At 72.2% G+C, this 57671-nt stretch carries 49 protein-coding genes and 2 pseudogenes; 14 read left to right on the top strand and 37 right to left on the bottom strand.

Annotated features, from left to right (window positions below; translation table 11 throughout):
• Positions 1 to 74 precede the first annotated feature (74 nt).
• The 9 genes and pseudogenes from ABT084_RS20665 to ABT084_RS20625 all read right to left on the bottom strand — a co-directional run bounded on the left by ABT084_RS20665 (position 75) and on the right by ABT084_RS20625 (position 7165).
• Positions 75 to 1013, bottom strand: coding sequence for a hypothetical protein (locus ABT084_RS20665; protein WP_351045797.1), 939 nt, complete (start codon positions 1011 to 1013; stop codon positions 75 to 77).
• Positions 1010 to 1945 carry a hypothetical protein gene (locus tag ABT084_RS20660; protein WP_351045796.1) on the bottom strand — a complete coding sequence of 312 codons (936 nt, stop codon included), beginning with the start codon at positions 1943 to 1945 and terminating at the stop codon, positions 1010 to 1012. Before ABT084_RS20660 ends, ABT084_RS20665 begins: the two co-directional genes overlap by 4 nt.
• Positions 1946 to 2028: 83 nt before the next feature.
• The gene (locus ABT084_RS20655; RefSeq protein WP_351045793.1) at positions 2029 to 2535 is read right to left on the bottom strand and encodes a site-specific integrase; all 507 of its coding nucleotides are present in this window, start codon (positions 2533 to 2535) and stop codon (positions 2029 to 2031) included.
• Positions 2532 to 3488 (bottom strand): site-specific integrase, encoded by a 957-nt coding sequence (locus ABT084_RS20650; RefSeq protein WP_351045790.1) that lies wholly within the window; start codon positions 3486 to 3488, stop codon positions 2532 to 2534. The genes ABT084_RS20655 and ABT084_RS20650 overlap by 4 nt, the downstream gene beginning before the upstream one ends.
• 83 nt (positions 3489 to 3571) lie before the next feature.
• Entirely contained in the window at positions 3572 to 3790 is a 219-nt protein-coding gene (locus tag ABT084_RS20645) for a hypothetical protein (RefSeq protein WP_351045788.1), read from the bottom strand.
• Entirely contained in the window at positions 3787 to 4425 is a 639-nt protein-coding gene (locus ABT084_RS20640; protein ID WP_502968984.1) for an AAA family ATPase, read from the bottom strand. The genes ABT084_RS20645 and ABT084_RS20640 overlap by 4 nt, the downstream gene beginning before the upstream one ends.
• A 141-nt stretch (positions 4426 to 4566) precedes the next feature.
• Positions 4567 to 4935, bottom strand: a pseudogene (locus tag ABT084_RS20635) (NUDIX domain-containing protein); the annotation flags it as partial.
• Entirely contained in the window at positions 4932 to 5567 is a 636-nt protein-coding gene (locus ABT084_RS20630; RefSeq protein ID WP_351045785.1) for an NUDIX hydrolase, read from the bottom strand. The gene ABT084_RS20630 and the pseudogene ABT084_RS20635, both read right to left, overlap by 4 nt.
• Positions 5564 to 7165: an ATP-binding cassette domain-containing protein gene (locus ABT084_RS20625; protein ID WP_351045782.1), complete on the bottom strand. Its 1602-nt coding sequence runs from the start codon at positions 7163 to 7165 to the stop codon at positions 5564 to 5566. Before ABT084_RS20625 ends, ABT084_RS20630 begins: the two co-directional genes overlap by 4 nt.
• A 412-nt stretch (positions 7166 to 7577) precedes the next feature.
• Here ABT084_RS20625 and ABT084_RS20620 point away from each other — a divergent pair, with 412 nt between their 5' ends.
• Together ABT084_RS20620 and kilB are read left to right on the top strand one after the other, a co-directional pair.
• Complete coding sequence (locus ABT084_RS20620) at positions 7578 to 8054, top strand: hypothetical protein (protein ID WP_351045779.1); 477 nt, start codon at positions 7578 to 7580, stop codon at positions 8052 to 8054.
• A gap of 152 nt (positions 8055 to 8206) precedes the next feature.
• A complete protein-coding gene (kilB, locus tag ABT084_RS20615; protein WP_351045776.1) occupies positions 8207 to 8662 on the top strand; it encodes a plasmid transfer protein KilB in 456 nt (151 codons plus the stop codon).
• A gap of 56 nt (positions 8663 to 8718) precedes the next feature.
• Here kilB and ABT084_RS20610 read toward each other — a convergent pair whose 3' ends face one another.
• The gene (locus ABT084_RS20610; RefSeq protein ID WP_351045773.1) at positions 8719 to 9291 is read right to left on the bottom strand and encodes a TetR/AcrR family transcriptional regulator; all 573 of its coding nucleotides are present in this window, start codon (positions 9289 to 9291) and stop codon (positions 8719 to 8721) included.
• A 123-nt stretch (positions 9292 to 9414) separates the two neighbouring features.
• Here ABT084_RS20610 and ABT084_RS20605 point away from each other — a divergent pair, with 123 nt between their 5' ends.
• The gene (locus ABT084_RS20605; RefSeq protein ID WP_351045770.1) at positions 9415 to 9855 is read left to right on the top strand and encodes a nuclear transport factor 2 family protein; all 441 of its coding nucleotides are present in this window, start codon (positions 9415 to 9417) and stop codon (positions 9853 to 9855) included.
• 33 nt (positions 9856 to 9888) lie between these two features.
• On the opposite strand, the gene ABT084_RS20600 is transcribed toward ABT084_RS20605, so the two are convergent.
• Both ABT084_RS20600 and ABT084_RS20595 read right to left on the bottom strand, forming a co-directional pair.
• Positions 9889 to 10641, bottom strand: coding sequence for a hypothetical protein (locus tag ABT084_RS20600; protein ID WP_351045767.1), 753 nt, complete (start codon positions 10639 to 10641; stop codon positions 9889 to 9891).
• Positions 10642 to 10724: 83 nt separating this feature from the next.
• The gene (locus tag ABT084_RS20595; RefSeq protein ID WP_351045762.1) at positions 10725 to 11399 is read right to left on the bottom strand and encodes a DUF4232 domain-containing protein; all 675 of its coding nucleotides are present in this window, start codon (positions 11397 to 11399) and stop codon (positions 10725 to 10727) included.
• 382 nt (positions 11400 to 11781) lie between these two features.
• On the opposite strand from ABT084_RS20595, the gene ABT084_RS20590 reads away from it, so the two are divergent.
• The 3 genes from ABT084_RS20590 (at position 11782) to ABT084_RS20580 (ending at position 17707) form a co-directional block, all read left to right on the top strand.
• A complete protein-coding gene (locus ABT084_RS20590) occupies positions 11782 to 12699 on the top strand; it encodes a hypothetical protein (RefSeq protein ID WP_351045759.1) in 918 nt (305 codons plus the stop codon).
• Positions 12696 to 16940, top strand: coding sequence for a caspase family protein (locus ABT084_RS20585; RefSeq protein ID WP_351045756.1), 4245 nt, complete (start codon positions 12696 to 12698; stop codon positions 16938 to 16940). Before ABT084_RS20590 ends, ABT084_RS20585 begins: the two co-directional genes overlap by 4 nt.
• Positions 16941 to 17119: 179 nt before the next feature.
• Positions 17120 to 17707: a phosphatase PAP2 family protein gene (locus ABT084_RS20580; protein WP_502968983.1), complete on the top strand. Its 588-nt coding sequence runs from the start codon at positions 17120 to 17122 to the stop codon at positions 17705 to 17707.
• Positions 17708 to 17724: 17 nt separating this feature from the next.
• Here the strand turns inward: ABT084_RS20580 and ABT084_RS20575 are convergent, their stop codons facing one another.
• The 23 genes and pseudogenes from ABT084_RS20575 to ABT084_RS20465 form a co-directional block, all read right to left on the bottom strand.
• Positions 17725 to 19050: a glutamate-1-semialdehyde 2,1-aminomutase gene (locus ABT084_RS20575; RefSeq protein WP_351045753.1), complete on the bottom strand. Its 1326-nt coding sequence runs from the start codon at positions 19048 to 19050 to the stop codon at positions 17725 to 17727.
• A 7-nt stretch (positions 19051 to 19057) separates the two neighbouring features.
• Positions 19058 to 19609 carry a dTDP-4-dehydrorhamnose 3,5-epimerase family protein gene (locus ABT084_RS20570; RefSeq protein ID WP_351045750.1) on the bottom strand — a complete coding sequence of 184 codons (552 nt, stop codon included), beginning with the start codon at positions 19607 to 19609 and terminating at the stop codon, positions 19058 to 19060.
• Entirely contained in the window at positions 19606 to 20874 is a 1269-nt protein-coding gene (locus tag ABT084_RS20565; RefSeq protein ID WP_351045747.1) for a polysaccharide pyruvyl transferase family protein, read from the bottom strand. Before ABT084_RS20565 ends, ABT084_RS20570 begins: the two co-directional genes overlap by 4 nt.
• On the bottom strand, positions 20871 to 21818 hold the full coding sequence (locus tag ABT084_RS20560) for a glycosyltransferase family 2 protein (protein ID WP_351045744.1): 948 nt from the start codon (positions 21816 to 21818) through the stop codon (positions 20871 to 20873). Before ABT084_RS20560 ends, ABT084_RS20565 begins: the two co-directional genes overlap by 4 nt.
• Positions 21815 to 23134 (bottom strand): MATE family efflux transporter, encoded by a 1320-nt coding sequence (locus ABT084_RS20555; RefSeq protein WP_351045742.1) that lies wholly within the window; start codon positions 23132 to 23134, stop codon positions 21815 to 21817. The genes ABT084_RS20560 and ABT084_RS20555 overlap by 4 nt, the downstream gene beginning before the upstream one ends.
• On the bottom strand, positions 23131 to 24414 hold the full coding sequence (locus tag ABT084_RS20550) for a DUF4910 domain-containing protein (protein ID WP_351045739.1): 1284 nt from the start codon (positions 24412 to 24414) through the stop codon (positions 23131 to 23133). The genes ABT084_RS20555 and ABT084_RS20550 overlap by 4 nt, the downstream gene beginning before the upstream one ends.
• Positions 24402 to 25427, bottom strand: a complete 1026-nt coding sequence (locus ABT084_RS20545; protein WP_351045736.1) for an NAD-dependent epimerase/dehydratase family protein — start codon at positions 25425 to 25427, stop codon at positions 24402 to 24404. The genes ABT084_RS20550 and ABT084_RS20545 overlap by 13 nt, the downstream gene beginning before the upstream one ends.
• A gap of 3 nt (positions 25428 to 25430) precedes the next feature.
• Positions 25431 to 26078, bottom strand: coding sequence for a PIG-L deacetylase family protein (locus ABT084_RS20540; protein WP_351045733.1), 648 nt, complete (start codon positions 26076 to 26078; stop codon positions 25431 to 25433).
• Complete coding sequence (locus ABT084_RS20535; protein WP_351045730.1) at positions 26075 to 26908, bottom strand: glycosyltransferase family protein; 834 nt, start codon at positions 26906 to 26908, stop codon at positions 26075 to 26077. Before ABT084_RS20535 ends, ABT084_RS20540 begins: the two co-directional genes overlap by 4 nt.
• Entirely contained in the window at positions 26905 to 28140 is a 1236-nt protein-coding gene (locus tag ABT084_RS20530; protein WP_351045728.1) for a class I SAM-dependent methyltransferase, read from the bottom strand. The genes ABT084_RS20535 and ABT084_RS20530 overlap by 4 nt, the downstream gene beginning before the upstream one ends.
• Positions 28141 to 29412 (bottom strand): glycosyltransferase, encoded by a 1272-nt coding sequence (locus ABT084_RS20525; protein WP_351045726.1) that lies wholly within the window; start codon positions 29410 to 29412, stop codon positions 28141 to 28143.
• Between the two features lie 2 nt (positions 29413 to 29414).
• Positions 29415 to 30737, bottom strand: a complete 1323-nt coding sequence (locus tag ABT084_RS20520; protein ID WP_351045880.1) for an O-antigen ligase domain-containing protein — start codon at positions 30735 to 30737, stop codon at positions 29415 to 29417.
• 1 nt (position 30738) lies between these two features.
• Positions 30739 to 32259, bottom strand: a complete 1521-nt coding sequence (locus ABT084_RS20515; RefSeq protein ID WP_351045723.1) for a right-handed parallel beta-helix repeat-containing protein — start codon at positions 32257 to 32259, stop codon at positions 30739 to 30741.
• Between the two features lie 9 nt (positions 32260 to 32268).
• Complete coding sequence (locus ABT084_RS20510; RefSeq protein ID WP_351045720.1) at positions 32269 to 34236, bottom strand: alginate lyase family protein; 1968 nt, start codon at positions 34234 to 34236, stop codon at positions 32269 to 32271.
• Positions 34233 to 36443, bottom strand: coding sequence for a bi-domain-containing oxidoreductase (locus ABT084_RS20505; RefSeq protein ID WP_351045717.1), 2211 nt, complete (start codon positions 36441 to 36443; stop codon positions 34233 to 34235). Before ABT084_RS20505 ends, ABT084_RS20510 begins: the two co-directional genes overlap by 4 nt.
• 16 nt (positions 36444 to 36459) lie before the next feature.
• Positions 36460 to 38394 carry an asparagine synthase (glutamine-hydrolyzing) gene (gene asnB, locus ABT084_RS20500; RefSeq protein ID WP_351045715.1) on the bottom strand — a complete coding sequence of 645 codons (1935 nt, stop codon included), beginning with the start codon at positions 38392 to 38394 and terminating at the stop codon, positions 36460 to 36462.
• Positions 38395 to 38397: 3 nt separating this feature from the next.
• Positions 38398 to 39906 carry a Wzz/FepE/Etk N-terminal domain-containing protein gene (locus tag ABT084_RS20495; protein ID WP_351045712.1) on the bottom strand — a complete coding sequence of 503 codons (1509 nt, stop codon included), beginning with the start codon at positions 39904 to 39906 and terminating at the stop codon, positions 38398 to 38400.
• The gene (locus ABT084_RS20490) at positions 39903 to 41270 is read right to left on the bottom strand and encodes a Wzz/FepE/Etk N-terminal domain-containing protein (protein ID WP_351045709.1); all 1368 of its coding nucleotides are present in this window, start codon (positions 41268 to 41270) and stop codon (positions 39903 to 39905) included. The genes ABT084_RS20495 and ABT084_RS20490 overlap by 4 nt, the downstream gene beginning before the upstream one ends.
• Positions 41267 to 42531 (bottom strand): annotated as a pseudogene (locus ABT084_RS20485) (glycosyltransferase family 4 protein). The gene ABT084_RS20490 and the pseudogene ABT084_RS20485 overlap by 4 nt, the downstream one beginning before the upstream one ends.
• Complete coding sequence (locus tag ABT084_RS20480) at positions 42521 to 43837, bottom strand: nucleotide sugar dehydrogenase (RefSeq protein WP_351045703.1); 1317 nt, start codon at positions 43835 to 43837, stop codon at positions 42521 to 42523. The pseudogene ABT084_RS20485 and the gene ABT084_RS20480 overlap by 11 nt, the downstream one beginning before the upstream one ends.
• A gap of 73 nt (positions 43838 to 43910) precedes the next feature.
• Positions 43911 to 45395 carry a sugar transferase gene (locus ABT084_RS20475; protein WP_351045877.1) on the bottom strand — a complete coding sequence of 495 codons (1485 nt, stop codon included), beginning with the start codon at positions 45393 to 45395 and terminating at the stop codon, positions 43911 to 43913.
• Positions 45396 to 45971: 576 nt separating this feature from the next.
• On the bottom strand, positions 45972 to 46730 hold the full coding sequence (locus ABT084_RS20470; RefSeq protein WP_351045700.1) for a hypothetical protein: 759 nt from the start codon (positions 46728 to 46730) through the stop codon (positions 45972 to 45974).
• Between the two features lie 201 nt (positions 46731 to 46931).
• A complete protein-coding gene (locus ABT084_RS20465) occupies positions 46932 to 47537 on the bottom strand; it encodes a CGNR zinc finger domain-containing protein (RefSeq protein WP_502968982.1) in 606 nt (201 codons plus the stop codon).
• 79 nt (positions 47538 to 47616) lie between these two features.
• On the opposite strand from ABT084_RS20465, the gene ABT084_RS20460 reads away from it, so the two are divergent.
• From ABT084_RS20460 to ABT084_RS20445, 4 genes are all read left to right on the top strand, one after another.
• Positions 47617 to 48408: an MBL fold metallo-hydrolase gene (locus tag ABT084_RS20460; RefSeq protein WP_351045695.1), complete on the top strand. Its 792-nt coding sequence runs from the start codon at positions 47617 to 47619 to the stop codon at positions 48406 to 48408.
• Positions 48409 to 48578: 170 nt separating this feature from the next.
• Positions 48579 to 49949, top strand: coding sequence for a ferredoxin reductase family protein (locus ABT084_RS20455; protein WP_351045693.1), 1371 nt, complete (start codon positions 48579 to 48581; stop codon positions 49947 to 49949).
• A gap of 10 nt (positions 49950 to 49959) precedes the next feature.
• Entirely contained in the window at positions 49960 to 50400 is a 441-nt protein-coding gene (locus tag ABT084_RS20450; protein WP_351045691.1) for an FMN-binding protein, read from the top strand.
• A 52-nt stretch (positions 50401 to 50452) separates the two neighbouring features.
• A complete protein-coding gene (locus tag ABT084_RS20445) occupies positions 50453 to 51199 on the top strand; it encodes an FAD:protein FMN transferase (protein WP_351045875.1) in 747 nt (248 codons plus the stop codon).
• A 60-nt stretch (positions 51200 to 51259) separates the two neighbouring features.
• Here ABT084_RS20445 and ABT084_RS20440 read toward each other — a convergent pair whose 3' ends face one another.
• Positions 51260 to 51991 (bottom strand): IclR family transcriptional regulator, encoded by a 732-nt coding sequence (locus tag ABT084_RS20440; protein WP_351045688.1) that lies wholly within the window; start codon positions 51989 to 51991, stop codon positions 51260 to 51262.
• A 432-nt stretch (positions 51992 to 52423) separates the two neighbouring features.
• Here ABT084_RS20440 and ABT084_RS20435 point away from each other — a divergent pair, with 432 nt between their 5' ends.
• The 3 genes from ABT084_RS20435 to ABT084_RS20425 all read left to right on the top strand — a co-directional run bounded on the left by ABT084_RS20435 (position 52424) and on the right by ABT084_RS20425 (position 56078).
• Complete coding sequence (locus ABT084_RS20435) at positions 52424 to 53836, top strand: phenylacetate--CoA ligase family protein (RefSeq protein WP_351045686.1); 1413 nt, start codon at positions 52424 to 52426, stop codon at positions 53834 to 53836.
• Positions 53833 to 54711 (top strand): hypothetical protein, encoded by an 879-nt coding sequence (locus tag ABT084_RS20430; RefSeq protein WP_351045683.1) that lies wholly within the window; start codon positions 53833 to 53835, stop codon positions 54709 to 54711. Before ABT084_RS20435 ends, ABT084_RS20430 begins: the two co-directional genes overlap by 4 nt.
• An 893-nt stretch (positions 54712 to 55604) precedes the next feature.
• Positions 55605 to 56078, top strand: coding sequence for an RNA polymerase sigma factor (locus ABT084_RS20425; RefSeq protein ID WP_351045680.1), 474 nt, complete (start codon positions 55605 to 55607; stop codon positions 56076 to 56078).
• A gap of 31 nt (positions 56079 to 56109) precedes the next feature.
• On the opposite strand, the gene ABT084_RS20420 is transcribed toward ABT084_RS20425, so the two are convergent.
• Positions 56110 to 56601 (bottom strand): hypothetical protein, encoded by a 492-nt coding sequence (locus ABT084_RS20420; protein WP_351045679.1) that lies wholly within the window; start codon positions 56599 to 56601, stop codon positions 56110 to 56112.
• 323 nt (positions 56602 to 56924) lie between these two features.
• Here ABT084_RS20420 and ABT084_RS20415 point away from each other — a divergent pair, with 323 nt between their 5' ends.
• Positions 56925 to 57578 carry a 4'-phosphopantetheinyl transferase family protein gene (locus tag ABT084_RS20415; RefSeq protein WP_351045676.1) on the top strand — a complete coding sequence of 218 codons (654 nt, stop codon included), beginning with the start codon at positions 56925 to 56927 and terminating at the stop codon, positions 57576 to 57578.
• Positions 57579 to 57671 lie beyond the last annotated feature (93 nt).

The raw sequence follows: 57671 nt of genomic DNA, 5'->3' as shown, positions 1-57671 counted from the left end.
CGTGTAGACCGGCTCGTCGTCGGCGAAGGTACGCGATGCCAGCCTGACGAGAGCGGCAGCGGAAGTGGGGTCGGTCATCGGTCGTACTCCGTTCGCATGCCCAGAGACAGGTTGAGGCGGATGTCCTGTTCCTTGATCGCCCGACGAGCCGAGGGCAGGTGTTCGGCGCACTCCTCGAACACCTCGGCCAAGGCCCTGGCCTGGCGCCCCCAGACGGCTTCCCAGACCATGGGCGGCTGGGTCAGGCGCATCTGCTCGATGTGGTCGGACAACAGCAGTTGCTGCGGCAGCTGGGTGACGAACACGACGGCGTTGCCGCAGGCCATGCACATCGCCGGCGCGACATGGCAGAGCTTGCCCGGGCTGCTGTGCGGGGAGTCCAGGGGGTCCTTGCAGTTGCTCACGCCCATGTCCAGCTCGCCGGCACTCAGCGCGGCTCCCAGCTCGGGGCTCACGCCCAGCGCCTGGGCGACCTCGGGCTCGCCCAAGCGGGACTGCGCTTGGGGGGTGACCAGGACCGGCTTGGCCGCGAGCCGGTCGAAGACGAGCTGTTGGGCGCGGTTCATCGCCGCCCCGGCCAGGACATGGGCGGTGGTGCCGTGGGCGTAGTGCCCCTGGAACACCTGAATGCTGTGGTCGTCGCCGGCCATATCCGACAAGGTGCCGCCCAGGGCGACAACCCGCGTGGTCTTCGCGGTCTTTCGCAGACGACGCGCCTCATGCGGCTCGGAGATGTCCAGGACTGTCGCACCAGACGCGTCGAGGTGCGACGCGATCCAGTGCGTGAAACGCCGCCCCGGATCAACGAACCGGGCAAAACGCGCGTCCATGGTGCTGCGGTTCTCGGCGGTCTCCACTGCGGTGAACAGCCAGGGCTCACCGCCGAATACCTCGCGTGTCAGCGCGGTGGCCTGCACCAGACGCCGCAGCAGCCCGGCGACGTCCCACTCGCCCCGACCTTCGTAGGCGAGTTCTCCAGGGCCCTCGCCCTCCTCCAATGGCCGTTCGGTCACGTGGTAGTCGGCGCGGATCCGCTCAGCCCGGATTTGACCTGGACGACGCGCACCCCCTGGGCGCTGAATTCGAGGTCCGGGACTTGAAGCGCGGCCAGTTCATCCGTGGTGCAGTCGAGCATCGCAAGGAGCAGCAGCACCCGAAACGGGTGCAGGTCCAACTCCTGGGGGAACAGAAACCCGTTCACGGCCCGCATGAGGCCGTAGCGACCGGCGAGGGCGCCCTTACTGGCCGGACGTACGTCCTGCAGTTCAACGGGCCAGTACCTGGCGTGAGGCGGAAGGCCGGCTTGGAGATCGGCGCTGGTCAGCACGCGGTGGCAAGCAGCCCAGACCAGGTTCGACAGTTCCCTCCACCCGTGCTCGCGCGGATCCCGGCCGACTGCCAAGAGCTCTCTGCCCCGGGTCAGCCGCTTCTCCAGAGCCCGGATATCAGCCTGGGCCGCGCCCTTCAGGGCCAGGCGTTCAGCGTTGGAGAACTCGTCGAACGGTTGGCTGGTGGCCTTGCGGGCGCTGGCGGGAGCCGCCGCGCGTTTGCGGAGCTTGTCCGGCACCCTCGGATCCCGCTCAGCACGGTGATGGATGAGCACCAGCAGTGCCCTGGCGAACTGCCACGGTCGTCCCGCGTCCTGCGGAAACTTCGCCAGGAGATCGTTCTCCCAGGCGTAGATGACCTCGGTGAGGTCGATGCGGTCATCGTCCAGGCGGGCATCGGCCGGGTCCAGGCCCGACGCGATCAGATGCGGGCCGGCGAACTTCGCGAACGCGCGAACAGCCCCCGAATAGCCGTCGCTGTTCTTCAATGCCGCCTTGTGGTGGTAGTCGAGCCAGGCGTCGGCCAGCTGTGCAGCCAGCGCCGGGCAGTCGTAGTCGCCCGGATCGATCCGGCTGGCCGCCAGCCGGCCCCGTTTCACCTCTGTCAGCTCCCGCACTCCAATGCGGTCGACTTCGCGTACGGCCGCGGCCCGCGGCCGAATGGCGGCTGATTGGGGGCGGCGCTCTCCTCGGCGCGGCATCAGGCGGCCCAGCCGGAGGCGTGGCGAGCGGCCAGGTCCGCGTAGGTGCGGTCCTGCTCGTTCCAGTCCCTGATAGCCCTCGCGACCAGCAAGTTCGTCTTTCTCTTGTACGTCAGGTAGCGCATGGTCGACTCCGGTCGGCGGTGTCCGAGGAGCCGCATAACGGTCAAGAACGGATTGCGGGACACGTGGTCGGCCGCGTAGGCCGGTGTATGGCCGGTGAGGCGGAACTGCTCGGCGTCTTGGGCGATCAGCAGCTCAGTCAGCTGTTCGAGCATGAAGATCGCGAAGGTATGGCGCAGGTCGTGGATCCGGACCCTGCTCGGCATCTCCAGGGGCAGGCCGTACTCGGCGGTGATCCGTAGCGTCCGGACGTGGGCGGCGGTGAAGACCTGTTCCCAGCGCTGGCTGCTGATCATCAGCCCGTTGCGTCCGACGAACAGTGCCATCGACTCCAGGCCGTGGTCGCCCTCGATGACCGTGATCCGTCGCAGCGGGGCCTTCATTGCCTTGACGGTGTAGGTCCGTCGGCGGCCCTCATGATTCCGCTGACTTTCATCGTGCGCAGGTTGACGTCGTCGACGACGAAGAGCTCGTCGCGTTGGCGGTGCAGGTTTCGTGCGGCCTTGCGGATGCAGCTGGCGCGCTCGGTCCGCCGGTACCAGTCCAGGTCTCGCAGCATGGCGTCCTGGACCTCGACGGTCCTGGGCAGGCCGAATTTCGCGATCGCCTCCAGCTCGACCTCGCAGGCAGAGCCGTCCCGACGCGTAGGACCGACCTCGATGTCGAACAAAGTGCTGAACTCGCGCAGGCGAAGTCCGGTCGTAATGGCCAGGTTGCCCCCGCAGCTGTTTCGCAGCGCGTGCCCGGAGCGGAACGAGGGGTCGGCCGACCCGTCGGGCAGCAGTCCGCGAAGGCCCACCCGGTCCAAGAACCACCATTGCTCGAAGGTCAGATGGCGCACATCCAGCTGGGTGGTCGACCCCCAGGCAAGAATGTCCCTGCCGTTCTTCTTCCGGTAGTACGGGCGCCGATCGAGTACCTTCGCCTCGTCTACGGCCCAGTCGTAGAAGCGGTTGATCGTGGCCCGCCGGCGCTTCCACGTTGCCGGTCCCATCGGTTCATCGCGGTACTCGGTGCAGTAGTCGCGGTAGGCGATCAGATCGTCCTCATCAGCCGACAGCACATCGGCCGGCGGGTCCAACCTGGCCAGGAAGTCGTCCAGGTCGAGGAAGTCGTAGGTGTAGTCCTGCAGGGACTTCGCCTCAAGCGTCTTGGCCAGTTCGAAGAAGAACGAACAGTGAGGCTCCCTGGGTCGCATGTCCGGCCCGAGGAAGAACGGGGTGCCGTCCTTCAGGGCCTTGTCCCGGCTTGTGTACTGAGCTCCGTCCAGACCTACCTCGGGTATTGGGTCGTAGAAACGACGTACCTTGCTGCGTGACGTGAAGAAGTAGCTCATGGGTCCTTTGAGACATCGGGATCACCATGAACATAACCAACTCCCAGCTCAGAGGCGGTATCGGGAGAAGCAGACTGAGACAGCTACAAACCCTTGGCATAACCGGCGGGAAGCTCCCACACCGCCCGCGAGGGGTTCCAGCCGAGGAGGACCTGCCCGTGGCCATTGGTGACGACGACCGCGACGCCCGCCATCGCGGCCGGTTTCGGCGCCCCCTTCTCCGCGTCGTCCGTCAGAGGCCGGAAGTCCCGGCCCTTGGCGTAGTGGGCGTGCCGGTCCTGCTCGGATGGTGTGGTGTTCACAGCTCGTGCTCCCTCTGGTCGGGCCGTTCGGAGGCGGGCGGAGGGGGTACGTACGATCTCGGCGAACCCCCATCCCGTTCGGGCAGCTCGGCGAGGCCGGTGTCGCGCATGATGCGCTCGATCGTGTCGACGAGGGTGCTGTCGGAGCCGATGACGGTTTCGAGGCCGCCGGGGAGGAGGTCGCGCTCGCGGTACCACTTACGCAGCTCCCGCTCGGTCACCTGGGCCAGGAGGTCGGGATCGGCCTTCGAGGCATGCCGGGTCAGCGTTTCCTCGATCGGGATGTCGAAGTAGTAACAGCGCGAGACGCCGCGGTGCTCGCTCAGGAGGCCGGCCAGCATGTCGCCGTACCGATCGGCTGCCAGGATGCCCTCGACCACCACGTGGTAGCCGGCGTCCAGGGCGTGCCGGGCGACCGTGCCGATCAGCCCGATGTTGGCGCCGCCGGGCACGTCACGCTCCCTCAGCACGACGCGCCTCAGGTTGTCCTGGCCGACCAGAGCCACACCGCGGCCGAACCGGTCGCGGATCCCCGCCGCGACGGACGACTTGCCCGACGCGGAGTTGCCTCGAATGACCACGAGCCGGGTTTCCTCGCTTCCCCACTCCACCGCGTCCGTGGGCGGGCCGTGCAGGAGGCGGGTGCGGTGGGGGTCCTCGTCCGTGTACGGGACGGCGTCGCCGGGCTGCTGGAAGTGCGCGGCGGCGGGCAGCCCGGCCCGGTAGGCGTCCAGGCCGGCGCGGCAGTACGCCACCATGGGCTGCGCGAGTCCCTCGAGCGGGTACCAGCCCATGCCGTCGCAGCGGTCCGGCTCCATGATCCGGGGCCACCCCGACCACCGCCGCACCTCGAAGAACACGCCGATCCGGGAGCCGGCCCCTCGGGGAGGCCGGTGGTGGACCGTGACCGCGGCGGCCACGTCCCGCGTCGCGATGACGACGCCGGTCTCCTCCCGGGCTTCGCGGATCACCGCCGCGACCATGTCCTCGCCGGGTTCGAGGTGGCCGGACGGGAGGTGCCACAGACCGGTCGCGTACACCGGTCCCGCGCGGCGCGAGAGCAGTACCTCCGGTCCGCTTGCCCCGTCGCGGCGCAAGATGAGATGGACGTCGACCGGCACGGTGTGCCGGGTCCCGCCGCTCATCGCACGGTCCCGGTGCGGTCGGTGCGGTCGGTGCGGTCGGTGCGGTCGGTGCGGTCGGTGGGGCCAGTGCGTTCGGTGGGTTCGGTAGGGCCAGTGCGTTCGGCGGGTTCGGAGGGTCCCTCGCTTTCGGCGGTCGTGCTCGGCCAGCCCAACTCGGTGTACGGGCGGCCCGCTTCGATCGCTTCGATCGCCGCGCGGGTGTACGGGACGATGGGCTCGGGAAGCTGCGCCGGGTCGAACCATCCCCACTCCAGGCACTTGTCCGGCTCGCGGACCTCCGGGGTCCCCGACCACCTGCGGGCCCGGAACACGAGCCCGATCCGGGGCTGCCCGTCGCCGTCTTCATCGAGGGTGTGCACAGTGTGTACGAGCTCGGCGTCCTCCGGGGCGATCGTCAGACCGGCCTCCTCCTCGGCCTCCCGGACCAGGCAGGCCAGCGCACCCTCCATCTCGCAGTGACCTGCCAGGAAGTGCCAGGTCCGGCCGCCGAAGGCGGCGTCGGGGTGGCGCAGCCCGAGCAGGATCCTGCCGTCCTCGCGCTGAAGGCAGAGATGGACGCCGAGTACGTTCAGTCGGGCCCCGCTGCCACCGAGTGGGGCGGCCGGGGTCTGGGTCCGTGGCACGCGGTTCACCTGCGCTCCTCCGTCCTGCTGCTCGGGGAGCCGTCGCGCGGGGCGGGCAGGCTGTCGGCGAAGGCCGCGGCCTGCACGAGGTAGGCGTTGCGGAAGTCGCCCGTCGCCGTGGTCTCGTCCATCAGCTCGGCGGAGGTGCCGGATTCGGCGACCCGCCCGTTCTTGAGGACGTGGATGAGGTCGGCGTGCCGTACCGAGTACAGCCGATGGGTAATCAGGACGATCGTCTGACCCGTGGCGGCGAGCGCCCGAATCTGGTCGAACACCTTCTGCTCCGCGACCGCGTCGAGCGCGCTGGTCGGCTCGTCGACCACGAGGATCTGTGCGTCCTTGTACTTCGCCCGACTGATCCCGATCTTCTGCCACTGGCCGCCGGAGATCTGGTGCCCGCCCCGGTATCCGCGCGCGAGGAGGGTGCCGAGCCCGCGCGGCAGCCCGGCGAGGACGTCGTCGGCTCCCGAGTACGTCGCCGCCGCCTCCACCGCCCGGTCGTCGATCGGGCGCGTGGGCCTGCCGATTCCCACGTTCACCCTGAACGTGAACGGCCACTGGTAGAAGGACTGGCTCATCAGCGCGACCCTGGCGAAGATCTGCCCGCGATCGGCCTTCGCCGTGTCCACGCCGTCCCACCAGATGGTGCCGCGGCCCTCGTCCGGCAGGTAGAGGCCTGCCAGGAGCTTGATCAGGGTGGACTTCCCCGACCCGTTCTCGCCGACCAGGGCGACCACCTTGCCCATCGGAACGGTCAGGGACACTTCGCGCAGCGTCGGCTCGGGGGTCGTCTCATCGGTACTGCCCGGGTAGGTGAAGGTGACCTTCTCGAAGCGGATCTCCGCAAGGTGCTCCGGCAGCGGATCCCCGCCCACCGGGATGGCGCGGGCCGTCGCTTCGGAGCAGAGACGCTCGAAGTCGGATACGAACAGGGACTCCTGGTGAAGCTCCGTGATCTGCAGGACGAGGTTGTCGAGACTGGAGGTACCGGTACGGATGGCGAGGACGGCGGTGCCGGCGACGGCCAGGGCCGTCGTCCCGGTCCACAGGAGCACGCCCAGTGCCCCGTACGTGAGGAGCGTGGCCAGCCCGCCGGCGGCGTCGGCGATCAGGCCGATCCGAGCCGCCTGGCGGGCCAGGCGCGTCTGCTCGCGCTCGCTGGTTTCGGCCATGTGCCGGAAGTGGCCGAGGAGGAACGGCCCGACCTCGTGGACGCGGACCTCGGCGGCGGCATCCTGCTGGGTGAGGAGCTGGCCCAGCAGGTGTCCCGCCCGGGCCAGCCTCTCGTTCGTCGTCGATCCACTGGAAAGCACGTGGCCCAGCACGCTGTTGACGGAGACCAGACCGACCGCTTGCGTGATGCCCCGGCCCAGCTCGGCGCCGAGGACGACCCGTAACGCGCGGGCATCGGCGAGGTGCGCGAGCCGGACCCCCATCGCGACCATGCGCGGCAGGTTCCTCGCCATGGTCCACAGGCCGAGCTTGAGCCAGGCGCCCTCGTGCTTCTCCCAGCCGATGTCGTAGGCCAGCTCCCCGCCGAACAGCAGCTGTTCCGAATCCGACACCTCCGCTCCTCCATGGGCCTCGTGGCCGGTTTCCTCACTCATGTCGTCCCCCTCGATGGGTCGTGCGCGTGTGTGGCGATGTCGTCGTGAGTACTGCGTTCGTCAGCGGGCGGTAGCCGGGGCCGGGGCAGGGCGACGCGGCGGTGTCTTGTTCGATTGAGGCAGAGGCGGAATGGGAGTGGGGCGGTGTCGGCACAGGTCCTCCCTGGTTGACGCGGAACCGATCGACGGTCGAACAACACCCCGCCACCGGGTGCCGTAACGGCCCCGGAAGGGCGAAAACTTCGAACACGAATACGGGAGCGGGGTGCGGGCCAGTCCCGGCGGGCGTGGCCTCCGCCGAACTCACACGTTCGAGTGCACCGTCGGCCGCGGCACTCGATCAGGGACTTGCGCTGCCCGGCCGGATAGGGTGCCCCACCGGCGTCAGGCATGAGCAGGAGGGGGGATCGCGGTGGAGCGACGGAGGGTGATCGGCATCGGGGCGGGGCTGGCGGTCCTACCCGCCTTCTGGGTCTTGCGGCACGTGGTGGCGAGCGGGGCCAAGGGGGAGTGGCACACCGATACCGCACCGCTGGAGCGGGCGTTCCCGCTGCTGGGGCCGCTCACGGACGGCAAGTGGGTGAGCAGCCGGGACAACGACCGGGGCATACCGTCGCCGGAACTGGTGGTCTCGGGCTTCGCCCGGCTGGCACCGGGGAAACTCGCCGCGCTGACGGCGGCCCACGTCTTCGTCCCCGAGGGGCCGGCCGGGCCCGCGCATGACTTCTCCTCGTGGTTCGAGAAGCCGCTCAGGGGTGAGGGTCCGGAGAACCCGCAGTGGATCCGGTCCCACGAGCTCGACCGCGAGGGCAGTGGCTACTCCACCAGGCTGTGGTTCGACCGCCGCAGCACCACCGTCCGCTTCTGGGCTCTCAACCCGTACGGCTAGGTCGGGCGCGTAGCGCGCGGCGGGCGGCGGCGCACGTCCAGAGCCCGCCTTCCTCCTGGACCTCCGGACCTCCAGACCTCCGGGCCTCCGGGCCTCCGGTCCTCCGGGCCTCCGGTCTGGTCTGCCGGGGACCCGTGTGGTCCACTCGCGGGGTGACCGCCGTCCTCGTCAGCCTGATCGCCGTCGCCGGGACCCTGCTCGGTTCCTTCAGCACCTTCCTGTTTCAGCAGCGGACCGCGCGCAGGGCCGAGGCGGTCGCCGCCGCCGAACGGCGCCGCCAGGAACGGCTCACTGCCTACAGCGACTTCGCCGCCGCGCTGACCGAGCTCCGGCGCGCCGTCGTCACCGTCTGGCTGCGCCGCGAAGATCCCGCCGCAAGGAAGGAGGCGCACGCCGAAGCCGACCGTCTGGGCGCCCTCGCCGGAGCCGCCCTCTTCCGCATGCGCCTGGTCTCCGGACGCCCCGAACCCCTCGCCGACGCGGCCTTCGCCCTCATCGACCCGCTCTCCGAAGCCGCCGATCTCCCCGACCTGAAGACCCGCGAGACGGCGTTCGAGACCGCGCTGTCGGCCTTCATCGCCTCCGCTGCCGAACGTCTCAGTCGCTGAGGGGTGTTGGGGAAGGGCGGGTCCCGGAGCTGTCGGTATGTTGACATGTCGCTGGTTCAGCGGGGGCGCAAGCCGTCGAAGACGACATCGAAGACGCGTTCCCGGGCCGGGGCGTCGGTTCCGAGGTGGTCCATCATCGTGCTGGTGCCGACCAGCAGGGCGATCAGTTCCAGCAGGCCCAGGTCCGGGCGGACGGCACCGACCTGCTGGGCTCCGGCGAGCAGGTCGGCCAGTTGTGCCTGGATCACCATGCTGGACTCTTGCAGGGGCGCGTGCGCGTCGACGCCGGCCGCGGCGAGCGCCTGGGTGAACTCGCTCTTGCCCGAGGACTGGTCGACCACCACGCGGAAGCAGCCGAAGAAGGCGTCGGCGGGCTCGGCCTCGGCGGCCAGTCGTGCGGTCTCAGCGGCGATCGTCTCCAGCCTGCGCACCATGACCGCGCTCAACAGGGCTTCCTTGGTCGGGAAGTGCCGGAAGAGCGTGCCGACCCCGACCCCGGCGGCCTGGGCGATCTCCTCGGTCGGTACCCCGACGCCCCGGGTGGTGAACACCTCCGTGGCGACGGCCAGCAGCTTGGCCCGGTTGCGGGCCGCGTCCGCCCGCAGCGGGCGTTCCTGTGCGCCGCTCATCGCTCTCACCCTCCCCGCCGACGGCGGAGTCGCCGCCCTAGACAACCGGAGTCGTCAGTCCGTATCGTTCGTAACCTGAGTCGCTAGTCCGATTCTAGCGGCGAGTCCTGCCGGGGGTTGATCATGTCCGAAACGCTGTCGCCGCGTGCGGTCTTCCAGAGGCTGCTCGACGGCATCGCCGCGGGGCGGTTCGAGGAGCTGGCCGAGCTCTACGCGGAGGACGCCGTGGTGGAGACCGTCTACGAACCGGTCGGGCCGCGCCGCATCGAGGGGCGGGCCGCACTCAAGGAGCGGTTCCGGGCGGTCGGCGCGGCGAGCCCGCTGGAGCTGATCCCGGAGAACGTGGTGATCCGGGAGACCGACGACCCGGAAGTGATCGTCTCCGAATGGAACTACCGGGTGCACCATCAGGTGACCGGGAAGGACTTCGAGGTCGCCAACATCCAAGTGCTGCGGGTCCGGGACGGCGTGATCGTCAGCAGCAGGGATTTCCACGATCACCTGGCCCTCGTCGTGGCCGGCGGCATGCTGCCGCAGCTCGTGGCGGCGTTGGACGGCAAGTAGCGCAGCTAGCACAAGGGCGGGGCGGCGGGGCATTCAGGAGCAGGCGCGGACCGCGTCCTCCCAGGCGCCGGGACCGCGGGAGTGGTTCTTGTGCCCCGAGGCGAGCACGTGGCGCAGCTCCCCAAGGTGCCGGGTGCCCGCGGGGAGGTCCAGCTGGTCGAGGAGGAGCAGCGCGGCTGTCGGCTCCAGGTCGCCGTAGACGTCGTGGAAGCTCGCCCGGATGCCATGGAAGACGGCCGGGTGCAGGTCGGAGAGTCGTGCCGCGGCGCGGTACGTCGGCTCCTTCACGGTCCAGCGCACCGGACCGGAGTGCTCCAGGACCCGGCGGGCCCGGCGGAGCAGGGGTTCCGATCGGTCCGCCACCACTCGGTCGATGTCATGGCCGAGCACCTCGGCGAAGGCCGTCGCGGAAGTCGTGTGATCCTCGAACCAGTCCACCCACAGCGAGTAGGTGACGGCGTCCGCGTCCCGGTCCGCCTCCAACCGCCGACGGTAGCCGTCCCACAGCACGCCGGCCGGTAGGGGCCCCTCCGCGCTCTTCTCCGCGAACCGGATCTCGCACGTGACCCAGTATTCGTCGAGGAGGTCCAACAGCCCGAAAGCCAACCGCACTTGGTCGGCCGCATCCACGTCTTCGGTAAACACGTCGCAGGCCCAGGACTGGGCCACTTGGGTGGCCGTGAGCAGCTCGCCGGGCTTCTCGTCGCTCACCCAGCCATCGCGCACCTGATTGACGCCCTGATCGGCCAGCCAGCGCCTGGCCGCTTCCACGGCTCGCATCTCCATGCGGGAAGTATGACAAGCCGCGCGAGGTCCGACCGTGGGGGACGAGAGCCGGCGGCGCGATCCGCTCCGCGCGCCCCGGTGGGTCAGCCGCCCTGGCCGGCGCTGCCGATCGGGCCCACCTTGACGGGGGAGCCGGCGCCGTCCGTGACGGGCAGGGTGGCGGCGCCCGGCCAGGCGAGGGTGACCGACTTCGTCTCGTCCGGCGGGGTCACGACCAGGCCCGTGATGCGGACGCCGGAACCGCCGGAGGTGTTGAGCGGGTAGGTGACGCCGAAGGAGACCGCCGCGCCCTTCTTGAGGACGGTCGGGCCGGGGTGTTCGCCGGCGCGCTTCGCGGACAGGGACCCTGCGCTGGTCTTCAGGTCGACGCCCGCGTACTCGGAGAGCGTGCAGTCCTGACCGCCGCGGTTCTTCAGCTGCACCGCGACGGTACCGTCGGTGTCGCCGCCGATCGTGCTGTCGATCGCCGTGATCACCAGATTGTCGGTGCGGCACGTGCCGGCCTTGCCGTTCTCGCCCGAGCCGGTCCCGGCGGCCGTGCCCTTTCCGTTGGAGCCCGTCCCGGCGGACTCCTTACCGCCGCCCGGGGACGCCGGGGTGGACGCGGACGGCGACGTGGGGCGGGACGCGGAGGGCGACACGGTGGACGGGGACGACGGCGCGCCGTGTGCCGCACCGTCTTCGCCGTTCTGGCAGGCCGTGAGCGTCAGGCCGGCGGCGACGGCCAGGGCGGCGAAGGTGACCTTGTGAACGCGCATCGTTGCATCCTTCGAAGAGGAATCGGTTAGCCGGGAACCGGTAGCCGGGAATCGGGAATCGGGAATCGGTTGGCGCTTCTGATGACAAGGAGTCGCGCGGGGTGGTGAGCCGTTCCGTCGTGGTGCCCGCTCATACATTCCTGTTACACGCACAGCCGCGCGCACCCGCGCTGGGCATGCCGCCGACCAGCCGGAGCGGCGGCTCCCGGCGCCTCGCGCACCTGTTCGCGGCCACCCGTTCGCCGGGACGGAACCGTGACCCAGCGGATCTTGACCCAACTGATCCCGGCTGGGCGGGTCTTGACCGCGAAGAGGTCGGACCACGGTGCCCGCCTCCGACTAAGCTCGGGGCGGGAGCACGGGGACGCGCTTGAGGGGGGCCATGAGCCGGATCGTCGTGGTGCACGGGGTGGGGCGGCAACTCGACACCGCCGAAACCTTGTTGGCGGAAGTCGAGCCGGCGCTGCGCGGTGGCGTGGGGCTCGCCCTGCGCCGCGATCCCACGCTCGGACGGCTTGCCGACGGCGACATGTCCTGCGCCGCGTACGGAGACCTCTACCGGCAGCCGGGAACGCGAGGCGAGCCGTACTACCAGGCGGCGGACGTGGAGTTGGGCTTCGAGGCCGAACTGCTGGAGGCCTGGTGGCGGGAGGCGGCCCGACTGGACCCCCGCATCCCCGGTCCGGACGCCCCCGGACCGAACACCATCGGCCCCGCCGCCCGCGGCGGCGTCGGACGTCTCGCCGGGCGCCCCCTGTCCGTCGACTGGGTGCGCCGCGCCCTGGACGCCCTCACCCGCACGCGGTTCTTCGGCGCCGTCTCCGACAGGCTGCTCATCTCCGACCTCAAGCAGGTACGTCGCTACTTCACGGAGCCCGGGCTACGTGAAGCGGTACGGGCTCGGGCCGCGGAGCTGATCACGCCGGACACCCGGGTCGTCGTGGGCCACTCGCTCGGTTCGGTGGTCGCCTACGAGGTGCTGTGCGCGCTCGGGCCGGAGCGGCCGCCGCTGACCCTGGTCACCCTCGGTTCCCCGCTGGGTCTGGGCGGGCTGGTCTTCGACCGCCTGCAGCCCGCGCCGGAGCAGGGCGGCAGCGGGGCCTGGCCCGCCCCGGTCAAGCAGTGGACGAACGTGGCCGACAGTGCGGACGTGGTCGCGCTCGTCCGCGAACTGGCGCCCCGCTTCGGACCGGAGGTGCGCGACCTGCTCGTGCACAACGGCTCCGAGATGCACAGCATGCGCGCCTACCTGACAGCGGTGGAGACCGGGACGGCCATCGCCGAGGGGCTGGCCCGGTGACGCAAGACCCGGTGACGCACAACCCGGTGACGCACAACCCGATGGCAGGCACCCGCGCGACCGGCGCCCCCGAGGCGGCCGCCTCGACCGGGCCGCCCGCCGACGGGCTCAACCGGTACGTCTTCGCCTTCGGCACCGGGACGTTCACCGCCGATCCCCTGCTGGAGGACCTGCCCGGCGTGGACGAGGACCTGCGGCGGGTCACGGACCTCTTCTCCTCCCTCGGATACGCGGAGATCCTCCCCGAGCTCGCCCGCGCCCCCGACGCCCAGCAGGTGCGCGCCGGTCTGGAGGACTGGCTCAAGGCGGACGAACGCCGCACGGAGGACGTGCTCGTCGTGTACTACGCGGGACACGGCCTGCGCGACGACCGCCACCACCGGCTCACCTGCCGCAACAGCCGCCGTAGCCGCGTGAGCACCACCCTCGCCTCCCGCGACCTCGCGGACCTGCTGGTCGACACCGCGGTCGGGCACGTCCTCCTGCTGCTGGACACCTGCTACGCCGAACTCGGCACAGCCGAGATCGCCCGCGTCACCGGCCAGTTGGTGGACTACCGGCCCCCGGGGGCCGACGGTCTGTGGCTGGTGGCCTCGGCCCGCTCCCGCGAACTCGCTTACGACCACGCCTTCGTGACCGCGCTCGAGGCCGCGGTGCGTGCGGGCGCGGCCGGGATGCGACAGCGGTACCTGGACCTGCCGACGGTGATCGACCAGGTCAACGACCATTTCCGGGGGCACCGCCCGGACCAGTGCGCCAGCTATCACGCGGTATCCGGCCGGGCGGTCCCGCCGTTCCTGCCCAACCCGAAGTACCGGCCCGGGCTGCCGGACGAGGCGATGGACGTGGAGTCGCAGCGCGAGTGGACCGCGCACTTCGGTCCGCGGGGCCGAGGCGTGGAGTACGCGAGCGAGCCGGGGGACTGGTTCACCGGGCGCGCACGGGCCCTGGCCACGCTGGCGGGCTGGCTGCGGGATCCCGCCCACGATGCCCGGGCGCGGGTGGTCACCGGCGATCCGGGCTCGGGCAAGTCGGCTGTCCTGGGCAGACTGCTCACGCTGGCCCGCCCGGACCACCCGGAGGTACCCGCGCACCTGTTGCCGCCCTCCGGTGCGGTCACGGTCTCCGTGCACGCGCACGGCACCACCCTGGAGCGGCTCACCGCCCGGCTCGCCGACGCGTTGGAGGTGGAGGCGGACAGCCCGCCGGAGCTGCTGGCCCGCCTCGCCGAGTGCGAGGGCCCCCGGCGGACCGTGCTGATCGACGCGCTGGAGGAGGCGGGTACGGGCGTCGGCGGGCGCGAACCGCAGCGCATCGCCCGGGAGTTGCTGCGGCCGATGTCGGTCCTGCCCCACCTGCGCCTGCTGATCGGCACCCGGCGTACGATGATCCCCGAGCTGGGCCGGGCCGTCGAGGTGATCGATCTGGACGTCGACGCGTACACCGGCCGCGACGACATCGAGCAGTACGCGCGGAGCACACTCGCCGGGATGCCGGGCGGGCTGACGGCGGCGGACCGCGAGGCCATGGCCACGGCGGTGGCCCGGCGGGCGGGCCGCTCCTTCCTGGTCGCCCGGATGACCGTACGGGCCCTGCTCCACGGGGACTTGACGCCCGACCTGTCCCGCCCGGGCTGGGAGGAGGAGCTGCCCTCGGAGGTCGGGCAGGCGTTCGACGCCTATCTGGCCCGGTACGGCGAGGACGAGGAGCGGGTACGGCGCCTGCTGCGGCCCCTGGCGTACGCGGAGGGCTCGGGGCTGCCGTGGGACTCGCTGTGGGCTCCACTGGCGGCGGCCCTGTCGGGCGAGAAGTGCACCAATGACGACGTGGACTGGCTGTGGCGGCACGCGGGTGCGTACGTGGTGGAGGTGCCGGACGGTGCGGACCGGTCGGTCTTCCGGCTGTATCACGAGGCGCTGGCCGAGCACTTGCGCGATCCGCGGCGCAGCCGCGAGGACCAGCGCCGGATGACGGCCGAGCTGATCGCGTCGGTGCCGCCCCGGAGCGACGGTGACGGTCCGGACTGGGAGCGCGGACACCCGTACGTCCACGCGCACGTGGCGGGCCACGCGGCCGCCTCGGGGGACCTGGAACGCCTGCTGCGGGACCCGTGGTTCCTCGTGCACGCGGGCCCGGACGGCCTGCTGGCCGCGCTCGACGGCGTACGGAGTCCAGAGGCGCGGCGTGTCCGCACGATGTACCGGACCTCGGCCCACCTCTACCGCGACCTGCCGGTGGGCGAGCGGGCTCAGGTGCTGGCGGTGGACGCGGCCCGGTACCGGCTGGAGGAGCACCGGGCGGGGCTGGGGAAGCGACTGGACTGGACGCCGCGTTGGGCGACCGGGTCCCAGACGAGCACCCTGTACCGAGGGGAGCTGACCTCGACGGCCGGTGATCCGCTGCTCGCGGCGGAGCTGAAGGGGATGCCGGTCGTGCTCAGCGCGCAGCACGGGGGACCGGTTCAGGTCTGGGATCCGGCGCGGCAGAGCTGTGTGGCCACCCTGGAGGGGCACACCCGCAGCGTGGCGGCGATGGACTCCATCGAGGTGGAGGGCGACACCCTCGTCGTGACCGCGTCCGATGACGGAACCGTGCGCGTCTGGGACCTCGAACGCACCGCCGAAATGCGGCGGTTCGTGGTGCAGAGCGAGGCCGAGGCCGCCCGCAAGGCCGACGATGGGGACGTGCCGATCGCCGTGGCAGGTCTGGCGTGCATCCGGTCCCGCGGCGAGGTGCTGATCGTCGGGTGCGCCCCGGACGGGTCGGCCTGGGCCCGGGAACTGTTCTCCGGAGAGGTCAGGCGAACCCTTCCGAGGCGGTCCGGGTCAAGTGCGCACCGGCTTCCCGTCCTCTGCGTGGACCTGCAGGGGGTCGCCACCGCTGTGGTCGCGTTGCCCTACGGCCCGCTGCGGCGGTGGAACCTCGAATCCGGGGAGTGCGATGACCTCCACGACTCCGATGACCACGAGGCCGTGGCACATCTCGTCCAGGACGGCCGCGCGTTCGTGGCCCTGGGCTCCCGCCACGGCGAGCTTGAGTTCCGTGACCTGGCGACGGACACCGTCGTCTCCTCCTGGCCCACCGGGTCGGGCTGGATCTCGGCCCTCGCGTTCACCGAGCTCGACGGCCGCGTGGCCATGGTGACGGGCGGCGCGGACGGTTCGATGGAGCTGAGGGAGCGGCACGACGGCCGGCCGCTCGCGCGGCTGAACGGCCATGCGGGCTGGGTGCATTCCATCGTGACGACACGTGTGGACGGTCGGCCGGTGTGCGCCAGCTCCACCATGGACGGATCCGTCCGGCTGTGGAGCCTGGAGGAGCAATTCGGGGAGGTTCAGGCTCCGGGCCATACCAGCGCGGTGAGGGCGGTCGTGTGCACGGTGCTGGACGGGGCCGCTGTCGCGGTGTCCGCGAGCAGCGACCACACGGCACGCGTCTGGGACGTGGCCTCCGGAAGGATGCTGCATCGTCTCGAAGGACACACCGGCTGGGTGAACAAGGTGTGCTGTGCGACGGTCTCCGGTGCGCCGGTCGCCGTGACCAGTGGCGACGACGACACCGTACGCGTGTGGAATCTCGCGGACGGATCGGAGCGCACGAGGATCGAGGCGGGTCCTGCGGGTGTGCACGTGTCGGCCTGCGGTCACCTCGATGGGGCTCCCGTCGCCCTGCTCGGGACGAACGACTACGACAGGTCGTGGAGCGGCATCTGGAACCTGGAAACCCTGCGGATCAGCGGGGCCTTCGAGGCCCATACCTACGACTCCGCCTCGGACTGGGTCCTCGTGGACGGACGGCTTCTGGTCGTGATCGCGGAGTACGGTCCGCCCTGGCCGACCGGGCGGCGGACAGGGCTCTGGGACCCCGCCGACGGGACGCGGGTGGGTGACTTCGAAGGCCTGACCGATCAGATCAACGGTTTGGCCTGGGGCACTGACGGACGCGACCCGGTGATGCTGGCGGCCACTGCCCGCAGCGGCGCCCAGGTGTGGGACCTGCGGACCCGGCGGCTGCGTCACCGGCTCGGCGGCGGCTGGGTATCCGATGTGGAACTCGGCCTGCTGGACGGGGTGCCGGTGGCCGTCACCGCCACCCGTGACACCGTGGGTGTCTGGGACCTCGGCAACGCCACGCTCCTGCAGGAGATCCGGCTGCCCGTCAGAGCGGGTGCCGTCGCGTTCGCCCCCGGTGGTGAGCTGGTCGTCGGTGCCGGGTACGAGGTGATCGTCTTCGAGCGCTGAAGCGCACCCGGGCGTTCGTGGGGTGGTCCGGGCATTCGCGCCGTGTGCCGCGACCGGATTGGTTAGGGTGACAGCCGAGACGGACGCGGGTCGGACACTACGGGGGGCAGGCGTTGGATCGGCTGCTGCCCCCGGCGCTGCGCGCGTGGCTCGGGGTGATCGCGGGACTCGCCGCGCTGATGGTCGTCGTACTCGGGATCCGGTACGCCGGGCACGGCCGGCCCGGCATGGTGGACGGGTGGATCCAGCCGACGGTGGACGGGGTGCGGCCGCCGTGGCGGCGGGTCGCTCTGGTCCTGGACTTCCTGGGGGAGCCCGTCGGATCGATGCTGGTGATCGCGGCCCTCGTGACGGGCTGCCTGCTGCTTCGGCGGCCCCGCGCGGCGGTGCTCGTCGTCGTCGGCGTCGGCATCGCGGTGGGGACGACGACGCTGCTCAAGCACCTGGTGGGGCGCACCATCCACGGCGGGTACCTGTCCTACCCGAGCGGGCACACCGCCTTCCTCACCGCGCTCGCCGTCATGGCGGCGCTGCTCGCGACCGGCCGGCTCGGCCTCGGCAGGACGGCCGGCACGCTCCTCGTGCTGGGCGCGGCGCTGTGTGCCGGCGCGGCCATGGGCTGGGCGCAGGTCGCCCTGGGCGCGCACTACCCGACAGACGCCCTCGGCGGCTGGTGCACCGCGCTGGCGGTGGTACCGGCGACCGCGTGGACGGTCGACCGGACGGCCGAGCGGATGGCCAACGGCGGCCGCTGGAACCGCCGCTGACGTCGCGTCACTTCATTTCACGAGAAGCGGCGGAACACCGGCTTCACCGGCCGCTCGGCCAGCCACGGGCTCGGGTCGGCGGCGTCCAGGGCCTTGCGGTACACCGCACACGCCTCGGCCACCACGTCCACGGTGCGGGCGATGTCGGCGTCGTCGAGGGCGCTGCTCACCACGAACGACGGGGCCAGCACCCCGCCCGCGAGGAGCCGGCGCAGGAACAGGGTGCGGTACCGCTGCGACGGCCGGCGGTTCTCGTCGAGGGTGGCGAAGACCAGGTTGCTGGCGCGGCCCCGGACGACGACGTGGTCGCCGACGCCCATCGCGGCCGCGGCCTCGCGGACACCGGCGGCCAGCCGCTCACCGAGGTCGTGGAGCCGGGCGGTGATGCCCTCCTCGGTGTAGGTGGTCTGCACGGCCATCGCGGCGGCGAGCGAGTGCGTTTCCGCCCCGTGCGTGGTGGACAGCAGGAACACCCGGTCGCCGGAGTGACGCAGCCCGCCCCGCTCCATCAGCTCGCGGCGTCCGGCCAGCGCGGAGACGGCGAAGCCGTTGCCCAGCGCCTTGCCGAACGTGGAGAGGTCGGGGACGGCGCCGTACAGGCCCTGGGCGCCCGCCTCGGACCAGCGGAAGCCGGTGATCATCTCGTCGAAGATCAGGACGCAGCCGTGCCGGTCGGCCAGCTCGCGCAGGCCGGCGAGGTACCCGGGCGGAGGCTCGGTCGTACCGGCGGGTTCGAGGATCAGGCAGGCGACCTCGTCCTGGTACCGGGTGAGCAACTCCTCCGTGGCGGCCAAGTCCCCATAGGGGAAAGCCACGGTGAGCTCGGTGGTGGCCGCGGGGATGCCGGCGGACATCGGCGTGGTGCCGATGAACCAGTCGTCGACGGAGAAGAAGGGATGGTCGCCGCAGAGGGCCACCCGCGGGCGCCCGGTGACCGCGCGGGCCAGACGCACCGCCGCGGTGGTGGCGTCGGAGCCGTTCTTCGCGAACTTCACCATCTCCGCGGTCGGCACCGTCGCCAGGAAGCGCTCCGCGGCCTCGACCTCCACGATGGACGGCCGGACGAAGTTGCTGCCGCGGTCGAGTTCCCGCCGCACCGCCTCGAGTACGCGCGGGTGGGCGTGGCCGAGGCTCACCGACCGCAGGCCGGAGCCGTATTCGATGTAGCGGTTGCCGTCGACGTCCCACACGTGGGCACCGCGGCCGTGGCTGATGACCGGGGCCAGGTGCTCGGGGTACTGGTCGTCGCCCTTGGCGTAGGTGTGCGCGCCGCCGGGGATCATGGCGTGCAGCCGCTCGTTCGCCATTCGCGACCGGGGCAGCAGGAACTCTTCGCCGTCCACGCTGACTTCAGCCCTCCCTGTGCCGCAGGATCTCGGCGAGGCTCGGTGCCTTGCGGTCCCGCTCCGACATCGAGACGACCGGCAGCGGCCAGGGGATGGCGAGCTCCGGGTCGTCGAAGGCGATCGTAACGTCCTCGGCCGGATCATGGGGGCGATCTATCCGGTACGAGACATCCGCGGTGTCGGTCAGCGCCTGGAAGCCGTGCGCGCACCCCGCCGGGACGTACACGGTCACCTGCGTCTCGCCGGACAGGTCGAAGAAGGCCCGGTTGCGGTAGGTCGGCGAGTCGGGCCGCAGGTCCACGACGACGTCGAAGACCTGCCCGTACGAACACCGCACGAGCTTGGCCTCACCGGCGCCCGAGCGCAGGTGCAGGCCGCGCAGCACGCCCCGGACCGAGCGGGACACGCTGTCCTGGGCGAAGCCGTCCGGGTCGAGGCCCACCGAGCGGACCACGTCGGCGTCGAACGTGCGGCAGAAGAAGCCGCGTTCGTCGGCGTACGGCGTCGGCTCGAACAGGAACGCGCCGTCGATCGACGGGACTTCGGTCGCCTTCATGGGGTCTCCCGCAGGGCGTGGGTGTGGTCGGCCGCCGGGAAGAGGGCCGCGGTCAGGGCGGTGAACTGGTGCTCGAGCTGCCGGGTGGCGGTCAGGTTCCGCTCGGCGAGGGTGCGCCGCAGTTGCGCCGATCGCCGCTCCAGCTCCCGGAATTGCTCCAGCAGCCGCTCCGCGTCGACCTCGCGGGCCGGGTGGCAGTACGCGGCGAGCCCCATGCGGTCCATGAGCGCGTCACTCTTCGCGGCGTAGCTGAGGGCGAGGATCGGCGTGCCGACCTTCAGCGCGCAGATCAGGTTGTGGTAGCGGACGGCCACGGCCGTGTCGACCGCCGCCATCTCCTTCATCAGGTCGGCCAGGGAGCGGGTTTCGGCCGTGGTGACCAGCGGCGAGTCCACCGCGTCGAGGATCGCGGTGACCACCGGTGCGTCGACCTGGTCGCCGGTGAGCAGCCGGACCGGCCTGCCCTCCTCGATCAGCGCGCGGACGAACCGGATCGTCCCGTCGAGGTAGCGCCGGTGGATCTCCTCGGCCCGGGCGCGGTCGTCGTTGCCGCCGTGGAAGGCCATGACGCCGACGCAGACCGGGCCCGGCGTGCCCGAGGGCGCGCTCGCCGCCGGAGTCGGCAGGGAGAAGGCGAGGTCCGGGTAGACCTCGTCGTGCGCGGTGTCCACGCCCATCGCCCGCATCGCGTCGCGGGACGGGGCGTCCCGGTACGACCGGTACGTGGCCAGCCGCGCCGACCAGCGCACCAGGGCCCGGGTCGGCCGGTTGCCGATCGGGGCCGCGCCGACGCTGACCAGCGCGACCCGGGTGCCGAACAGCCGCCCGGACGCGCAGAGCAGGAACAGCGCGTACGGGAAGCCCCACGGCCGCAGCGGCAGCGTGGCCTCCAGGACGCCCATGCCCGGCACGATCACCACGTCGTGCCGGCGCACCCAGGCGGCGGTGCGGACCGCGTCGACGAGCTTGCCCAGCCCCTTCGCCACGACCGCGCCCGCCCGCGACGCGGTCCGGTATTCCCCGCGGTACCAGTGCAGCCGCGTCGCGGGGATCCCGTACCGGGTCGTGACGACCTCGGGACCGCCGCACAGCGCGTCCACGACCGCCTCCGGGTGCGCGGCGCGGAGGTAGCCGAGCACCGCTTCGAGCGACCCGTCGTTGCCGAGGTTGCCGGAGCCGAGCAGGCCGAACACCCCTACGCGCACCGGGGTTTCGTGTCCGGGTGCGGTGTCCGCCCGCCCTGTCGTGTCCGTCTGCCCCGTCATGCCCGCCTCCCCGCCCGCCCGGCGACGAGGTCGTCGACGGAGACGGTGAGCAGGGCCGGGTCGACGGGGGCGCGGTCCTCGATCCGCTCGCCGGCGCCGGGCCGGACCCGGCTGGTCATCCATGCGGCGAGGTGGCCGTAGCACCGGCGCCGGTCCGCGGCGGACAGCGGCGCCCGCCCGATCGCCTCGACGAACCCCCAGACGTATTCGGCGAGCAGCCGGGGCGTCGGGTGCAGCGGGCCCGCCCGGCGCGGGTCCAGGTTGGCGCTGCGGGAGCGCTTGGACGGGTTCGCCCGCTCGGCGCGGGTGGGGTGGTCGCGCCGGAAGTAGAGCAGCTCCGGCACCTGGTGGAAGGGCCCGTGCAGGGTGATCTCGGCGACGAAGGTGCGGTCCGCGTGGTGGTAGCTGTCGAGCGGTTTCACCCGGCGCAGCACGTCGGCCCGCATCACCCCGTAGAAGTCGTCGCCACCGGGCTCGAACAGCAGGCTGCGGAAGCGCTCCGGCGGTTTGGGCGAGTCGGTGGCCAGCCCGTACTCGTAGGGGAGCGTCACCTTGCCGTCGCCGTCGATGACCGCCTGCCCGGAGTGCGCGAGGATCACCTCGGGTCGCTCGTCCAGGGCCTCCACGCAGAGTCGCAACAGGTCCCGGGCGTACAGGTCGTCGTGCGAGGCCCACTTGAACAGCTCGCCGCGGCTCTCGGTGAACACGAGGTTGTGGTTGGGCGTGGCCCCGACGTTGCGCGGCAGCCGGAGGTAGCGGATGCGCGAGTCCCGCGCGGCGTACCGGCGGCAGATGTCCTGGGTGCCGTCGGTCGAGGCGTTGTCGGAGATTACCAGCTCGAAGTCCTCGTAGGTCTGGCCGAGCAGGGCGTCGAGCGACTCGGCCAGGTACTCCTCGCCGTTGTACACGGGCAGGCCGATGCTCAGCCTGGGTTGGGCGGTCATGGTGTCCTCACTTCACGGATGGAATCTTGGTGGTGCTCGCGCAGGGCGGAGCGCAGTTGGAGCCACCACACGGCCGAGCTGCTGACCGTCGCCGCGGCGACGCCCCAGGACGAGCCGACCGTGCCGGCCACGACCGCACCGCCGACACCGCCGCCGGCGTAACAGACGGAGGCGAACATCTGGCAACGCAGGCTGCGCCGGGCCGCGCCGAGCGCGCGCAGCCCGGCCGCCGCGCCGGTGCCGAGACTGGCGCCCGCGACGCCGAGCGTGGCCGGGACGATGAGCTGCGAGGCGGCGGCCCAGACGTCGCCGAGTACGAGCTCGCCGAGCCGGTCCGGGACCAGCAGCAGGGCGGCGCCCCAGAGCAGCGCGGCGGCGGCCTGCCCACCGCCGAGCAGGAGACAGAACCGGCCGAGCCGGTGCGAGGCCCGCCGCAGGACCCGGGCCGCCTCCGCGACGGTGACCAGCGACAGCCCCATCAGCACCGCGAGGAACGGGCCGAGCAGCAGTTCGGCGCCCCGGACGGCGCCCACCGAGGTGACCCCGACGATCGCGCCGAGCCCGTACGCCCGGATCTGGTACGCGCCGCTGAGGCCGACGTTCTCGGCCAGATACCGGTAGCCGAGGTCACGCTGCTCGCGCAGCCACCCGCGGGCGCCGGTCATCCGGGGCCGGATGCCGCACTGGAGCCAGCCGTAGGCGGCGGCCACCGTGGCGGATCCGCCCCAGGCGAGCACGAAGGCGGCCACGCTGCCCACGTGCGCGGCGACCAGCATCGCCGGGACGAGCGCGACGCCCCACACGACGTCGTTGGCGAATGCCTTCTGCCCGGCGCCGGCGGCGAAGAACGAGTACCGCCAGGCGTCCTGCAGCAGCAGCCCCGGCAGTACCACGCCGAGGCAGGCCAGCGCGGGCCCCACGCTGCCGCCGAGGCCCAGCCCGGCCACCAGGCACGCCGCGCCGAGGGCGACGCCGACGCCGAGGGCGGTGCCCGAGGACCGGGCCACCGCCCCGCGCCACGCGGCCTCCGGCACGCCGCTGAAGCGCACCACGAGGGGGTCGGTGGCCAGCCCGCGGGAGACGTTGAGCACCACGCCGTAGGTCACCCAGGCCAGGCTGAACACGCCGAAGGCGGTCGCCCCCAGCGAGCGCGCCACGTAGATGCCCACCGCGAAGTTGCTGATGCTGGAAGCCGCCTGGTCGGCCAGCCCCCAGGACAGCCGGCCGACCATGGCCCGCATGGCGGACCGCCCGGCAGGCCCGGGCGGGGCCTGCGGCACCGTCGCTTCGTCCCCCTCCGTGGTCATCGGTGTCATGCCTTGATCAGTCCGGCACCGCACAGGGCGTCGGCCGCGGCGACGACGGTGTCGAACGGCAGTCCCGACCGCTCGGCGACGTCCAGCAGACCGTGCTCCCCGTCGGAGAGGCTGAGCACCCAGAGCATGGCCATCTGCGCCTGCTTCGCGTCGCTGCGGCCGCCGAGCGAGTCGTACAGCCCGCGCCGCCCCAGCTGTGGTTCGCCGTAGGGGCTGAGGTTGACGTACCGCCGGTCGCGGTCGAGCACGGCGAACGCCTCGCGGCAGACGGCGAGGGTGTCCGCCATCGCCTCCGGGGAGACGAAGTCCGGGTTGTCCGCCGAGGTGTGGTATTCCGGGTAACCCGCGTACGGGGTCCGGCTGAGCGAGCCCACGCCGAGGTCGAAGCCGGGGGAGCAGAACTGCCGCTCGTCGTAGCCGTACGGAGTGAACTCATTGATCTGGTGCGGGCGTTCGGACGAGGCCAGCACGTACCGCAGCACCCGGTCGATCTCCGCGTCACCGCGCCTGCTCTGTTTGTACGTCAGCTTGCCCGAGTCGCCGGCGCAGGCCAGCACCAGCCCGTGCTTGACCTCCTCGATCCGCTCCGCGTTGCGTGCGAGCCAGGTGATCGCCCCGATGGTGCCGGGCGCGAACAGGAACCGATAGGTGTAGTACGGCGTTTCCCGCGCCAGCGCGCGGGCCAGGTACGTCGCCACCGCGATGCCGGCCAGGTTGTCGTTGGCCAGGGACGGGTGGCAGACGTGGCAGGAGACGATCACCTCGTCGGTGACCTGCCCCGGGACGACGTGCTCGGCGTAGGTGAGGTGGCCGTCCGCGAGCGTGGAGTCGATACGGACCTCGTACGCGCCCTCCGGCAGCGCGTCCAGGGTCTCCTGGGCCAGACAGAACCCCCACTCCGGCGTGTAGTAGCTGGTGCGGTACGGCACCCAGGCCGGGTGGTCCGGCAGGGTGTGCAGGTGGGGGCGCAGCTCGGCCAGCGGCATGGTCGCCGACACCGGCACGCTGTAGCCGAGCACGTGCAGGCTGGACGCGGCGAAGTCGACGACCCGCTTGCCGGTGGAGTCGGCGACGTACGCGTCCCGGATGTTCCACTCCTGCGGCACCGTCCAGTCGAGCACGGGCGTCCCGGTCGGCACCTCGTGCACCTGGAGCGGGATGTACTCGCCGACGATGTCCAGGGTGGCGCGCACGCCGTCGCCGGTGATGCTGCGGCACAGCGGGTACAGCCGCTCCACCAGCGCGTGCATCTCCGCGCCGACCGCGGTCATCGGCGCCACCGCAGGGTGTTGTCGACGGTGCCGGCCTCGGACGCCGCGCGCAGCACGGCCAGTCGGGTGAAGCGCTGCTCGAAGTCCTCCTGGGTCAGCCCGTGTTGGCGGTAGGCGTCGGCGAGTTCGAGCGCGCCCCGCTCCACCGTCCACTCGCAGTCGAAGCCGGGCACCGCGGCGCGGAACCGGGAGAAGTCCACCCGGTACGACCGCGGATCGGCGCCGGCCTCTCCGGTGATCACGACCTTCGAGCCGGTCACGGCCGCGGCGACCTGCTCGGCGATCTCGGCGACCGTGACGTTGTTCCTCTCGCTGCCGATGTTGAACGCCCGGTCGTGCACCGCTTCCCGCGGCGCGACCAGCGCGGCCGCGAAGGCCCGGGCGATGTCCGCGGCGTGCACCAGCGGCCGCCACGGGGTGCCGTCGGAGAGGACGAGGACCTCGCCGGTCAGGAGCGCGTGGCCCACCAGGTTGTTCAGCACGATGTCGGCGCGCAGCCGGGGCGAGAAGCCGAAGGCGGTGGCGTTGCGCAGGTACACCGGGGTGAAGTCGCCGTCCGCCAGGGCGTGCAGGTCGTCCTCCACCCGGACCTTGGACTCCGCGTACGGCGTCACCGGGCGCAGCGGGGCGTCCTCGGTCACGAGGCCGTCGCCGCCGGAGGCGCCGTAGACGGAGCAGGTCGAGGCGTACAGGAAGCGCCGCACCCCGGCATCGCGGGCCAGTTTGGCCAGCCGTGTGGAGGCGTGGTGGTTGATGTCGTAGGTGAGGTCCGGCGCCAGCGATCCCAGCGGGTCGTTGGACAGCGCGGCGAGGTGGATCACGGCGTCCACCCCGGCGACGTCATCGGCCGTGACGTCGCGCAGGTCGACGCGCCGTCCCGGCGGGTCCGCGGGCAGCGGGCCGAGGACGCAGTCGGCGAACAGGCCGGCGTCGAGACCGACGACCTCGTGCCCGGCGGCCGTGAGGACCGGGGCCATCACGGTGCCCAGGTAGCCCTGGTGTCCGGTCAGCAGTACGCGCAAGGTTCATTCCCCCAGGTCGAGAGTGAGTTTGGTGACGGCGAAGCCCTCGGCGTAGCGCGCGTGGCATTCGATGCCGCGGATCCGCGCGAGGCCGAGGAAGGCTTCCCGGTCGTACCAGGGCCGGTGCCGCTGCGAGGCGTAGTGCTCCTGCAGCAGCCGGACCTTCTGTTCGGCGATCTCCGGCGACAGCGGCTGGTACGCCGTCGGACGGCCGAGGTCCGCGTCCCACTTGACGATCTCGTAGGCGAGCACGAGATGGTCGCGGAACGCGGTGGAGACCAGCTTCGCCAGGCCGCGGTGGTCCTGGTGCGCGTCCTCGGTGCGCGGCGCGAGGACCAGATCGGGCTCGGTCTGCCCGCGCAGCTCCTCGACCGCGGCCTTGGCCTCGTCCCAGTGCGCCGGCAGCCGCCCGTCCGGCAGCTTGAGCACCGTCAGCCGCAGATCGGCGCCCGGACAGAAGGCGGCGAGCGCGGCGCGCTCCTCGTCCTCCCGCTCGCTGCCGCCGCCGGAGAGCACGAGCGCGTCGATCCGGATGCCCGGCCGGGCCCGGCACAGCGTCAGCAGCGTGCCGCCGGCGCCGATGGCGATGTCGTCGCAGTGCGCCCCCAGCGCGACGAGCCGGTCCACGGGCCCGGCGCCGAGCCGGATCACGCCCCCGCTCCGAAGCCGTTCCCGCCACCGGCCGTGCCCGCGCCCGCGCCCGCGCCGTCCCGCTCCCACACGGCCCACGGGCGGTCGCCCCGCGCGTAGGCCTCGTCGAGCGCGGCCCGCTCCTTCACGGTGTCGGTCGGCTTCCAGAAGCCGCGGTGCTGGTACGCCACCAGGCGCCCCTGCTTGGCCAGTTGGGCGCACCCGTCGGCCACCAGGTCCCCGTTCTCGGGTATGTGGTCGAAGACCTCCTGGCGGAGCACGAAGTAGCCGCCGTTCTCCCACAGCGGCATGTCGCTCACCGCGGTGATGCCCCCCACCAGGCCGTCATCGCCCAGGTCCACGCAGTGGAACGAGGACTGCGGCGGCACGACCATCATCGACGCACCGGCGTCGCGCCGGGCGAACCGGTCGATCATCTCCGGCAGCGGGGCGTCGGTCAGCACGTCGGCGTAGTTGGCGAGGAACATCTCGTCGCCCTCCAGGTAGGGCCGCACCCGGCGCAGCCGCTCCCCGATCGGCGACTCGATGCCGGTCTGCACGAAGGTGATCGTCCAGGAGGCGATGTCGGTGGACAGCAGCTCGGTCCGCCCGCCCCGCAGCACGAAGTCGTTGGACGTCGTTTCCTGGTAGTTGAGGAAGAAGTCCTTGATGTGGTGCGCCCCGTACCCGAGGCACAGGATGAACTCGGTGTGGCCGAAGGACGCGTAGTAGCGCATCACGTGCCAGATCAGCGGCCGCGGGCCGACCATCGCCATCGGCTTGGGGACGTCGTCGGAGGTTCCGCTGCGCATCCGCAACCCGTAACCACCGCAGAACAGTACGACCTTCACGGCTTGACCTCGACAATGCTCAGTTCCGGGATGGGGAAGACCAGGCGGCCGCCCCAGGCGTGCACGAAGGAAAGCTGCTCGACCAGCTCGTCCCGCAGGTTCCACGGGAGGACGAGCACGTAGTCCGGCCGGTCGGCGGCGATCTGCTCGGGTGCCAGGATCGGGATGCGGGTGCCCGGCGTGAACCTGCCGTGCTTGTACGGGTTGCGGTCGACCGTGTACGGGAGCAGGTCGGGCCGGATGCCGCAGTGGTTGAGCAGGGTGTTGCCCTTGCCGGGAGCGCCGTAGCCGACGACCGTCTCGCCGCGGTCGGCCGCGTCGATCAGGAACCGCAGGAGGTCCCGGCGCACCTTGGCCACCCGGGCGGAGAACTCGGCGTAACCGGACAGCTCCCGCAGCCCGGCGGCCTTCTCCCGGTCCAGCACCTCGGCCACCCTGGCGGTCGGCTCGCCGGCCACCTCGGCCGGGCGGGCCCACAGCCGGATGGAGCCGCCGTGCGTGGGCAGCAACTCGACGTCCACGAGGGTGAGTCCGCCGCTGGCCAGCGCCCGGGTCGCGGACGCGACCGTGTAGTACTGGAAGTGCTCGTGGTAGATCGTGTCGTACTGGTTCTCCTCGACCAGGGTCAGCAGGTGCTGCACCTCGATGGAGACCCAGCCGTCGTCGGCGACCAGGGCGCGCAGCCCGCGGGTGAAGCCGACCACGTCGGGGATGTGCGCGTACACGTTGTTGGCCACGACCAGGTCCGCCGGGCCGTGCTCGGCGCGGACGGCCGAGCCGGTGGCCTCGTCCAGGAACTCCGTGAGCGTGGGCACACCCGCCTCCCGCGCCGCCGCACCCACGTTCACCGACGGTTCGATGCCGAGGCAGCGGATCCCCCGGTCCACCATGTGCCGCAGCAGATAACCGTCGTTGCTCGCGACCTCGACCACGAAGGCGTCCGGGCCGAGAGCGAGCCGGTCGACGGCGCCGGCGACGAACGTGCGGGCGTGCTCCACCCACGAGGTGGAGTAGGAGGAGAAGTACGCGTACTGCGTGAACGTCTCCTCCGGCGTGATCAGCGGCGGGATCTGCGCGAGCCAGCAGTCGGTGCAGACCCGCAGGTGCAGCGGGTACGCCGGTTCCGGCTGGTCCAGTTGGTCCGCGGCGAGAAAGCTCTCGCACGGCGGGGTCGCCCCCAGATCGACGACGCTCGCCAGCGTCGCCGAGCCGCAGAGTCGGCATCGTGTCATCTACTGCCCCCATTCCTGCTCGCGCGGGTGCCCCGCGGCGAGCCAGCCCTTGTCATTTCCTGTCGGCGGCGCACTGTCCCCGCCGCCGGCCCGCACCGCGATCGCGGTGCGGTACCCCTCCACCAGGCGCTCCAGCCCGATGGCCGGACTGAAGCCCCGCTCGTACCGGAGCCGGGCCGCCCGGCCCATCTCCCGGCCCAGGACCGGATCGCCCGCGATCCGGCGGATGCCGGTCGCGAGCGAGGAGGCCTCGCCCGGCCGGTGCAGGACCCCGGTCACCCCGTCCTCGACGAGTTCGACGAAGGCGCCGTGACCGGCGGCGACGGCCGGGACCCCCGCCGCCATCGCCTCCACGACCACCAGGCCGAACGCCTCCAGCCACGTCGAGGGAGCCACCACGGCGACCGCGCGGGCGATGGCCCCGCGGCACTGGTCCGGGTCGTACAGGCCGACGTACCGCACGTCGTCCCGGCCCGCCGCCCAGGCGGTCACCTCCCGCTCCAGCGGCCCCGTACCGGCGATCACGAGCGGTACGCCCACACCGCCGGCCGCGGCGAGCTCGTCCCACGCGGCCATGAGCAGCCGCACTCCCTTGGCCTCCGCGAGCCGGCCGAGGTAGAGCAGGTGCTCGCCCGCACCCGCCCGGCAACTGCCCGGGTCGGGAACGAAGTTGTGCTTCACCGCCAGCCGCTCGGCCGGCATCCCGGAGCGCACCAGGACGTCGCGCTGCGCCGTGGAGATGCAGAAGAACCGCTCCACCCCGGACCACCACCGCCGCCGGTTGACCGACAGGCTGACCGCGAGCGGCACCGTCGCCAGGCGGGAGCCGCGGTAACAGCCGTGCCGCACCGCGGGCAGCGGCGTCGCCCCGACGCACTCGGTGCAGGGCCGCCCGTCCCGCTGGAGCGTGCCGGGCGGGCACACCTGCGTGTAGTTGTGCAGGGTGGCGACGGCGGGCACCCCGGCGTCGGCGCAGGCGGCCAGCACCGCGGGCGACAGGAGCGGGAAGACGTTGTGGACGTGCACCACGTCCGGCCGCTCGGCGCGGAGCCGGGCGGCGAGCTCCGCACGGACCGCCGGGTTCCACGGCACGCGCAGCGGCAGCGCGGCCTTGGCGAGCAGGGACAGGGCGCCGATGTCGTCGCTGCGCCGCTCGAACGCCCCGACCCGGTGACCGGCCTCGCGCAGCAGCGCCACCTCCTGGTCGACGACGTTGTTCTCCCCGCTCGGCTGCGCCGAGGCGTAGCGGTTGTGCACCACGAGAACGTGCATGCTCAGGTCACCTCCGTTTTCCGGGCCCAGTGCGGTAGGCGTCGTCGAGGGACATCGGGCGCCGCGAGGGGAGCGGCCGCGGCGGGTGCCGCGAGCAGCGAGGCGGCGACCGTCAGGTGCAGCAGGTACGGCGACGCGTCGCCCAGCCCGGCCTCGGTGTACGAGGCGATCGCGCAGTAGCTGATCAGGAAGATCGCGCAGGCCCGCTGGAGCGAGGGCGGGCGCAGCAGCGCGACGCCGCCCAGCACGATGATGATCGCCGCCACGATGGCGGTGCCGGTCAGCCCCTGCTCGTTGTAGACGGCCAGCCAGCTGTTGTCGATCGGCAGCCCGCCGAACGACTTGTCACCCAGGCCCGCGCCGAACAGCTGCTCCGAGGCGGTCCGGGGGGCGGCCAGCAGGGCGTCCCAGACCTTCGCCCGGCCCGTGAGGTTGGAGAAGTTCTCCTGGCTCTGGCCGCGCAGGAACCACGCCTGCAGCGCGGAGTTGAACCCCACCGCGACCACGACGGAGCACACCACCGCCCAGGCGAAGAACCGGCGGGCGGCGGCACTGGTCAGGACGAGCGAGCCGATCGCCAGCACCAGCCCGACGAGCAGGCCGAGCGTGGCCGTCCGGGTGTGGGTCAGCGCGAGCAGGACGAGGGAGGGCACGATCACCAGCGCCGCGCCGCGCCCGTCGGTGTGGCGGCCCAGTACGAGCAGCACGGTCAGCCCGATGATCACCGCGGCGTACTGGCCGATCTGCGGCGGGGTGAGCGGCCACAGCGCGCCGACCAGCCGGCCGCCGTACAGGTCGGGCATGGCCGCGCCCGGTGAGACGAGCAGGCCCGCGGCCACCGACGCGAGCACCGCGAAGTACAGCCGGATGTGGTGCCGGACGAACCTCGGGCTGCCGTCCCACCAGCGGCTGAGCAGCCACAGCGTGCCCACGAACAGGGCCAGCCGGGCGCAGCGGAACAGCGCGCCGAACCCCGATTCCAGGTGCGCGCTGGAGATCACGCTCGGTACCAGCAGCAGGGTGAGCAGGAACAGGAAGGAGCTCGCCCGCAGGCGCAGCCGGAGATTGACGGCGAGCGCCAGCGCGAACGCGGCGACCAGCGAGCCCATGGTGGCCATCTGGATGAGGGAGCGGGGCAGCGGGATGATGGTCTTCGCCCCGGCGGAGCCGAGCGTGTTGAGGATCAGCAGTCCCCAGACGATCCCGACGATCTTCGGTGCCCCGTCCGGGCTCGGCTCGGCGCCGGGCCGCGTGCCCGCGGTGTCCGGTGTGCCCGCGGTGTCCGGTGCGCCCGCCGGCTCGTCGCGCGTCAGGTCCCGGTCCATCTCAACCACCGGCCTGGGGCTGGAAGGTGCTGCCCGCGTCCTGCTGGTACGGCGCGCCCTGCCACTGCCCGAAGTCGAGCACCCGGCTCGGGTCGTGGGCGACGAAGCTCCAGGGGCCGACGTAGACGTTGTCGTGCCACCGGTTCTCCTGGGTCCGGGTGATCGCCTCGGCCACCGCTTCGCCCTTGTACGGCGACCACTCCGGGTAGGTGCCGTAGTTGGCCAGCACCGCCATGCGGCCGCACTTCTCCGTGCACCCGACGACGGAGGTGTCCAGCACGAAGCGGTTGCCGTGGACGTCCACCCGCTGGGTCTTCCACCGGCAGTCGGCGTACAGCGGCGCGGCGGCGATCGCGGGCTGGGCGCAGTGTTCGGCCCCCCGCACCAGCAACGTGCAGTCACCGGAAGAGGTGTTGGCCGTGCTGTTGCAGAACCGGTCGGCGTTCTCCCACAGGGAGATCCCGGACCAGTTGTCCTCCAGCACGTTCTCGTAGATCTCGATCTTGTCCGTGCGGGCCCGGACGCGGGGTTCGCCGCCGGACTCGGACAGGTAGACGGTCGCGTACGGGAAGTCGTCGCCGCCCTCCGCCTTCTTGCGGCCCTCGATCCAGTTGTTCCGCCGGATCGTGTTCTTCCGGATGACCGCGTTGTAGCTGGTCTCGTAGATCAGTGCGGCCCCGTCATTGGCCTCGAGCAGGTTGTCCTCGATGCGGAAGTCGTTGTTGTTGGTGTCCGCCCACAGCCCGGGGCCGCGGTTGTCGTGCACCCAATTGCCGCGTACGTCGGCGCCGTTGACGGCCCAGAACTTGACGCCCCCGGTGCAACCGCAGCCCGGCTGCCGCCGCTCCCAGTCGTCGGTGTCGTTGCCCACGATCTCGTTGCCCTCGACCACCAGGCCGCCGAGCGGGCCGCCGCCCTTGTACGCGTTCATTCCGTACTGTCCGTTGCCGCGCAGGCAGTTGGCGCGGACCCGCTGGCGGGCGCCGGCCATCAGCCCGGCGCCGGAGTTGTTCTGGATCGTGGCGTGCTCGATCACCCACCCGTCCGCCGAGTCGTGGTTGACCACGCCCTCGTTCTGCGGCGCGACGAAACCCTGCACGGTCAGGGAGCGGATGGTGACGTCACCGGCGCCGCCGCCGAACGCGTACTGGTTGGTCTTGCGCCCGTCGAGCACCGCTCCGGGCGCGCCGACGTAGGTGTCCCCCTCCTTGGGGAGGATCTGGGCGAAGCGGTCCGGTTCGAGCGTGTGCGTCCCCGGCCGGAGCCAGAACGTGGTGTGCGGGGGGCTGCTCTTCGTCTTCGCGGCCAGATCACCGACCACCGCGGGATCGACCGTCACCGACCCCGCCGGCGCCTGCGCCGGCCCGGCCGCGGGCCCGGCGCACACGCGGGCCACGGACGGGGACGGTGCGGCGGTCGGCTTCGCCGGGGCGTCCGGCGCGCTCTCGCAGCCCGTCGCCGTCAGCAGGACCAGCACCAGCAGTGCCGTCGGCAACGCCCAGTGCCGCCTCTTGATCACCAAGCCTCCTCCCTAGCCGCGGAACCTGAGTACGGTGGTGAACCCCTGTGCGCTGTCGGCGAAGCCCGTGCCGATCAGCGTGGTGCTGGGTTCCTTGCGCCCGAAGCCGGCCGAGTACCAGCCCAGGGGCGGATCGGTCTCCCCGCGGTGCGCCCGCCAGGACAGCTGCCCGGGCAGGTCGAGCACGGCGGAGCGGTCCTCGCCGTCCCGGGTCCAGGTGAGCACCGCCCGGTTCTCCACCAGGTCCGCGGTGATCGCGGGGCCCAGGTGGAACGCCAGCCGCGCGGCCCCGCCCGCGCCGCGCACCTCGTCGACCACCCGCAGCTCCTCGGCCGCGGGGTCCAGCTCCACCCGGCGGCGGTGCACGGAGCGCTGGTAGCCGTCGTGCTCGGCGCACCAGCGGAGCGTCCCCCCGGCGGAGCCGCCGGAGGTGTCCGCGGCCAGGACGCGGCTGCGGGCGTGCCGGGTCCACAGGAACGGGCCGCCGGAGACCGACTGGTCGCCGCCGTCCAGCTGCAGGGTGTTGTGGCCGAGGGTCGAGCGGAAGTACTGCCGCCAGGCGGGCTGCCCGTGGTAGCAGAACGTCCCCGGGTCGGCGAGGACGTCCACCCCGTCGTGCCGGACCTCCACGGACAGCGCGTCCGCGTGGGCGTGCGCGGCGATGGACAGGAACCCGTGCGGACCGCCGTCGCAGCGCACCCAGATCCGCGCCGGACCGCGCAGGATGGTCATCCCCGCATCGGCGAAGTGGGCCGGTCGCGCGGCCGGGCGCGTCACGGCCGGCCCGGTTCCGCTCTTCGCGTACGGCCGGACGAGCGCGGCCAGCAGCGGGGTGCGCACATCGGTGCCGGTCACCTCCGGCCACCAGTCGAGCCGGCCGAACACGGCGTCCCCGGTGGCCAGCAGCGAGGCCCAGCGGTCGGTGCCCGCGCCGTCCACGATCAGACCGTGCCCGTCGTCCGCGTCTCCCTGGCGCGGCGGCCGCAGCCGGTTGTCCACGATCGCCGCGAGCGCGTCGGTCATCCGCAGCAGCACCAGCCGGACCGACGCGGGGACCGGCACGTCGGCGGCGTCCGCCTCGGCCACCGCGGCCAGAGCGAGCTCCAGTACGAGCCCGTGGTATTCGGTGGCCAGCTCGCGGTTGAGGCCGGAGCCGAAGGTGTTGCTCCGCAGGTGCCGCTCCAGCGACCGCAGCGCGTCGTCCCGCCAGCGCGCCGAGGAGGGGAACCAGCCGAACGCGCAGGCCGCGGCGAACTGCCCGGCGGCCTCGGCGACGATGTGGTTGTTCGCCGAGGACCCCCGGCTGGGGAAGGCGGCCAGCCAGCGCTGGTGGTGCCAGATCTGGTGCAGGGCCACCGGGTTGCCCTCGAACAGCCCGGCCGCGCCCGGCCAGCCGTCCAGCAGCCGCCGGATCCACACCCAGGACAGCAGCCGGATCCCCAGCTCGATGCCGCTGATCCAGTGCACCCCGCGCAGCGGCGCGTTGGCCGCCCACCACGTCCGCAGGTGCGCGGCCACCCGCTCGGCGTACCGCTCGTCCCCGGTGACCGCGTAGGCGGCGGCGAGCACGGTGAGGTACTGGTGCCGGGACAGCTCCCAGATCTGCTTGATGTCCCCGACCGCGTTCTCGTCCCGGTACGGCATGTCGAAGGCGTAGCCCTGCGGAGCCCGCCGCCCGGTCTTCGGGTCGTACCACCAGTCCGGCTCGGCCAGATCGTCCCGGTCCACCCCGAAGTACTCGGCGTGCCCGGCCATCAGCCGGTCCGCCTCGGCGACCAGGCGCTTCGCGGCGTCCGGTGGCACCGCGTCGAGCGTTCCGGCGGGCAGCACCGCCGTGAAGCGGGCGCCGGTCACAGCCGGGCCGTCCGGCAGCGCGGAGCGCCACCGCCGCCTGCGCACCGCGTCGCCCACCCGGCCGCCGACCTCCCGCGGTCCCATCCGGGACAGCCGCCGCAGGTACCAGCCCGCGCTCGTGGTCATCGCGCCCTCGTCAACGTCACCGGCGCGCCGCTGGCCAGGCCGGCCTGGACCGCGAGGGTGGCCGCCGTGGTGGCGACCAGCGACTCCAGCGGCACCGGCATCGGGCCACCGGTGCGCACGGCCCGGATGAACGCGGCCAGTTCGGCGGACTGGCCCTTGTCCCTGGCCTTGGGCAGCCGCGAACTGTCCCACCGCTTGCGTGCGTAGACCGAGGCCCGGACGAAGTCGTCGAGCCGCAGCACCTTGCCGTCCGCGATGAGGTCCAGCGTCTCCTTGGGGAAGCCGGGCGAGCCGGTGGTGACGTAGCTGATGGTGGCGTTGGACCCGTCCGGGTAGCGCAGCACCACCTGCAGGTCCTCGTTGCCGGCCGGGGCGGTCGCGTACACCGAGACCGGGTCGGCCTCGAGCAGCCAGCTCACCGTGTCGATGAAGTGCCCGCCCTCGCCGGCGAAGCGCGAGCCCTCGGTGCCCTGTTGGAGGTACCAGCTGCCGTGCTGGAGCCGGCCCGCGTTGATCAGGTAGCGGACGCTCGCCGGGCCGGTCCGGACGTCGAACCGCTGCTTCGCCTCGCGCAGCAGCGGCGCGAACCGGCGGTTGAAGCCCACCTGCAGCCGGTCGTTGCCGGACTCCTCCACCGCCGCGAGCACACCGGCCAGTTCGTCCTCGGTGAGGGCCAGGGGCTTCTCCACGAACACCGTCTTGCCGGCCAGCAGGGCCCGGCGGGTCAGTTCGGCGTGCGAGCTGTGCCGGGTGACGACGAACACCGCGTCGATGGACGTGTCGCCCAGCACGGCGTCGAGATCGGTGGTCGCCCGGGCGAAGCCGAACTTCCGCTGCGCGTTGGCCGCGGACAGCGCCGTCGTGGTGACGACCGTGGACAGCTCGACGCCGTCGCGCTGGGACAGGTGCGGCAGCAGCATCGACGTCGCGTAGTTGCCCGCGCCGACGAACGCCAGGCGTACCGGCGTCGTGCCGGTCCGGGCCGGGGCGGTCCGGACCGGGGCGGTCCGGTCGGGGGCGGACTCTCCGCCGCCGCGCCGCACCGCGGGCACGGCCACCGCCGGGGCCTGCGCTTCCCCCGCGTGGTCGGGGTACCGGAACAGCACGGCCACGGCCTTCAGGTCGCCGTCCTTGAGGCGCTGGTACGTCTCGACGGCGTCGTCGAAGTCCGCGATGTGGGAGACCAGGGGCTCCACGTCGACGCTGCCCCGGGCGAGGAGGTCGAGGAAGCACGCCAGGTTGCGGCGCTCGGTCCAGCGCACGTACCCGATCGGATAGTCCCGCCCCTCCAGCTCGTACTCCGGGTCGTAGCGCCCGGGGCCGTAGGAGCGGGAGAACCGGACGTCGAGCTCCTTCTCGTAGTACGCGTTCCACGGCAGGTCCAGGCGGCACTTGCCGATGTCGACGACCCGGCCGCGGTCCCGGCTCAGCGCGGCGGCCAGCTCGACGGGCTGGTTGCTGCCGCCACCGGCGGCCAGGTACACCTGGTCCACGCCGTGACCGCCGGTGAGCTCCGCGACGGCGGCCTCCACGGCCGCGGACGCGGGATCGCCGCAGGCCGCGGCGCCCAGACGCTCGGCGAGTTCGCAGCGCCCCGGATCCGGGTCGGCCCCGATGACGCGGACGCCCGAGGCGGCCAGCAGCTGCACCACCAGCTGCCCGATCAGCCCGAGGCCGATCACCAGCGCCGTCTCGCCGAGTTGCGGCTCGCCGCGACGGACGCCCTGCAGCGCGATCGACCCGACCGTGCCGAAGGCCGCGTACCGCGCCGCGAGGCCGTCCGGCACCCGGGCGTAGAGGTTCTTCGGCACCCAGTTCAGCTCGGCGTGCAGCGCGTGCTCATTGCCCGCGCAGGCCACGAGGTCGCCGACCGCCACGTCGTCGATCCCGGCGCCGACCTGCTCGACCACCCCGCACAGCGAGTAGCCGAGCGGCGTGTACGAGTCCAGCTTGCCCATCACCTTGCGGTAGGTGGCGGGCACCCCGTTGGTGGCCACGCTCTGCATGACCTTGGCCACCTGGTCCGGCCGGGAGCGGGCCTTGCCCACCATCGACATGCCGGCCTCGGACACCTTCATCAGCTCGGTGCCGGTGGAGATCAGCGAGAAGGCGGTCCGGACCAGCACACCGTTCGGCTTGCACCCCGGCACCGGGACGTCGAGCAGCGCCAGCTCGCCGCTCTTGTAGTTCTGCACCACTTGTTTCACCGGAACTCCTGTTGCTCTACGCCGTCTTGTGAGTGCTCTGGCCGGAGCCAGAGGTCGCGCCGCGGTACCAGTACTCGAGGGTCAGTACGTGCCAGAGATGTTTGGAGAAGTCGCGCTGCCCGGAGGCGTCCTCGGCGACCATGCGCGCCAGCGCGTCGCGGCGCAGGAACCCCGAGTTCACGAGGACGCCGTCGTGCACCACCTCGCGCACCAGCGGTGCCAGGTCCCGGCTCATCCAGGCCCGCAGCGGGGCGCTGAACAGGCCCTTGGGCCGGTACACGATCTCCCGGGGCAGGATCGAGGTGGCCGCCTGCTTGAGGACGGCCTTGCCCTGCCGTCCGACGATCTTGCGATCGCCGGGCACGGCGAACGCCGCCTTGACCACCTCGACGTCCACGTACGGCACCCGCACCTCGGTCGACGCGGCCATGCTGGAGCGGTCCGTGTAGGCGAGGTTCAGGCCCGGCAGGAACATCCGGGCATCGCCCAGGCACATCCGGTTGACGAAGTCGTCGAGGTCGTTGTCCTCGTAGACGTCCGCGTGCTCGGTCAGCACGTCATCGACCGTCCCCGCCAGGTCCGGATCGATCAGGGCGAGCAGTTCGTCCCGGTCGTACATGGTGTAGCTGCGCCGGAACGCGGTCTCCTCCGGCAGATCGGCGAAGGAGAGGAAGCGCTTCGCGAACCGCACCGAGCGGTACCCGCGGCGGGCCGTGGCGACCGGCAGCCGGTCCACGGCCCCGGACAGGCCGCGCCGCAGGGGCCGCGGAACGCGCTGGTAGCGCAGCGCGAGCAGGTTGGCCAGGTGCTTGCGGTACCCGGCGAACAGCTCGTCGGCGCCCATCCCCGAGAGCATCACCTTGATCCCGGCCTCCCGGGCGGCCGAGCAGATCAGGAAGGTGTTGATCGCGGCGGGGTCGCCGATCGGCTCGTCCAGGTGGTGGGTCATCTGCGGCAGCAGGTCGAGCACGTTCGGAGCGATCTCGATCTCGTGCAGGTCGACGCCGAAGCGCTCCGCCACCTGCCGGGCGTAGCGCAGATCGTCCGGCATCGCCTCGAACTTGGCGTCCTCGGCCCGGAACCCGATCGTGTAGGCGGAGATGCCGGGGTGGTCGCGGGCCGCCAGCGCGGTCAGATAGCTGGAGTCGAGCCCGCCGGAGAGGAAGGTCGCCACGGGTACGTCGGAGAGCAGGTGGCGCCGGGTGGACTCCTCGACGATGGCCGCGATGTCCGGCAGCTCGCCGCTCCGGGCCCGCTCGCGGCCCTCCGCGGCGACGTCCCGCAGGTTCCAGAACCGGCCGCGCTCCACACCGCCGTCGGGCCGGCACCGCAGCCAGCTCCCCGGCGGCAGCTTCTCCGCCTCGCGGTACGCGCAGCGCGAGTCCGGCACCCAGTAGTACAGCAGGGAGGCCACCAGCGCCGCGTGGTCCACCTCCAGAGACCCGCCGGTGGCGGCGGCGAGCGCCTTGAGTTCGGAGGCGAACGCCAGGCCCCCGTCGCGCCGGAGCAGGAACAGCGGCTTGATGCCGAGCTGGTCGCGGGCGAGCACCAGCTCCCCGGTCCGCTCGTCGAAGATCCCGAACGCGAACATGCCGCGCAGCCGGGGCAGACAGTCCGTGCCCCAGCGCCGCCAGGCCTCCAGCACCACCTCGGTGTCGGACGTACCGCGGAAGCGCGCCCCGGCCGCCGCCAGTTCGGCGCGCAGCTCGGGGGCGTTGTACAGCTCGCCGTTGTACGTCAGGGCGAGGCCGCCCGAGACCATCGGCTGGGCGCCGGTCTCGGACAGGTCGATGATGGCCAGCCGACGGTGGCCGAGGTGCACCTCGCCGTCACCGGCGGGGTGGTCGTACCGGCCCGCGCCGTCCGGACCGCGGTGGGCGAGGGTATCGGTGAGCCGGTCGGTCACGGCCTTCCCGTCCGGCCATCGGTAGGTGCCTGCGATGCCACACATGTACTACCGCGCCTTCTGGTCGATGTCCGGTACTCGTGCCCATGACGGCCGCTCCGTCGGCGGCCCGTCCGTTTCGTTCTGCCGGTCCGGCCGCTCGCCGCGGCCGCGCGGCGCGGTGGGCCGCCCGTCCCACAGCGTGCCGTCGGTCCGGTCACGCGGATCGGGGTCGATCAGCACCACACCGATCACCGCGATGCCCAGGTCCGCGAGCTGCCGCGCCACGGTGTGCAGCCAGGCGGCGCTGCCGTGCCCGGCCCGCACGACGAGCACGGTCCGCGTTCCGAGGTGCGGCAGGTCGGTCCACGCCGCGCCGGGCGCCACCGAGCCGACGCCGACCCGGCGCCCCTGGTGCGCCGCGGCGCCCTCGCCGCGGACCACGGTGGGATCTCCCGGCTTCGGGCGGCGGCCCGCGAGGTGCGAGCCGGGCAGAGCGTCGACGATGGCCACCGGTTCCTCCGGGGCCAGCGCCCCGGCGAGGTCCAGGGCGATCAGGCTCGCGCTGCGCGCACAGCCCAGCTCCAGCAGCGACACCGGTTCCGCGGAGCCGCGCACGGTGCGGGCCAGGGTCGCGGTGAGCCGTTCGCGCGCCGCCCGGATGCGTCGGCGGTGCCACAGTACGGGCGACCGGCGGGGCAGCTCCGAGAGGACCGAGGCCCCGAGGTGCGCGGCGATGTCGCGGCGCAGCACCGGGCGGTCCGCCACCACCGCGCCGACCGCGGCCACCGCGAGCCCGAGGACCAGCCCGAGGACGAGCCCGACCGCGGCGTTGGTGGCGGCGGTCTTGGGCAGGGAGTGCCGCACCGCCCGCGGCGCGTCCACGATCTGCGTACCGGCGATCAGCTGGGGCGTGCCGATGCGCGCCTCCGCGGCACGCTGGCCGAAGTCGGTGATCCGCGAGGTGAGTTCGGCCCGGCGGGCGAAGAGCGTCTCCATGTTCGCAGACGCCTTCGGTCCGCTCTGCGCCGTGCCGTCCCCGATCGTCTTGTTGACCTGGGCGAGCTCGGTCTGCATGCGGTCACGCTGGTCGAGCAGGGTCTTGGCCTCGGCGTCCGCCGCTTCCTGGATCCGCTTCACGTGGTCCGCGACGAACGCGTCGGCCAGCGCCTTCGCCCGGGCCACCGCCTTCGCGTCGCTGTCCGCCGTCACGGTGATCTGCAGCAGGTTGTTCGTCAGGCCGAGGCCCGCGTAGTCCTGCATGAAGTCCTCCGGCGCGTCCGGGGACCCGAGGGACCGCAGGGCCTGGCCCGCGATCCGCGTGGTCTGCAGCAGCGCGGCGTCGGTGCGGATCAGCGTTCCGGGGTCGTTCGGCTGGTCCGCCTGGTGCGCGACCAGCACCTTGGTCACCGCGGTGGGCGGCGGTGGCATGAGGACCGCCACCGCAGCGCCGAGGAGGAACCCCAACAGGGCCATGGTGGACCAGAGTCGGCGGCGCCTGCGCACCGCGACCACCAGTGCCTGCAGGTCCACCAGGGGAGCGGTCGCCGACGGCTCCGAAGCCGTGCTCGTCGTCACGCCGCACCTCCCGCCGCGTCGGCGCCCACCGCGACCGCCGCCGGGGCGTCCTCGAGGGGACGGTCGTCGGACCGCGTCCCCCGGGCCCGGACCGGGTCGGCGAGGACGATGCCGACGACCTGCTGCTCGGCGTCCGCGCAGGCCTCGGCGATGCCGGCGAGTTCCCCCGCCGTCCAACTGCCCGCGCTGAGCACGACCAGGACGGCGGACTCGTCGTCGCGGTCCGGCACCAGCGGCCGGGACACCGGCACGTCCACCACGCGCAGCAGCGGATCGCCCCCGGACTCGGCTGCGAGCCGCACGGCGGCGCCGTGGGCGAGCTCGTCGCCCTCCGGCACGACCACGAGCAGCCGCCGGGGGGACGGCAGCGCGTCCCGCAGACGGCCGCACACCCGCTGGTAGCGGATCCGCAGGCCGGCCTCGTCGGCGGAGGCCCGCGGCGTGGGGAGGTCCCACCGGACGTCGACGCCGAGCAGCCGGCGGATCCCGGCCCGCGGGCCACGGCCGCGCGGCCGGTGCGCGAGCCGGTCCCCCGGTACATCGACGGTACCCAGCAGCGCCGAGCCCAGCGCCGCGGCGATCTCCGGTTCGGTGCGCAGCCGACGGCTCATCCGCGCGGCGGCGAGATGGCCGATGACCGCGCACAGGAAGAACAGCAGCGCCCCGGCGCCGATGAGCTGTGTCCGCGTCGGCGGGGCCTGACCGGCCGGCCGGGCGGCCTGTCCCATCACGACCATGTTCGCCCTGCTCACGCTTGCGTCGGCCTGGTCCAGTTTCTTGATGGCTTCCTGCAACGAGGTACGCAGCTTCGCGAGCTCGGTGCGGGTCTGCACGCTCTCCACGGTCTGTCCCGGATCCGTCGCGTCGGCGAGCTCGGTGATGCGACGGCTGGTCTGCACCACCATCTGGCGCAGGGCCTCGGGCTGCGCCGCCGCCTCGGGATCCGTGCCGGAGCCCGCGATCCGCGCGGCGTACGTGACGAACTGCTGGGCCACCTGGTCGGCGAGCCGCTGTGCGTGCGCCGGGGTGTCGTCCGTACCCGAGATCTGGATGATGTTCCCGTCGGCGGCCTTGGCGGCCACCCGGTCCCGCAGGTCGGTGCCGCTGAGCCCGGGCCGGCCGAGCGTGGCGGCGGTGCGGTCGAGCACCACCGAACTGGTCGCGATCTGGGCCTGGGTCAGCAGCTCGCGCTCCTGCCACGCCCCCGGCAGCAGCACCGATGCCGACGTCGTGTAACTCGGCGGAAGCAGCAGCGAGGTGCCGTAGCCGACGAGCGCACCCACCATGGTGAGGACGGTGAGGAGCCGCCAGCGCCGCCGGATGATCCGGCCGATCGTGACCAGACGTATCGTGTCATCGCTCAACGGTGCGGCCTTCTCCCCGACCTGTCCGGTCGCCCGCCGGCGCCGGAGCACCGGCGCGGCAGGCCGCGGCGTAGGCGGCGAGCAGCGACGCCTGTGAGTTCCGCCAGGAGAGCGGACCGCTGATCCGCTCCTGGCCGATCTTGCCCATCCGGGCCCGCATCTCCGGATCGTCCAGCAGCAGCGCGATCAGCCGGGCGAACTCGGCCTCGTCGTTGGCGGGCGCGTAGACGGCGGCTTCACCGGCGGAGACGCGCGCCTCCCGGAGGTCGAACGAGACGATGGGCCGGCCCATCACCATGTATTCGAGGACCTTGTTCATGGTCGACACGTCGTTGAGCGGATTGCGTGGGTCGGGGGAGAGGCACACGTCCGCGGTTGACAGGTAGCGCACCAGATCGGCGTCCGGGATGCGCCCGGTGAACTGCACCTGCTCCGAGAGCCCGAGCGTGCGGGACAGCTCCACCATCGCGTCGAAGCTGTCGCCCGCGCCGACGAACACCGCGTGCCAGTCGGTACGCCCGCACTCGTCGCGCAGCTTCGCGAGGGCGCGCAGGGCGTAGTCGACCCCGTCCTGCGGGCCCATGACCCCCAGGTAGCACAGCAGATGGGGCTTGCCGCGCTTCAACTCCGGCTCCGGAGGCACCGGTTGGAACCGGTCGGTGTCCGGCGCGCTGCGCACCACGAAGACGTCCGACGGCCGTCGGCCGCCACGCTGCAGCGCGACGTCGCGGTAGCTCTCGTTCGTGGCGAGCACGATGTCCGCGGCCCGGTAGGTGCGCCGTTCCAGCGCGCACACGGCGCGGTAGAGCAGGTCCTCGCCGCGGTCGAACCGGGAGAGGTACAGCTCGGGCACCAGGTCGTGCTGGTCGAAGACGAACCGCGCCCCGCGCCGCTTCAGCCACAGCGCCGGCAGGAACAGCAGGTCCGGGGGATTGCAGGCGTGGACCACGTCGACCGGGCCGACCTTGCGGGCCAGCCGGAGGGTGTGCCACAGCGCCGAGCCGTACTCCCGCAGGTAGCCGGCCGGACCTCCGGTGGCCGCGCGCAACGGGTAGCGGTGGATCCGCACCCCGTCGATCACCGCCTCCGCTTCCGTGTCCCGCTTCTCGCCCCGGGGGCAGATGACGTCCACCGTCCAGCCCGCGTCGCGCAGCGTCGTGCACTCCTGCCACACGCGCCGGTCGAACGGCACCGACAGGTTCTCCACCAGGATCAGCGCGCGACGGGTCGCCCCGTCGCCGCCGGTTGCGTTACCAAGCAAGGCCCATGTACCCCGGTTCGGCCCGGCGCGCGTCGGCGTCGGGGAGGTGGATGAGGTCGACGATCACCGGGCCGTCGCCATGGGGGAGCGCCGACAGCACGGCCGGGTCCTTGGTCCCGACCAGGCACACCTCGGCATGCTCCAGGACCTCCTCGACCGACTCCGAGAGGAGCTGCGCGAGGTGCGGCAGCCGGGTCTCGATGTACTCGCGGTTCGCCCCGAGCAGCCGGGAGATGTTCACGTTGGGGTCGTAGATCCGCAGGTCGTATCCCTTGCCGAAGAGCCGCTCGGCCAGCTCGACGAGCGGGCTCTCGCGGAGGTCGTCGGTGCCGGGTTTGAAGGACAGCCCGAACAGGCCCACCCGGCGCTTGCCGGTGCGCTCGACCAACTCCACCGCGCGCTGCAGGTGGTCGGAGTTGGAGGGCAGCACGTGGGCGAGGATGGGCACCGAGACGTCGGCCCGCCGCGCCGCGTGCACCAGGCTGCGCAGGTCCTTGGGCAGGCAGGAGCCGCCGAAGGCGAAACCGGGCCGCAGGTAGGCGGAGCTGATGTTCAGCTTGCGGTCGGCCAGGAACACGTCGATCACCTGGTGCGAATCGACCCCGAGGGCCTGGCAGACCGCGCCCAGCTCGTTCGCGAAGCCGATCTTGAGGCCGTGGAACGCGTTGTCCGCGTACTTGATCGCCTCGGCCGTCGGGATGGGCACCCGGAACACCTCGCCCGGCAGCCCCTCGTACAGCGCCGCCACCACGTCGCCGCTCGCCGGGTCCAGCTCGCCGATGACGGTCTTGGGCGGGTCGAAGAAGTCCCGCACGCTCGTGCCCTCGCGCAGGAACTCCGGATTGACCGCGACCCCGATGTCCACCCCGGCCGTGCCGCCGACGTACTTCTCCAGGATCGGTACCAGCAGGTTCATACAGGTGCCCGGGAGCATGGTGCTGCGGAACACGACGGTCTGGCGCCCGCCCCGCTCGGCCACCGCGGCGCCGATCTGCTCGGTGACCCGCTCCAGGTACGTGGTGCACAGGCTGCCGTTGGGTTCCGACGGCGTGCCGACGCAGACCAGCGACACCTCGCTGTTCATGATCGCCTCGCGGACGTCGGCGGTGGCGCGCAGCGCTCCGGTCCGCACGACCTCGGCGATCATCTCGCCGATCCGCTCCTCGACCACCGGGGCCTTGCCGTCGTTGACCAGGTCGACCTTCACCTGGTTCACGTCCACCCCGATGACCTCGTGGCCCATGCTGGCCAGACACGCGGCCGACACGCAGCCCACGTAGCCGAGCCCTAAGACGCTGACTCTCATAACCCGTTCCTCCCCCCGGGCAGGCCCTTGTGGCCTGCCCTCCCCGAGCCGACCGGACGATGTCCCCCGCGCATCAGTAGGCGCCCTGTCCTTCGAGCACCGCGCGCAGCGTCTTCCACAAGATCACCGTGTCGAGGGCGAGCGACCAGTCCTCGACGTACCGCAGGTCCAGCCGGACCGACTCGTCCCACGGCAGGTCACTGCGTCCGCTGATCTGCCACAGGCCGGTGAGCCCGGGCTTGACCAGCAGCCGCCGCCGGATGTCCGGGTCGTACGCGGCGGACTCCTCCGGCAGCGGAGGCCGCGGGCCGACGAGCGACATCGATCCGGTGAGCACGTTGAACAGTTGCGGGAGCTCGTCGAGCGAATACCGGCGCAGCGTCGCTCCCACTCGGGTCACCCGAGGGTCCCGGCGCATCTTGAACAGCGGGCCGGCGCCCTCGTTGCGGTCGGCCAGCGCGGCACGGGCCCGGTGGGCCCCGGCGACCATGGTGCGGAACTTGACCGTGGTGAACTCGCGGCCGTCCTTGCCGACTCTGCGCTGGAGGTAGAACACCCCACCGGGGCTGTCCACCAGCACGAGCAGCCCGACGACCGCCATCAGCGGCGCGAACAGCACCAGCAGGACCGCCGCGCCCATCCGGTCGACGACCTCCTTGACCGCCCGGCGCCCCCCGGTGAAGACCGGCATGCTGACCCGCAGCAGCGGGATCCCGAGCACCGCGTCGACGTGCAGCCGCGGACCGGCCACCTCCATCAGCACGGGGGCCACGACCATCTCGGCGTCGCTGCCCTCGAGGTTCCAGGCCAGCCGCTGCAGCCGGTCCGGTGACCAGTGCGGGTCCGGTGTGACCGCGACGACGCGGTAGCCGTCGCGGCGGACGTGGCCCGCGACGTCCGTGAGCCGTCCGACGACCGGTACGCCGTCCAGCTGGTCGGCGTCGAACCCGAGACCGTCCGGCGTGCACACGGCCTCCACCCGCCACCCCAGGTGGGGGAACTTGCGGGTGCGGGTGATCAGGTCGCGCACGGTGGCCGGGCTACCGGCGGCGAGCACCGGGCGCAGGCACCGCCCCTCCTTGCGCTGTTTGTGCAGCCAGAGGCGCAGCAGGTACCGCTCGGTCATCGTGACGAGCGCGATCGCCGGGATCGCGACGAAGATCCAGAGCTTGATGTTGTGCGAGGTGAGGGCGATCCCACCGAGCGCCAGGACGACGGCCGCCGTGAACAGCGAGCGCCCGAGCCGGCGGAACTCCTCTGCGCCCTGGCCGAGTACGGCCGGAGCCCAGGACCGGCTCACCGCGAGCGCGCCCAGCACCAGCAGCTCGGTGCCGAAGGCGAGAATGCTCCACTTCTCGTGCCAGTTGGCCGCGTCCCGGACCCCGAAGAAGCCGCCTATCGCCGCCACCACGAAGGCGGTGGCCACCGTGTCGCTGATGATCACGGTACGCCGGTACCGCTGCTCCCAGTCGATGGCGGGCTGGATGATCGCCCTCTTCACCGGACGCCCGCGCGCCGATAGAAAAGGGCGGGCTAATTCACCCTCCTCCTGCTGCACAATTCCCCCCAAGTCACCAGCGGACTCGACGTGTTCGCTCCACACGGTTCCTCCCCCCGGGAGGCTCGCGCGCCCCCCGCACTGTTCATCCCCTCGGGAGGCCCCGCCCCCCGCGCCGCGCTGTTCGTTCCCCGGGGGGTCCCCACCCCCCGGCGCATGGCATACCGGCCGGTGTGGTGCTACGTGGGCACCCCACCGGGCCGACAGTGGATTCGCATGTCCTGCCGGAGTCCCGGGATGTGCGGGAAACCGTTGACGATCGCTCCCCGCACCCAAGGCCCCCTTCTCGGGCTCCAAGAACTGATCACCGAAACGGCGAACGCCGGTGAGACGACTGCCGGTTGTCCGTGGCGACGGACCTGTGGATCACCGTGTGCCGACTCGTGTCATGCATGCGAAGCAGGGTCAATGTAGACCACGAGTGCCGGTCTGGAGGGGGGAATGTATGCAACTTGTGCGCAGGCTTTGAAGCCGGATCCTCCGAACGGCGCCCGGTCGCGGCCGACTTGACGACGCAGACGTGCTGTGACCTGTGGTGACGGGGTGTGAGGGGCTGTGAGAGGTCTCGCGCCGGGGTCAGCAGCCGCTGGGGGCGGACGGGGGCACGAAGGTCGCCGCGAGTGCGCGGTCGGACTTCAGCTTCACGTCCATGGCGCCTCGCCCGGCCTCGGTGTAGGAGGTCGGCATCTGGAGGTCGGCCGGCAGGTCCGCCTCACTGATGTCGGCGCCCGTGTGGACGACCGACAGCGAGCCCCGGCAGGCCGATGACTGCGGGGGCACGCTGCCGTCGACGATCCCGGCCGCCGGGCCGACCGTGAGGACGGGCCGGTCCATGAGGGCGTACTGGAACTTCTGGGGCGGGGTGGGCCGGGCGGACTGGCCCGGGGGCGGGGAGGGCCGGGCGGGCAGGCCGGGGGTCCTTCCGGCGGGGGTGATGTCCACCCAGAACCGGCTGAGGGTCACCTTGACCGCCGAGCAGGGGCGTTCGGTCGGGTCGGGATCGAAGGACAGCCCGGAACCGTCTATCTTCAAGGCCCTGCTGCCGTAGGAACCGCTGCTGCTCTTGAGGCGGCCGAGGTAGACGGTGAGCTTGTCCGGGTCCATGGCGCCGGTGTCCACGCACTGCGCGCTCGGAGCCGCCGAGGGCGAGGCGGGGCCGGGGGCGGGGGCCGACGGGGTGGGTGCGGCGGGTGTGGTGGGCGGTGCGGATGCCGTGCCCGTGGCGCGCGAGGCCGTCGGGGAGGCTGTGACGCCCCCGCCCGAACAGCCCGCCACGGCGAGCAGCAGTGCCGCGGTGGGCAGGGCGAGTGCGGCCCCTCTTGATCGATGACGCATGTGTGCTCCGCTCCGGTCCGGTGAGGCGTGATCCCTGCCATGGTGGCAGGCGGCTTGCCGGAGCACCGCTGCTTATGCTTCTGCCGTTTACCCAGGGTCCGTTGACGGGCCGTCATGCGCGGCCCAGTGTGGAGGGCGGGGAGCTCACGGACCGGAGGCCGACCGCGGCCGCCTCGGCGGCCGGGGTGGTGAGAAAGCCGTTCAGTCTCCGGCCGTCGTGCGGCGGGCGTAGGCGCGGGCGGCTCTGGCGCGGTCGCCGCAGCGGGTCGAGCACCAGTGGCGGCGCCCGTGGCGGAGCAGGTAGCGGTTGCACGGGGGGGAGCCGCAGGCGGTGAGGCGTTCGGCGTCGGGACCGGAGAGGAGTTCGGCGGCGTCGTTGGCGAGGACCGCGAGGGCGTGGTCGACGATCTGGCTGGTGGGATGGGCGGCGGCGCGGTAGGGGCCGTGCGCCGGGTCCCAGTGCAACAGGGACGCCGCGGGCGCGCGGGTGAGCGCGTCATTGACGGCGGCGAGGGCTCCGGGGAGGGCCGGGAGGCCGTCGACCCGGGAGGCGAGCAGTGATCTGACCTGCTCGCGCAGCGACCGCAGCTGCGCGGCGCACATCTCCCGCATCTCCACGTCGTCCGGGGCGAGATCGTGCCCGATCAGCCACCGGCGGGCGGCGTCGGGGGTGCCGAGGAGGTCGGCGAACCGGCCGCCGGGCAGGGCGATGGCGCTGTTGGCGAAGTCGAGCGCGGGGTACTGCTCCGCGCCGGGGGCAGGGGGCGCGGCGGGCTCGGCGGTCACGGTCTCCTTCATGAGTCTCATGTTACGGGTTGCGCTCATCCGTGAGAAACCACTACCGTTCATCACGGATAAACCGCCTCCCATCCGTGAGGATTACGTCATGACCACGTCCGGCACGCCCCATGAGCAGATCCTCGTTCGAGTCTTCGGCGGCCCCACCGCCCTCTTCACCTACGGTGGCCTGCGCTTCCTGACCGACCCCACCTTCGATGCCCCCGGCGACTACCCGGCGCCGGGTCGGCCCCTGCTGACCAAGACCGCGCCCTCCTCCGGCAGCCCCGCCGACCTGGGCCGGGTCGACGTGGTCCTGCTCTCGCACGACGAGCACGCCGACAACCTCGACACCTCCGGCCGGGCGTTCCTCGCCGACGTACCCCTCACCCTCACCACGCCCGGCGGCGGGCAGCGGCTGGGCGGCACGGCCAAGGGGCTGGCCGACTGGGAGGAGGTACGGCTCGACCGTCCCGGTGGCGGCACGGTCACCGTGACGGGCGTACCGGCCATCCACGGGCCCGGGAAGCGCGAAGAGGTAGAACCGGTCACCGGCCAGGTCGTCGGATTCGTCCTGACCGGGGACGGCCTGCCCACGGTCTACGTCAGCGGCGACAACGCCTCGCTCGACCCGGTCCGGCAGATCGCCGAACGCTTCGGCCCGGTGGACACCGCCGTCCTCTTCGCGGGAGCCCCTCGCTTCCCCATCCTCTTCGGCGGCGAGACCCTCGTCCTGGACAGCGCCCAGGCGGCCGAAGCGGCCGAGATCCTCGGCGCCCGCCAGGTGGTTCCCGTCCACTACGACAGCTGGGCCCACTTCACCGAGGGCCGCGAGGACCTGGTGGCCGCCTTCGCCGCCGCCGGACTCGCCGACCGCCTGGACCTGCGCGACCGGGGCTGACGGCCGCACCCCACCGGGCCGCCCCGCACCGGGCCGGACCGCACCCGACGGACCGTGCTGCGCCGGGGCCGGGCTCGCCCCGCCCCGACGCAGCGCGGTCTCACGGCGTACGCATAGGTTCGCCTGCGACCCTGGCGGCTCCGCACTCCAGCGAGCCACCCGGGGAGCCCATGGGCATCGCCTCCACCGCCCGTCCCGGTCACCGGACGAGCCGCCGTCGGCCCCGTCGCTTCAGTACGCCCGCCCGCGTACAAGCCTGCGCGGCGGCGACGATCTGGGCGGGGGCCGCCGGGGTCCTGGGCCTGTGGTGGAACGACACGAGCGCCGTCGTCGGACCGGCCGGCTGGCTGACCGGCGCCGGGCGGATCACCGGCCTGCTCGCGGGCTACGCCTGCGCGGTCCTGCTGGTGCTCATGGCCCGCGTCCCCGTCCTCGACCGCTCCGTCGGCACGGACCGGCTGGCCCGCTGGCACGCCCTGGGGGGCCGCTGCACGCTCTCGCTGGCGCTCGCCCACACCCTGCTCGTCATCGGGGGCTACACCCTGACGTCCGGCACGAACGTCCTGGACCAGACGGCCGCCCTGGTGCTGGACTACCCCGACCTGCTGAAGGGAACCGCCGGGTTCCTGCTGTTCGCCGCCACCGGGATCCTGTCCGCCCGCGCGGCCCGCCGCCGGATGAGCTACGAGACCTGGCACTACCTGCACTTCGCGACGTACCTCGCCGTCTTCCTCGCCTTCGGCCACCAGCTCTCCAACGGCGCCGACTTCGTCGGGGACCGGGCGGCCCAACTGGCCTGGTACGCCCTCTACCTCGGCGCCGCGGCCCTGCTGCTCTGGTACCGGTTCGCCGTGCCGCTGCGCGCGGGCACGCGCCACCGGCTGCGCGTCACCGCCGTCCTGCCCGAGGCCCCCGGCGTCTTCTCCATGCACCTCACGGGCGAGCGCCTCGATGAACTGGGCGCCCTGCCAGGGCAGTTCCTCCGCTGGCGGTTCCTGGCACCCGGGCTGTGGTGGACCGCCAACCCGTACTCCCTCTCCGCGGCGCCGCACCCCGACCGCCTGCGCATCACCGTGAAGGCGGCCGGCGGACACAGCGCGGCCCTGGCCCGCCTGGCACCCGGGACCCGGGTGTGGGCGGAAGGCCCCTACGGCGGTCTCACGGCGGGCCGCCGCACCGCGCCCCGGGTCCTCCTCCTCGCCGGCGGGGTCGGAATCACCCCGCTGCGCGCACTGTTCGAAACGCTCCCGGGGCACGTCACCCTGATCTACCGCGCCCGGCGCCCCGACGACCTCGCGCTGCGCCGCGAACTCGACGCCATAGCGGCCTCCCGGCACAGCCCGGTCCACTACGTCCTCGACGACCCGGCCGGCCACCGCTCCCCGCTCACGGCGGCGGCCCTGCACGCGCTGGTACCGGACCTGGCCGCGCACGACGTCTACCTCTGCGGGCCGCCCGGGATGACCGGGGCCGCCGTGCGCGCCCTGCGCGACGCCGGTGTACCCGGCCGCCGCATCCATCACGAGTCGTTCGCGTTCTGAGGAGAACCCCATGCGCCGAGCCGTCCTCACCGCCACCGGGATCAGCGCCCTGGTCGTCACCCTGCTCTCCCTCAAACCGCACCAGCAGAGCGCCCCGTCCGCGACGGCGCCGCCGCGCCCCGGCACGGTGACCCCGCAGACCGCCGCGAGCAGCGCGGCCGGTCCGCCCACGGGCACCGGCACCTTCACCGGCGATCCCGTCGACACCCGGTACGGGGCCGTGCAGGTCTCCGTGACCCTCGTCCAGGGGAAGATCACGGCGGTCCGGGTCCTCCAGGCACCGGACCGCGGCGGCCGTGACCGCCAGCTCACCTCCTACGCCGTGCCGCGCCTCACCCAGGAGGCGCTCGACGCGCAGAGCGCGGACATCGACGCGATATCCGGGGCCAGTTACACCAGCGAGGGCTACGCGCGGTCGCTGCAGAGCGCGCTGGACCGGGCCCGTGCCTGAGACCGTACGGACACCTCACGCCGAGCGGGGCCTGCGCCACGTCGAGCACGTCATGGGCACCGTCTTCTCCTTCGACATCCGCGACCGCCCCACCGCCGCGCTCCACCGCGCCCTGGCCCGGGCGGTGCGCCATCTGCACGCCGTGGACGCGCTGTTCTCGACCTACCGCCACGACAGCGCCATCAGCCGTCTCGACCGGGGTGATGTCACCCTGGCCGACTGTCCCCGCGAGGTGCACGAGGTCCTCTCGCTCTGCGGACAGGCCACGCACGTCAGCGAGGGCTGGTTCAGCATCCTCGCGGGCGGGGTCCTCGACCCCTCCGGTCTCGTCAAGGGGTGGGCGACCGAGACCGCGTCCCGGATCCTCCACGACGCCGGGGCGCGCCACACCTGTGTCAACGGCGGCGGCGACCTCCAGCTGCGCGTCGGTACACCTCCCGCCAGGCCATGGCGCGTTGGCATTGCCCACCCGCTCGGGCCCGGAGAGCTCGTCACCGTCGTCACCGCCGCCCACGACCTGGCCATCGCCACCTCCGGCACCGCCGAACGCGGCTGCCACGTCCTCGATCCGCACCGGGGGACACCCGCCGTGGGGCTCGCCTCCGTCACCGTCGTCGGACCCTGGCTGACCATGACCGACGCTTACGCCACCGCCGCCTTCGCGCGCGGGCCCGATGCCCGGCCGTGGCTGGAGGGGCTGGAGGGATACGAAGCCCTGGCCGTCATGCCCGACGGGCGGACGTGGCGCACGTCCGGCTTCTCCCGCTACGAGCTGTCGCCCGGGGCCGCCGCGGAGTGACCCGCGACCGCCCCGGGGCCCGCGTTCCCAGGCGGTCTTGACGAGGGCGAGGACTTGGGCTCAGTGCGGCCGCGCCAGCGCGGGCTGCCGGGCCTTGGCCGTCGCCCGGGGCACCTGCAGGCGGCCCAGGTTGGCGCTGATCATCGCCGCCGCGCGGCCCACGGCCTCGCCGAGCGGGGCGATCTGCTTGCCGTCCAGGCCGCTCGCCGCCACGGCGGCGACCACCTCCCCCGAGGTGCAGTGCACCGGCGCCGCCACGCAGGAGAGCGGGCCCACGCACTGTCCGTACTGGAAGGCGAGCCCCTCCTCGCGGGCCCGCGCGACCTCCCGGACCCAGGTGGCTTTCGTCCAGCCTTCGGGAAGCCGGTCCACGGGCGTGGACGCCGCCAGGATCAGCTCGGCCGCGCTCCCCGGCGGCAGTACGACACCCGGGCGCAGGGCGAGGACGTCGTCCGCCTCACCCCGTATGCCGCCGACGATGATGGTGTGGCCCGCCTCGGGCACCGAAATGCTGAGGCTCAACCTGCCTGCCATGGAAGCGAGTTCACGCAGCGGTCCGGCCGCCGCCGCGCGCAGCGCACGCGCGGGGTGCCATGCCTGTCCCAGCCGGAACGTCCTCGAGCCCAGACAGTAGCGGCCCTCACGGCTCTGCACCGCGCCGAGTGCCACCAGCTGGCCCAGCAGCCGGTGGGCGGTGGCCTTCGGCAGCGCGGCGCCGGCCGCCAGCCGGGTCAGCCCGACCTCGTCGTCCTGCGCGAGCACCTCCATCAGCGCGAACGCACCCTCCAGCACGCCACGTCCTTCTGTACCGGATCTGGCCATGAGAGGTTCCCCCCGTCTCACGCTGGCCCCATCGGTCGGATGGTGCCAGAACTCCCCGTCCGTCCCAGCTCAGGGGTGGAACGGTGTCGCCGTCCCCCGTTCACCGGTCCGTTGAATGGACTAGATCATTGCCCGTCCTCCGGAATCGCGCCACTGTGTTGTCAGCCAAGTGACGGCAGCGGTACGGCACTTCCGAGTGCCGGACCGGCCGTCAGCCCGGAACGAAACAAGGAGGATCCCGATGAGCGCCATCAAGACCAGCGCGAAGCAGTTCAAGTACGTCATGGGTGCCATGACGTCGGTCTTCTTCTCCTACTGCTCCGCCAGCTGACGCAGCGCTGAAAGGAGGGGGTGGGGGCGGCTTCCGCCCCCACCCCCTCGTCACACCCAAGGGAGGCACGAGTGCTGGAGACCGGTGTCCGGCAGGTACGGGTGGCGTTGTCCATGGTGTTCGGCCGGCGGCTGAACGTACGGGCCGTGGAGCGGCTGGTCGCCGACGCTCTTGCCACGCTGGAGGAGTTCGGCTCGCTGGGCGACGACGTCGACGAGATGGCCGACGGGCCGTTCGCCGATCCGGCCGAGCGCAGGGAGCTGCAGAACCGCGCGCTCCAGCGGACCGCGCGCAAACTCGCCAAGAGTTCGCCCTTCTACCGTGAGCGGCTCGCCGAAGTGGACCTCGGCGCCCTCACCGTCGAGACGCTCGCCGACATCCCGGTGACGCGCAAAGCCGACCTGGTCGAGCGCCCCGCCGACTTCCTGTGCAGCGCCCCGTACCTGGCGACGCAGACCACCGGCACCACCGGCCGCCCCGTCCGCATCTGGCTCTCCCGCTACGAGATGGAACTCTGGCCCGCGCTGATCGCGCTCTCGCTGGTCCTGCGCGGCGAACTCGGCCCCGGCGACCGGATGCAGATCAACCTCAGCTCCCGGGCGACGGCCGCCGTGCAGGAGGACGTCGCGGTGTGCCGGCTCGCCAACGCCTCGTGCCATGTCGTGGGGCAGATCCCGCCGGACGAGTCCGTCGAGCACCTGCTCGGCCGGGACGGCGTCCGGCCCACCATCCTCACCGGAACCCCCAGCTACCTCGGGCAGTTGGTGACCGCCGCGCGTCGGAGCGGCTACGGCCCCGACGACTTCGGACTGCGGGCGATCTACGGCGGCGGCGAGATGCTGTCGCGGAACCTGATGGACGCCCTGCGCGACACCTTCGGGGCCGAGGTCGTCGGCGACGCCTTCGGCATGACCGAGCTGCTCCCCGTGGGCGGCCGTACGTGCAGCCAGCGCCATCTGCACCTCGACCCCAACACGGGGTACGTGGAGGTGCTCGACCTGGAGACGGGCCGGCCCGCGGGCCCCGGCCGGCTCGGCGAGCTGACGGTGACCCCGTACTTCCCCTACCGCGAGTGCATGCCCGTCCTGCGGTACAACACGGGCGACCTGGTCCGCACGCTGGAGGGGGAGCCGGACTGCGAACTCGCGGTCGTCCCCGCGGTCTCCCACATCCTGGGCAAAGCGGGCCTGCTGCACCGCACCAGCGACGGCATCGTGACCCCGCGCGACATCGTGGAGGCGCTGGACGGCACCCCCGGGCTGCCGTTCCCGCTGCGCCACTCGGCGCGCGTGGGGGAGAGCGGCCGCCTGCAGGTGGAGGTCGCCGCCAAGGAGGTCACCGCCACGGAAGTGGCCGAGCGACTGCGCGAGCGGGACATCGACGCCGACGTCACGGTCCTGCCGCTGAGCGACGAGGAGGCCGCGCTGCGCTTCCCCCTCCGCTGCGACCTGACGGAGCACACCTTCACCCGGAGCCACGCATGAGCGTCTTCTTCCAGCTCGCGGTCACCAGCGTCCTGGCGCTCGCGGTGTGCGCCGGAGCGGTCTTCTACTTCCGCACCGTCCGCGCGGCCAGGCCGCCGGTCGGCGTCTTCAACGGCCGCGACATCTTCGTGATCATGGGCTTCGTCCTGGCCCTGCCGTACGTCTACCTCGCGCTGCCCGGCGGATTCCTCCCGGTCGTGCTCGCCCTCGTGTTCGCGGGCGGCCTGTCCGTCGGCTACCAGCCCGTCATCGGCAACGGCCGACTGCGCTGGGCGCTGATCGCCGTCCTGATCGCGAGCGTGCTCGTCTCCCACCTGGCCTTCGGCGAGAGCGCCCCGCCGTACTGGGTGGCGAACAGCTGCGTCGTCGGCCTGGTCGTCGTGTCCGCCACGAACCTCAACGTCCAGGGCGGCATGCGGCTGAAGAACGTCGCGTGGTTCCTCCTCCTGCTCGCCGCGTACGACGCCTTCTTCGCCTGGGTCGTCCCGCTGACCGAGGAACTGTCCGAGGCCATCCAGGGCTACCCGTTCGCCCCCGCCGCCGGTCTGCGCGTCGGCGAGGACCTGGGCGCCGTGGTCGGCATGGGCGATCTGCTGGCGTACGCCCTGTTCACCACCTGTGCCTACAAGGCGTACGGGAAGCCGGGGCTGCGGGTCGGGATCCTGCTGGTCGCCGTCTTCGGCGCCGTCGGGCCCGTGGCCGCGCTGCACCTCGTCACCGCGGCCACCGGACACGCACCGGCCCTCATCCCCGCCCAGGTCATCTTCGGCCCGGCCGCCTTCCTCGGTCACCTGTACCTGCGTCGCCGCGGTCCGGAACGGCGCATGGCCGACCTGGTGTTGCCGCGCGACCGAGTGGCGCAATTGTCCTCGTAATGCGGCTGCCGGTCAGCGGTTTTCGGTCACCCGCTCGAAATGGGAGCGGGCCGGCCCGATGGCCGCCCGAGTCGGGTCAGGAAGGTGCCACCGCTGGTGGGCGGCGTACCAACGACGGCCAGTAGGACTTGACATACAGCGGATTGACGTCGCTGATGATCAAACCTACTGGCCGGAAACGTTTCTATTTGGATTAGCATGGCGGTCATGTTGCGCCGTGGCCCGCTGACTCGCAGCCCCTGGTGGGGGGTTCTGCTGGTGTGGGCGCTCGTCCTCGTGGTCGCACCCGCTCCCGAGGGCGTGATGGGGAAGCGCGCCCAGGCCGAAGCGGCCGCACACGGGACGGCGGCCGTCGCGGCCGTGTGGGGCGAGCGGACTCCGGACGGATACCACCGCTGCGAGGCGGTGTCGGCGCTCGCCGCGGACCCGTCCCCCGCGGAGCGGCGCGGTGAAGGGCCGGTCAGGCCCCCGGCGTTGCCGGATGCGAATGACGCGCCCGGCGGTGGGACATTGCACCCGATCGGAACCCATTCGGTGCAGCCTCCCCCTGAATTGCTCACCTTGTGTGTCTCGCGGACGTAGTGCGGTGCGCTGAACAGTGGCGTTGACCGCGGCTGCGGGAATTCCTGGTGCCCTGAGGCTGGTAGCCTGGCGCGGAATTCTCCTCATGGCGCGCGAATGGAGCAATTTGACGGCTCATCAAATGGGGCGTGCAGAGGGGGGAATGGTTACTCGCGAGTTTCGTGCACAGTGAGAATTGACCGACTCTTATGTGGATCGACTGTGAGTGTCTTGCCGCCCGGTAGCGACGGACGGCGAGGGGGATGGGGGACCCTGTGGCAGGTGCTGGACGGCTCGTTGCCGGTGAGGATCAGGAAGAACTAGAGGATCTGGTGCGGCGGGCCCAGCGGGGGGACGCGCTCGCCATGGACGAGTTGCTGGGGATCCTCGCGCCGCGCGTGGGGCGGATCTGCGGCCCCATCGCGCTGGAGGACGGCGCCGATGCCACGCAGGAAGCGCTGATCGCGATCTTTCGCAATCTCCGCCAACTGCGTTCGGCCTCGGCCCTGTTCGGCTGGGCGCGCGCCATCGCCGCCCGTGAGGCGGTCCGGTTGGCGGCCCAGCGCAACAGGGTGGTCGTCGCCGAGATCGCCGACTCCCCGGCCGTCGACGTGGACGTGGAACTGACGGCGGACATCGGGGACGTACTGCGCCGGCTGTCACCGGAGCACCGCGTCGTCCTCGCGCTCCGACATATCGAGGGCCTGGACGAGCAGGAGGTGTCCGACGTGCTCGCCATTCCGGTGGGTACCGTCAGGTCACGCCTGTTCCGGGCCCGGGACGCTTTCCGCAAGGCCTGGAAGTAACGCCCGCCCCAGAAGGAGGGCGGCGGCCGCCTCAGGAGGAGGACCGGGCCTGGATCCGCAGCTCAAGACGGTCGAGCAGCGCATCGGCCCGGGCCTCGGTGCCGAAGAGCCCGATCCTCTTCAGGGCGGACGCCCCGGGGATGCGCAGACCCGACATGAAGGCGAACGTGGTTCCCGATCCGTCGGGGATCGCGGCCATCGCGCCGAGCAGCACCTTGCTCTGCATCAGGCACCAGCCGGGCCGCAGGACGACGTCGAAGTGCTCGCGGTGGCCGAGGCTGCTGACGGCCTGGGCGGAGATCCGCTCGCCGTCGGTGCCGGTGATCGTGAAGGAGCGCAGGCCGGTGATGATCTGCGGCAGCTCGTTCTCCAGGTCGGCGGCCACGGCCCAGAGCCGCTCGATCGGCACCTCGTAGCGCCGCTGCGCGTACGACGTGGCGTTGGTGGCGGCGGAGATGACCTTGAGGCGCCTGATCGGGTCCAGATCGGCCGTGGGCCACGATCCGCTCACGACTTCACTCATGTGATCCGCTCTCCTCCGTACGGCCGGCCCGTCATATTTTCGCTGCTTCGGTGGAGTGTAACGCGCCATGGGCCCCTCTATACCTGCGGATAACGAGCTGTTCCGCGCCAGCGGTCGGCCCAGCCGACGCCGTTACGGCACAAGGAAGTTGAGAAATGCGCACTATGTCCGATTGCCCTCCCGTTTCCGTTCCCGTTCCCGTTCCCGTTGCCCTCCTCGACGTGAGCGGACATTCGCCTTCGGAACTCGCGCATCACGACCGCCCACGGGCGGCCCCCTATTCCGCTCACCGGAATGTGCGGCCGGGAATTGCGGGTGTCCCGGTGCGGAGCCTGCCGGCCCAATTGCGCCAGCAGCGGCCGCGGCTCCCAGGACTCGGCTTCGGTACGTCCTCCTTGCACGAGGGCCCGCCGCCGGGCGTCCGCGCGGCGGAACGGGCGCTCGCGGCCACCATGCCCCCCGCCCGCCGCTCCGAGTTCCTGATCGGCCGCTGCGCGCTGCACCGCGCGCTGCGCGACGCCGGGATCGAAGCGGGCGCCGTGCTGTTCGACGGCCGTGGACCCGGGCTGCCGCCCGGGGTCACCGGGTCCATCAGCCACGCGAACGGGATGGCCGTCGCGATCGCGGCCCGCACCCACGAGGTGCTGAGCCTGGGCATCGACGTGGAGTTCACCGTCCCGCCGCTGGAAGCGGCGCACCTGGTGCTCGGTCCGGGTGACCAGCGGTCGCTGGTCACCCGGCGGGGCGAGGTGGCCCGGGACAGGCTGCTGCGCGCCTTCTCGGCCAAGGAGGCGGCCTTCAAGGCGCTCAGCCCGCTCGTCGGCGCCGCCGGGCTGCCCGGTCTGCGCGCCGTACGCCTGGAACCGCTCGGCGCGGGCTTCGCCGCCTGGCCGGTGGACCGGCCGGAACTGGTGGCGGAGGTGACCGTACGGCCCCTGCCCGCCGGGGTGCTCAGCTGGGCCGCGCTGCGTCCCTGACGCCCGCGGCCCCGGCCGGGGAGGCCGCCGGACCGGTCGGCGCATGAATGCGTACCCTCCGTGCCTTGCCTCGTGCACACTCGGTCACTTGGT

It is taken from the genome of Streptomyces sp. NPDC002138, assembly GCF_040296485.1.
Taxonomy (GTDB): domain Bacteria; phylum Actinomycetota; class Actinomycetes; order Streptomycetales; family Streptomycetaceae; genus Streptomyces.
This window is presented reverse-complemented; position numbering and strand designations above follow the sequence as displayed.

Bases quoted from the DNA above. Each gene is read 5' to 3' on its own strand.
- ABT084_RS20655 (WP_351045793.1), bottom strand. From the start codon at position 2,535: ATGAAGGCCCCGCTGCGACGGATCACGGTCATCGAGGGCGACCACGGC.
- ABT084_RS20650 (WP_351045790.1), bottom strand. From the start codon at position 3,488: ATGAGCTACTTCTTCACGTCACGCAGCAAGGTACGTCGTTTCTACGAC.
- ABT084_RS20625 (WP_351045782.1), bottom strand. From the start codon at position 7,165: ATGAGTGAGGAAACCGGCCACGAGGCCCATGGAGGAGCGGAGGTGTCG.
- ABT084_RS20610 (WP_351045773.1), bottom strand. From the start codon at position 9,291: ATGAGCGGCGCACAGGAACGCCCGCTGCGGGCGGACGCGGCCCGCAAC.
- ABT084_RS20605 (WP_351045770.1), top strand. From the start codon at position 9,415: ATGTCCGAAACGCTGTCGCCGCGTGCGGTCTTCCAGAGGCTGCTCGAC.
- ABT084_RS20600 (WP_351045767.1), bottom strand. From the start codon at position 10,641: ATGGAGATGCGAGCCGTGGAAGCGGCCAGGCGCTGGCTGGCCGATCAG.
- ABT084_RS20595 (WP_351045762.1), bottom strand. From the start codon at position 11,399: ATGCGCGTTCACAAGGTCACCTTCGCCGCCCTGGCCGTCGCCGCCGGC.
- ABT084_RS20590 (WP_351045759.1), top strand. From the start codon at position 11,782: ATGAGCCGGATCGTCGTGGTGCACGGGGTGGGGCGGCAACTCGACACC.
- ABT084_RS20580 (WP_502968983.1), top strand. From the start codon at position 17,120: ATGGTCGTCGTACTCGGGATCCGGTACGCCGGGCACGGCCGGCCCGGC.
- ABT084_RS20570 (WP_351045750.1), bottom strand. From the start codon at position 19,609: ATGAAGGCGACCGAAGTCCCGTCGATCGACGGCGCGTTCCTGTTCGAG.
- ABT084_RS20565 (WP_351045747.1), bottom strand. From the start codon at position 20,874: ATGACGGGGCAGACGGACACGACAGGGCGGGCGGACACCGCACCCGGA.
- ABT084_RS20560 (WP_351045744.1), bottom strand. From the start codon at position 21,818: ATGACCGCCCAACCCAGGCTGAGCATCGGCCTGCCCGTGTACAACGGC.
- ABT084_RS20555 (WP_351045742.1), bottom strand. From the start codon at position 23,134: ATGACACCGATGACCACGGAGGGGGACGAAGCGACGGTGCCGCAGGCC.
- ABT084_RS20530 (WP_351045728.1), bottom strand. From the start codon at position 28,140: ATGACACGATGCCGACTCTGCGGCTCGGCGACGCTGGCGAGCGTCGTC.
- ABT084_RS20525 (WP_351045726.1), bottom strand. From the start codon at position 29,412: ATGCACGTTCTCGTGGTGCACAACCGCTACGCCTCGGCGCAGCCGAGC.
- ABT084_RS20520 (WP_351045880.1), bottom strand. From the start codon at position 30,737: ATGGACCGGGACCTGACGCGCGACGAGCCGGCGGGCGCACCGGACACC.
- ABT084_RS20510 (WP_351045720.1), bottom strand. From the start codon at position 34,236: ATGACCACGAGCGCGGGCTGGTACCTGCGGCGGCTGTCCCGGATGGGA.
- asnB (WP_351045715.1), bottom strand. From the start codon at position 38,394: ATGTGTGGCATCGCAGGCACCTACCGATGGCCGGACGGGAAGGCCGTG.
- ABT084_RS20480 (WP_351045703.1), bottom strand. From the start codon at position 43,837: ATGAGAGTCAGCGTCTTAGGGCTCGGCTACGTGGGCTGCGTGTCGGCC.
- ABT084_RS20470 (WP_351045700.1), bottom strand. From the start codon at position 46,730: ATGCGTCATCGATCAAGAGGGGCCGCACTCGCCCTGCCCACCGCGGCA.
- ABT084_RS20465 (WP_502968982.1), bottom strand. From the start codon at position 47,537: ATGAGACTCATGAAGGAGACCGTGACCGCCGAGCCCGCCGCGCCCCCT.
- ABT084_RS20460 (WP_351045695.1), top strand. From the start codon at position 47,617: ATGACCACGTCCGGCACGCCCCATGAGCAGATCCTCGTTCGAGTCTTC.
- ABT084_RS20455 (WP_351045693.1), top strand. From the start codon at position 48,579: ATGGGCATCGCCTCCACCGCCCGTCCCGGTCACCGGACGAGCCGCCGT.
- ABT084_RS20450 (WP_351045691.1), top strand. From the start codon at position 49,960: ATGCGCCGAGCCGTCCTCACCGCCACCGGGATCAGCGCCCTGGTCGTC.
- ABT084_RS20445 (WP_351045875.1), top strand. From the start codon at position 50,453: ATGGGCACCGTCTTCTCCTTCGACATCCGCGACCGCCCCACCGCCGCG.
- ABT084_RS20430 (WP_351045683.1), top strand. From the start codon at position 53,833: ATGAGCGTCTTCTTCCAGCTCGCGGTCACCAGCGTCCTGGCGCTCGCG.
- ABT084_RS20420 (WP_351045679.1), bottom strand. From the start codon at position 56,601: ATGAGTGAAGTCGTGAGCGGATCGTGGCCCACGGCCGATCTGGACCCG.